The 57671-nt window shown below is 44.3% G+C and carries 54 protein-coding genes and 1 riboswitch (1 of these 55 running past the window's edge); of the genes, 16 read left to right on the forward strand and 38 right to left on the reverse strand.

The features are described from left to right. Positions 1-1488: S-layer homology domain-containing protein (locus AC1U9Z_RS14455; protein ID WP_479958120.1), on the forward strand; the 1488-nt coding region annotated here is incomplete at its 5' end. A gap of 69 nt (positions 1489-1557) precedes the next feature. Further along, positions 1558-1644, forward strand: a riboswitch (cyclic di-GMP riboswitch). A 47-nt stretch (positions 1645-1691) separates the two neighbouring features. Here the strand turns inward: AC1U9Z_RS14455 and AC1U9Z_RS14460 are convergent. From AC1U9Z_RS14460 to AC1U9Z_RS14495, 8 genes are all read right to left on the reverse strand, one after another. Beyond that, entirely contained in the window at positions 1692-1877 is a 186-nt protein-coding gene (locus AC1U9Z_RS14460; RefSeq protein WP_333532586.1) for a TnpV protein, read from the reverse strand. 101 nt (positions 1878-1978) lie between these two features. Beyond that, positions 1979-3511: a PAS domain S-box protein gene (locus AC1U9Z_RS14465; protein WP_333532585.1), complete on the reverse strand. Its 1533-nt coding sequence runs from the start codon at positions 3509-3511 to the stop codon at positions 1979-1981. A gap of 48 nt (positions 3512-3559) precedes the next feature. Beyond that, positions 3560-6313 carry an ATP-binding protein gene (locus tag AC1U9Z_RS14470; protein WP_333532584.1) on the reverse strand — a complete coding sequence of 918 codons (2754 nt, stop codon included), beginning with the start codon at positions 6311-6313 and terminating at the stop codon, positions 3560-3562. Positions 6314-6441: 128 nt separating this feature from the next. Then, positions 6442-7005: a hypothetical protein gene (locus AC1U9Z_RS14475; protein ID WP_333532582.1), complete on the reverse strand. Its 564-nt coding sequence runs from the start codon at positions 7003-7005 to the stop codon at positions 6442-6444. A gap of 174 nt (positions 7006-7179) precedes the next feature. Beyond that, positions 7180-8799 carry an ABC-F family ATP-binding cassette domain-containing protein gene (locus AC1U9Z_RS14480; protein ID WP_333532581.1) on the reverse strand — a complete coding sequence of 540 codons (1620 nt, stop codon included), beginning with the start codon at positions 8797-8799 and terminating at the stop codon, positions 7180-7182. 158 nt (positions 8800-8957) lie between these two features. Next, on the reverse strand, positions 8958-9626 hold the full coding sequence (locus AC1U9Z_RS14485) for a TerC family protein (RefSeq protein ID WP_333532580.1): 669 nt from the start codon (positions 9624-9626) through the stop codon (positions 8958-8960). Positions 9627-9781: 155 nt separating this feature from the next. Continuing rightward, complete coding sequence (locus tag AC1U9Z_RS14490) at positions 9782-10243, reverse strand: universal stress protein (RefSeq protein WP_333532579.1); 462 nt, start codon at positions 10241-10243, stop codon at positions 9782-9784. Between the two features lie 179 nt (positions 10244-10422). Beyond that, positions 10423-11535, reverse strand: coding sequence for a YeiH family protein (locus tag AC1U9Z_RS14495; RefSeq protein ID WP_333532578.1), 1113 nt, complete (start codon positions 11533-11535; stop codon positions 10423-10425). Between the two features lie 463 nt (positions 11536-11998). Between AC1U9Z_RS14495 and AC1U9Z_RS14500 the strand changes: the two genes are divergently transcribed. Beyond that, complete coding sequence (locus AC1U9Z_RS14500; protein WP_333532577.1) at positions 11999-12676, forward strand: hypothetical protein; 678 nt, start codon at positions 11999-12001, stop codon at positions 12674-12676. A 38-nt stretch (positions 12677-12714) separates the two neighbouring features. On the opposite strand, the gene AC1U9Z_RS14505 is transcribed toward AC1U9Z_RS14500, so the two are convergent. Further along, a complete protein-coding gene (locus tag AC1U9Z_RS14505; RefSeq protein ID WP_333532576.1) occupies positions 12715-12897 on the reverse strand; it encodes a hypothetical protein in 183 nt (60 codons plus the stop codon). Between the two features lie 157 nt (positions 12898-13054). Between AC1U9Z_RS14505 and AC1U9Z_RS14510 the strand changes: the two genes are divergently transcribed. Together AC1U9Z_RS14510 and AC1U9Z_RS14515 are read left to right on the forward strand one after the other, a co-directional pair. Then, a complete protein-coding gene (locus AC1U9Z_RS14510; RefSeq protein ID WP_333532574.1) occupies positions 13055-13330 on the forward strand; it encodes a hypothetical protein in 276 nt (91 codons plus the stop codon). A 5-nt stretch (positions 13331-13335) separates the two neighbouring features. Beyond that, positions 13336-13449, forward strand: a complete 114-nt coding sequence (locus AC1U9Z_RS14515; protein WP_479958121.1) for a DUF1904 family protein — start codon at positions 13336-13338, stop codon at positions 13447-13449. Here the strand turns inward: AC1U9Z_RS14515 and AC1U9Z_RS14520 are convergent. From AC1U9Z_RS14520 to AC1U9Z_RS14640, 25 genes are all read right to left on the reverse strand, one after another. Next, complete coding sequence (locus tag AC1U9Z_RS14520) at positions 13446-15101, reverse strand: outer membrane protein assembly factor BamB family protein (RefSeq protein WP_333532573.1); 1656 nt, start codon at positions 15099-15101, stop codon at positions 13446-13448. The two genes, AC1U9Z_RS14515 and AC1U9Z_RS14520, sit on opposite strands and share 4 nt — an antisense overlap. 357 nt (positions 15102-15458) lie before the next feature. Then, positions 15459-15920: a chemotaxis protein CheX gene (locus AC1U9Z_RS14525; RefSeq protein WP_333532572.1), complete on the reverse strand. Its 462-nt coding sequence runs from the start codon at positions 15918-15920 to the stop codon at positions 15459-15461. Between the two features lie 2 nt (positions 15921-15922). Next, positions 15923-16390 carry a chemotaxis protein CheX gene (locus AC1U9Z_RS14530; protein WP_479958122.1) on the reverse strand — a complete coding sequence of 156 codons (468 nt, stop codon included), beginning with the start codon at positions 16388-16390 and terminating at the stop codon, positions 15923-15925. 11 nt (positions 16391-16401) lie between these two features. Next, positions 16402-16767 carry a response regulator gene (locus AC1U9Z_RS14535; RefSeq protein WP_333532569.1) on the reverse strand — a complete coding sequence of 122 codons (366 nt, stop codon included), beginning with the start codon at positions 16765-16767 and terminating at the stop codon, positions 16402-16404. 59 nt (positions 16768-16826) lie between these two features. Next, positions 16827-17867 (reverse strand): protein-glutamate methylesterase/protein-glutamine glutaminase, encoded by a 1041-nt coding sequence (locus tag AC1U9Z_RS14540; protein WP_333532568.1) that lies wholly within the window; start codon positions 17865-17867, stop codon positions 16827-16829. Between the two features lie 20 nt (positions 17868-17887). Continuing rightward, positions 17888-18712 (reverse strand): CheR family methyltransferase, encoded by an 825-nt coding sequence (locus AC1U9Z_RS14545; protein ID WP_479958123.1) that lies wholly within the window; start codon positions 18710-18712, stop codon positions 17888-17890. A 53-nt stretch (positions 18713-18765) separates the two neighbouring features. Beyond that, positions 18766-20880, reverse strand: coding sequence for a methyl-accepting chemotaxis protein (locus AC1U9Z_RS14550; RefSeq protein ID WP_333532566.1), 2115 nt, complete (start codon positions 20878-20880; stop codon positions 18766-18768). An 18-nt stretch (positions 20881-20898) separates the two neighbouring features. Next, positions 20899-21375 carry a chemotaxis protein CheW gene (locus AC1U9Z_RS14555; RefSeq protein WP_333532643.1) on the reverse strand — a complete coding sequence of 159 codons (477 nt, stop codon included), beginning with the start codon at positions 21373-21375 and terminating at the stop codon, positions 20899-20901. 22 nt (positions 21376-21397) lie between these two features. Continuing rightward, positions 21398-23548 (reverse strand): chemotaxis protein CheA, encoded by a 2151-nt coding sequence (locus AC1U9Z_RS14560; RefSeq protein WP_479958124.1) that lies wholly within the window; start codon positions 23546-23548, stop codon positions 21398-21400. 17 nt (positions 23549-23565) lie between these two features. Next, positions 23566-25152, reverse strand: coding sequence for an HD-GYP domain-containing protein (locus tag AC1U9Z_RS14565; protein ID WP_479958125.1), 1587 nt, complete (start codon positions 25150-25152; stop codon positions 23566-23568). Between the two features lie 288 nt (positions 25153-25440). Further along, a complete protein-coding gene (locus AC1U9Z_RS14570; protein ID WP_479958126.1) occupies positions 25441-26892 on the reverse strand; it encodes a sigma-54-dependent transcriptional regulator in 1452 nt (483 codons plus the stop codon). A 179-nt stretch (positions 26893-27071) separates the two neighbouring features. After that, a complete protein-coding gene (locus AC1U9Z_RS14575) occupies positions 27072-29807 on the reverse strand; it encodes a PAS domain S-box protein (RefSeq protein WP_479958127.1) in 2736 nt (911 codons plus the stop codon). Beyond that, on the reverse strand, positions 29800-30258 hold the full coding sequence (locus tag AC1U9Z_RS14580) for a response regulator (protein WP_479958128.1): 459 nt from the start codon (positions 30256-30258) through the stop codon (positions 29800-29802). Before AC1U9Z_RS14580 ends, AC1U9Z_RS14575 begins: the two co-directional genes overlap by 8 nt. A gap of 71 nt (positions 30259-30329) precedes the next feature. After that, entirely contained in the window at positions 30330-32033 is a 1704-nt protein-coding gene (locus tag AC1U9Z_RS14585) for a sensor histidine kinase (protein WP_333532560.1), read from the reverse strand. Positions 32034-32267: 234 nt separating this feature from the next. Further along, entirely contained in the window at positions 32268-33095 is an 828-nt protein-coding gene (locus tag AC1U9Z_RS14590; RefSeq protein ID WP_333532559.1) for a sulfite exporter TauE/SafE family protein, read from the reverse strand. Between the two features lie 78 nt (positions 33096-33173). Further along, complete coding sequence (locus AC1U9Z_RS14595) at positions 33174-33524, reverse strand: DsrE family protein (RefSeq protein ID WP_479958129.1); 351 nt, start codon at positions 33522-33524, stop codon at positions 33174-33176. A gap of 1 nt (position 33525) precedes the next feature. After that, positions 33526-33831, reverse strand: coding sequence for a hypothetical protein (locus AC1U9Z_RS14600; RefSeq protein WP_479958130.1), 306 nt, complete (start codon positions 33829-33831; stop codon positions 33526-33528). A gap of 286 nt (positions 33832-34117) precedes the next feature. Further along, complete coding sequence (cuyB, locus tag AC1U9Z_RS14605) at positions 34118-34807, reverse strand: cysteate racemase (RefSeq protein ID WP_479958131.1); 690 nt, start codon at positions 34805-34807, stop codon at positions 34118-34120. A 93-nt stretch (positions 34808-34900) separates the two neighbouring features. After that, positions 34901-36187, reverse strand: a complete 1287-nt coding sequence (gene hisD / locus AC1U9Z_RS14610) for a histidinol dehydrogenase (protein WP_479958132.1) — start codon at positions 36185-36187, stop codon at positions 34901-34903. A 38-nt stretch (positions 36188-36225) separates the two neighbouring features. After that, positions 36226-37233, reverse strand: a complete 1008-nt coding sequence (gene cuyA / locus AC1U9Z_RS14615; RefSeq protein WP_479958133.1) for a D-cysteate sulfo-lyase — start codon at positions 37231-37233, stop codon at positions 36226-36228. Positions 37234-37327: 94 nt separating this feature from the next. Continuing rightward, positions 37328-38596 (reverse strand): APC family permease, encoded by a 1269-nt coding sequence (locus tag AC1U9Z_RS14620; RefSeq protein WP_479958134.1) that lies wholly within the window; start codon positions 38594-38596, stop codon positions 37328-37330. Further along, entirely contained in the window at positions 38532-38756 is a 225-nt protein-coding gene (locus AC1U9Z_RS14625) for a hypothetical protein (RefSeq protein ID WP_479958135.1), read from the reverse strand. The genes AC1U9Z_RS14620 and AC1U9Z_RS14625 overlap by 65 nt, the downstream gene beginning before the upstream one ends. 277 nt (positions 38757-39033) lie before the next feature. Continuing rightward, positions 39034-39747, reverse strand: coding sequence for a GntR family transcriptional regulator (locus AC1U9Z_RS14630; RefSeq protein ID WP_479958136.1), 714 nt, complete (start codon positions 39745-39747; stop codon positions 39034-39036). A gap of 102 nt (positions 39748-39849) precedes the next feature. Continuing rightward, positions 39850-41055 (reverse strand): DegT/DnrJ/EryC1/StrS family aminotransferase, encoded by a 1206-nt coding sequence (locus tag AC1U9Z_RS14635; RefSeq protein ID WP_479958137.1) that lies wholly within the window; start codon positions 41053-41055, stop codon positions 39850-39852. A 288-nt stretch (positions 41056-41343) separates the two neighbouring features. Next, positions 41344-42456 carry an iron-containing alcohol dehydrogenase family protein gene (locus tag AC1U9Z_RS14640; RefSeq protein WP_479958138.1) on the reverse strand — a complete coding sequence of 371 codons (1113 nt, stop codon included), beginning with the start codon at positions 42454-42456 and terminating at the stop codon, positions 41344-41346. Between the two features lie 173 nt (positions 42457-42629). Between AC1U9Z_RS14640 and AC1U9Z_RS14645 the strand changes: the two genes are divergently transcribed. Beyond that, positions 42630-44015, forward strand: coding sequence for a substrate-binding domain-containing protein (locus AC1U9Z_RS14645; RefSeq protein WP_479958139.1), 1386 nt, complete (start codon positions 42630-42632; stop codon positions 44013-44015). Positions 44016-44105: 90 nt separating this feature from the next. Here AC1U9Z_RS14645 and htpG read toward each other — a convergent pair whose 3' ends face one another. Continuing rightward, positions 44106-45950, reverse strand: coding sequence for a molecular chaperone HtpG (gene htpG, locus AC1U9Z_RS14650; protein WP_333532550.1), 1845 nt, complete (start codon positions 45948-45950; stop codon positions 44106-44108). 422 nt (positions 45951-46372) lie between these two features. Between htpG and nhaB the strand changes: the two genes are divergently transcribed. After that, positions 46373-47911, forward strand: coding sequence for a sodium/proton antiporter NhaB (gene nhaB / locus AC1U9Z_RS14655; RefSeq protein ID WP_479958149.1), 1539 nt, complete (start codon positions 46373-46375; stop codon positions 47909-47911). A gap of 48 nt (positions 47912-47959) precedes the next feature. Here the strand turns inward: nhaB and AC1U9Z_RS14660 are convergent, their stop codons facing one another. Together AC1U9Z_RS14660 and AC1U9Z_RS14665 are read right to left on the reverse strand one after the other, a co-directional pair. Then, the gene (locus tag AC1U9Z_RS14660) at positions 47960-48340 is read right to left on the reverse strand and encodes a DUF4363 family protein (protein WP_333532548.1); all 381 of its coding nucleotides are present in this window, start codon (positions 48338-48340) and stop codon (positions 47960-47962) included. A 25-nt stretch (positions 48341-48365) separates the two neighbouring features. Next, on the reverse strand, positions 48366-49046 hold the full coding sequence (locus AC1U9Z_RS14665; protein WP_479958140.1) for a DUF421 domain-containing protein: 681 nt from the start codon (positions 49044-49046) through the stop codon (positions 48366-48368). A 145-nt stretch (positions 49047-49191) separates the two neighbouring features. Between AC1U9Z_RS14665 and AC1U9Z_RS14670 the strand changes: the two genes are divergently transcribed. The 10 genes from AC1U9Z_RS14670 (at position 49192) to AC1U9Z_RS14715 (ending at position 56430) form a co-directional block, all read left to right on the forward strand. Then, a complete protein-coding gene (locus tag AC1U9Z_RS14670; RefSeq protein WP_333532546.1) occupies positions 49192-49398 on the forward strand; it encodes a DUF1657 domain-containing protein in 207 nt (68 codons plus the stop codon). A gap of 72 nt (positions 49399-49470) precedes the next feature. After that, positions 49471-49686 carry a DUF1657 domain-containing protein gene (locus tag AC1U9Z_RS14675; RefSeq protein WP_333532545.1) on the forward strand — a complete coding sequence of 72 codons (216 nt, stop codon included), beginning with the start codon at positions 49471-49473 and terminating at the stop codon, positions 49684-49686. Between the two features lie 23 nt (positions 49687-49709). Next, positions 49710-50570 (forward strand): DUF421 domain-containing protein, encoded by an 861-nt coding sequence (locus tag AC1U9Z_RS14680; RefSeq protein ID WP_479958141.1) that lies wholly within the window; start codon positions 49710-49712, stop codon positions 50568-50570. A 13-nt stretch (positions 50571-50583) separates the two neighbouring features. Beyond that, positions 50584-51063, forward strand: coding sequence for a stage V sporulation protein AC (gene spoVAC / locus AC1U9Z_RS14685; protein ID WP_333532543.1), 480 nt, complete (start codon positions 50584-50586; stop codon positions 51061-51063). Then, positions 51063-52070: a stage V sporulation protein AD gene (spoVAD, locus tag AC1U9Z_RS14690; protein ID WP_333532542.1), complete on the forward strand. Its 1008-nt coding sequence runs from the start codon at positions 51063-51065 to the stop codon at positions 52068-52070. The genes spoVAC and spoVAD overlap by 1 nt, the downstream gene beginning before the upstream one ends. Before the next feature lie 13 nt (positions 52071-52083). Then, positions 52084-52437: a stage V sporulation protein AE gene (spoVAE, locus tag AC1U9Z_RS14695; protein WP_333532541.1), complete on the forward strand. Its 354-nt coding sequence runs from the start codon at positions 52084-52086 to the stop codon at positions 52435-52437. A gap of 17 nt (positions 52438-52454) precedes the next feature. After that, positions 52455-52898 carry a YhcN/YlaJ family sporulation lipoprotein gene (locus AC1U9Z_RS14700; RefSeq protein WP_479958142.1) on the forward strand — a complete coding sequence of 148 codons (444 nt, stop codon included), beginning with the start codon at positions 52455-52457 and terminating at the stop codon, positions 52896-52898. 109 nt (positions 52899-53007) lie between these two features. Further along, positions 53008-53511: a BglII/BstYI family type II restriction endonuclease gene (locus tag AC1U9Z_RS14705; RefSeq protein WP_333532539.1), complete on the forward strand. Its 504-nt coding sequence runs from the start codon at positions 53008-53010 to the stop codon at positions 53509-53511. An 81-nt stretch (positions 53512-53592) separates the two neighbouring features. After that, the gene (nadE, locus tag AC1U9Z_RS14710) at positions 53593-55503 is read left to right on the forward strand and encodes an NAD(+) synthase (RefSeq protein ID WP_479958143.1); all 1911 of its coding nucleotides are present in this window, start codon (positions 53593-53595) and stop codon (positions 55501-55503) included. A 246-nt stretch (positions 55504-55749) separates the two neighbouring features. Further along, complete coding sequence (locus tag AC1U9Z_RS14715; protein WP_479958144.1) at positions 55750-56430, forward strand: hypothetical protein; 681 nt, start codon at positions 55750-55752, stop codon at positions 56428-56430. Between the two features lie 172 nt (positions 56431-56602). Here the strand turns inward: AC1U9Z_RS14715 and AC1U9Z_RS14720 are convergent, their stop codons facing one another. Further along, on the reverse strand, positions 56603-57671 hold the 3' portion of the coding sequence (locus AC1U9Z_RS14720; protein WP_479958145.1) for a DUF4179 domain-containing protein. Its footprint extends 80 nt past the window's final position; 1069 of the gene's 1149 nt are visible here — the last part of the coding sequence; its start codon lies off the right edge, out of view; it ends in the stop codon at positions 56603-56605.

Below are 57671 nucleotides of genomic sequence, written 5' to 3' on the forward strand. Positions count from 1 at the left end.
CTTACGGCAAATGCGGCTTACCAGTTCTCTAAGGACGGCACCACCTGGCAGACAGGCAATGTGTTCAGCGGCCTGACGGCAAGCACAGCGTATACCTTCTACCAGCGGGTGGCTGAAACTGCCGACACAGAAGCGTCGACGGCAAGCACGGGATTCAATGTGACGACAAATCCAAAGGGTGGCAGTGGTGGTTCCGGCGGTGGCGGCGGTTCCGCAGACAACAACAGTAGCCCTGTCCTTGTCACGCTACCCGCACCGGACAAGCCTAATTCTCCCACCCAGGGCGAAATCAAGGTTCCCGGCACAATGGACAGCAAGGGCAACGTCACAGTGAACATCACTGACAAAACCGTGACCGACGCCTTTGATAAGGCTCTGGCGGACGCCAAGAAAAACGGCAATGAGCAAAACGGCATCACTGTAGTACTCCGTGTGGACACCGGCAGCAAGACCGGCTCCCATGTTACGGTCAATCTGCCAAAGACCGTGCAGGATACCATCCTTGCAAAGAAAATCGTCAACATCCTTGTGGTGGTGGCCAACCCCGACATCCGAATCGGCATGGATTTGGCAACCGTGCAGGAAATCAATCAGCAGGCAAAATCGGATGTCAATATTACCGCCACCCGCACGGATAGCGGCAGGCTAACCGGGGAAGCGAAAAAAGCCATTGGCAGCCGTCCGGTATTCGACCTCACGGTGAACTACGGCAGCGGCAAACAGGTGCAGAGCTTTGGCGCAGGCAGCGTATCGGTAACCATCCCATACACCCTTGGCGCAAATGAAAAAGCCGGGAATGTGCAGGCGGTCTATGTGGACGGCAATGGAAAGGTACACTGGCTCACCAGTTCTGTTTATGACAGCGTAAACAAGGTACTGCGCTTTAGCACCAATCATTTTTCCACCTACGGTATCGGCTACAAACAAACCAATACCATATTTACGGACATTGCAAGCCATTGGGCGAAGGAAGATATTGAGTTTGTGGTAAGCCGTGGATTGTTCAGCGGCACTTCCACCACCACCTTCAGCCCGAACACTGCAATGACAAGAGGAATGTTTGTCACCGCGCTGGGACGGCTGGCAAAGGCCGATGTGAGCAGCTACAAGCAAAGCAGCTTCACCGATGTGAAAAGCGACGCTTACTACATGAGCTACATTGAATGGGCAAGTAAAAACAACATCGTAAACGGCACCGGCAATGGAAAATTTGCCCCGGATCAGTCTATTACCCGTGAGCAGATGGCAGTCATCATGCAGAACTGCACCAAAGTCATCGGCTTCACACTGCCAACGGTTCATGGGGAAAACACCTTTGCGGACAGCGCCAAAATCAGCGCCTACACCAAGGATGCCGTAAAGCAGATGCAGATGGCAGGCGTAATCAGCGGTAAAAATGGTAATCTCTTTGATCCGCAGGGTACAGCCACCCGCGCCGAGGCTTCGGCCGTGCTACGCCGCTTTGTGGAACTTGGCGATCTCCAGTAACACCATGCAGGATTGGACGATGAATGTGCTTCGGATTCCAACGAAGTAAAGCACGAACAATAAAATGAATAATGCCAAGGGCAAACCCGGTTAAAGCCGGGGACGCAAAGACATAGGGTCTCCGGCGTTTTACGCTATGATAGCCTGGCTGCAAAATCGTGCAGAGCCTACCCTCCATTCTGAGGGTGGGCTCTTGCCATATCTTACGGGTATTTCGGGTATTTGTGGTATCGGGCAGGGCTTTTGGTCTTTTGCCTTGGGCAAAGTGAATAGCTTAGACAAAATCGTCCGTATTTCCCCAAGTTATCAAGTTTGGCTTTTCCATCAACTTCAATGTTGGGATATAGCAGACCGTCCATCTCAATGTATTCCAGTTCAAAGTTTGTCATAAAGCAAATCCTCCAATAAAGATTATTTACAATTCATCGGTAATCGTTCGGCTGTATGCTAAACAACTATGATTTTCGTAAACATCCTTATTGGAGGAATGCTATTGTCCATATTTTTTTGTATTAAATCGAACATAAAAGGTTGTACCCTTGGTACTGGTATCGAAATTTATTACCGCATTGTGTCGGGCAGCTATACTATAACAAATACTTAGACCAAGCCCTGTTCCGTGGGCTTTGGTTGTAAAAAAAGGGGTACCTAATTTATTCATTATCTCGGGGTTGATCCCGTTACCTTCATCTTGCACCATTAAAACAACCATGTCCTCTTCCATATAGGTTTTGAGGGTAAGTTTGAAACCACTGGGCATAGCCTCCAGACCATTGCGGCAAAGATTTAAAATTACCTGCCTGATCTCCTTACTATTTAATAGCAGCTCCGTAATTTCATTGGTTTCTACCTGCAAGCCCTTACCCTGACTAACTGCGTCTGCTTGAATGAGGGGTTCAAGGGATTTCACGATGGAATTGAGATTTTGCTTTTCCAAATTAGAAGGCATGTTCTTACCAATAGAAAGAAACTCGCTGATAATGGAATTAGCCCGGTCAAGCTCTTGAATCATTAAATTGAAGTAGTCCTTATACATTAAACAATGATCTTTTCCCTGCAGCATTTGCAGGAATCCCCTGACAGTGGTCATGGGGTTTCTCATTTCATGACTAATCCCCGCGGCCATCTCCCCGATAATATTTAGCCGATCTAAGCGGACCATTTGTTCTTCCAAACTTTTTTTCTCAGTTATGTCTTGGACAAATACAATAATAAGCTCAATACTTGCATTGATATCCCGTGCTAAAAAAGCATTTAGCTGCGCCCAAATAGATTTGCCATCTTTCCGTATATAACACCGTTGCATTTCACAATAGTTTATTTTTCCATCTAATAAGTCCTTATATTTTCCCCCCATACTTTTAAGCTGGGTCAATTCATTGCTTACCCTTTCCTTTAATTCATCGTCCGTATAGCCTAACATTCTCTGAAAGGCTGGATTACTTTCCAAAAAGCTGCCTTCTGGATTTAGTAAGATAATACCGATTAGGGAATTTTCAAAAAAAGTACGAAACCGCCATTCACTTTTATGCAGTTCTTTTTCAGTACGTTGATGCTGCTCAATCTCCTTTTGCAGTTGTTGATTAACAAACAATAGTTCTTGGGTTCGTTGTTGTACCATAATCTCCAGTTGTTCCTGATGTTTGAACAGATTGACAAAGCCCACAATTTTGTATTTTAATGCCTTGGGGTCAATGGGTTTAAAAATATAATCAATGGCACCCAGGGCATAGCCTTTAATTACTTCCTCCGTGTCATGGTGGCTGGCGGTAATAAAAATAATGGGTGTTTGACGGGACCTTCCCCTAGATCGGATAAACTTTGCGGTTTCATAACCATCTAGTCCTGGCATACGCACATCTAGTAAAATTACAGCAAAATCCTCCTTCAAAACGAGCCTTAGGGCTTCCTCCCCTGAGCTTGCGGTGATCAATTGGTACATGGGGGAATCTAAAATACCCTCCAATGCTAGAAGATTTTCACGTCGGTCATCCACCATTAATATTTTTATTACACGTTCCATCCTTTTGAAATTCCCCCTAGCTTCCTGTATTCTATCGATGTCAGCCCACTACCTATACAGCCACACTTTCATTAAAGAAACCAATTGGTTAATATTCAGTGGCTTACTAATATAATCAGATGCACCAGCCTGTAAACATTTACTACGGTCATCCTTCATAGCCTTGGCAGTAAGGGCTATTATGGGAAGTTCTTCGTACCCGGCCATTTGCCTGATGGCTTGCATGGCCTCATAGCCATCCATTTCCGGCATCATAATGTCCATCAGTACCAGGCCGACGCCGGGGTTCTCCAGCAGCACGGACTGCGCTTCCCGTCCATTTTCTGCAAACAGGACTTCCATTTCCTGTTCCTCAAGGGCAGCAGTAATCGCAAAGATGTTGCGCATGTCGTCATCCACCACCAGCACCTTGTGCCCCTTGAGGGGTTTATCCCCAAAGTTATGGGTCTTGGCATCTGCCCCTTTGCTGATTTCTGTTTTATTTTCTGGAATAATCTCAACAGCTGCAGCAACCTCGGTCCGGTCAGTTTCAACATAAGGGGGAATGTAAATTGTAAAGGTACTTCCTTTCCCTTTGCTACTCTGTAGTTCTATATAACCACCTAATAGCCTGGTAAGTAAGCGACATATATAAAGTCCCAGACCTGTTCCCCCAAACTTGCGGCTGGTTGTACTATCCGCCTGATGAAAGGACTGGAAAATCAGCTCCTGTTCTTCCTCTGCAATGCCAATTCCGGTATCTGAGACGGAGAATGCTAATTGTTCGGATGTGCCTGAAGTCCTTTGGATCTTCAATCCTATACACCCTTCATGGGTAAATTTGAAGGCATTGGATAAAAGATTTTTTAAAATCTGCATTAATCTGTGTTCATCCGTAAAAAAGATTTTCGGCAGATTCTGATCCAGTTCAATCGTAAAATCTAACTTCTTCTGGTGAGCAACCGGGTCAAACTGGTTTTTTATACTCTTAACCAGTTTATCAAGGGAAATCATTTCAGGTTTTATATTTAATTTGCCCGCTTCAATCCTAGCCAGATCAAGAATGTCGTTAATCAAGGCCAATAGATCATTACCCGCTGCCAAGATCGTCTTGCCATATTCAATCTGCCTTGGGGTAAGGTTACCCTCCTTGTTTTGCACAAATATGTCGGCTAGAATCAACAGACTGTTTAGGGGAGTTCTTAGTTCGTGAGACATATTTGATAGAAATTGTGATTTATATTGGGAGCTAAGGGCTAATTGCTTGGCCTGTTCTTCTAATAACGTCTTGGCTTTTTGAAGCTCAAGGGCCTTTTGTTCGGACTCTTTATATTGATTTTCAATCCTTTCATTAAAGGTTTTCAATTCCTCAGACTGGGTTTTTAATTCCTCAGATTGAGTTTGTAATTCCTCTGTTAAGGCCTGGGATTCCGCCAGCAGTTTTTGAACTTGCATGTGACTGAGAATACGGTTTAGGGCAATGCCAATATTCCAGCGAACCTGCTCCAGTAGTTCCTGCTGCAGAAAACTCAACTCCGTAAAGGATGCCAGTTCCATAACCGCCATAACCTTTTCCCCAAACTCCACTGGCAATAGGGTAATGCATCTGGCGGGTGCTGTGCCAAGTCCAGATGTAATACGAATATATTGGTCGGGAATATTTCTAAGGTAAATCGCCTTGTTTTCCAGCAAACATTGCCCCACTAGACCTTCCCCGGCAGCAAAGCTCGCTGTTCCTACCTCCTGCCCATCACTGGCATAGGCTGCTGCTTTTACAAGCCTTTGTTGATGACCTTCACCTACAGAAATATAAAACACACCATAATTTGCTCCCACCATCGGAGGTATCCGACTTATAATTAGCTGAGCAAAGTTTTTAACATCCTGTACTCCCTGAAACAGAGACATTATTTCAGCAATCTTTGATTTCAGCCAGTGTTGTTCTTGAATTGCTAGGTTTCTTTCCTTTTCCTGACGGACGTGCTGCTCCAAGGCTTCCGCCATATTATTGAAAACTTCGGAAATCTCTCCAATTTCATCGCGCGATGCAATATCAAGGCGGGGTAGGGATGTTTTATCCTGGTAAGAGGAAACACCCTTCATAGCTATTGTAACTCGACTGAGATTTCCCGCAATATCCCTTATTAACCAAAATACAATGCTGCCACCCAAAACCATACCTACAAATACCAGCAGGGTAAAAATAACAATCACTCGATTATAAACTTCCTTTGAGCCGACCATCGCCGAATCCATTCCCTGTTTTTGATCGGCAGCAATTTCCTCCAGTAGGTGAACTAGCTTTGATCGAGTCTGTACAGAAGAATCCTGATATAGGACATTTTTAGCCTCATCTCGGTTACCTGATTGGACTAAGTCGTAAATACTTTTTTCAATTTGCAAATATTCATCGAAGGTCGTTTTAATATCAATGGTTAATTCCTTTAAAGCATCATCTTGAGCAACTTTCTCTAGGTTGGAAATAGCCATCCGTATTTCCTTGTTGGATTTTTCCATCTTCTTATAGGTCTCTAAGGTTGTGTTGTTTTCTTCTAAAATTAGATCCCTTAAATATCGGCTGGCATTATTAATCTCAAACTGAATGGTTGCAGTAAACTGCACCTTTTGGTAATCATCTTTTACAATTCCTTCTATTGTATTGTTTAACTTTTTCATCTGGTATATGGCACTGCCTGAAATTAGAAGCAAGATGATAAAAAGACCGCTCAGTCCTAAAAAAAGCCTTGTTTTTAGCCGCATCTCCTTTAAATCCCTTTCTTTCTTATTGCCTGGTAATATCTCATATCTTATTCTTTGAATCATTTTCAAAACCTTCTTTAAAGTTGTAATGTTTTGCAACTTTTGGCAAGGAAAAATCGCCTTATTTGTCGCAAGCCGGACCCATCAAAAAAGACTTGGCTGCCCACTAAGGACACCAAGTCTTTCAACAATTAGTTTACTAGAAAGTTATATTTACTGTTGCCAATAAATTTTCTTAAAATATCCTTTGCGTAACGGGTGTTCGCATCTCTGTTCAGGTAATTAATAATCTTATTAAAAACCCACCTGCGGATCGTCTCATCCTTTATTTCCTGCTCGATGGTGGAAAAAGCTTCTATAAAGAAACGACGCCATATTGGGTCCAAAGAAGAAAACCTGCTCCTTGGTAAACCATTCTTCTTTACCACCCTGAATCTTTGATCCAAGACAAACCCTAAATTTTTTAGGAGATCATTCATTTTTTGAATAACCACTGCCCTTATTTCTTGATCAATAATGCATTCATTTACCGCTGCAAAAATTATTTTGACAAGGTAGGAAAGTGACCAGCTTTTAGCCAGCGCCCTGGGAAACCAAATGAAAAAATAATGAAAAAGCAGGATTCCCGGCAGGAAGAAGCCTGTAACAACCGCTAACTTTCTGTACATATTAGCCTCCCCAAGCATTTGGGCTATTCCATATACCGTTACGATACTAAAAAACAGCATGCCCCAGTACTTCGTTTTTATTGTCATCACCCTCCCCCTAAAGTTACGCTCATACTATCATTAATTTTCACTGTTTCGCTTTAAATATATTTTAAAGCATTTACCACACCTTGCCAACCATTATCATATTATCTTTTCTTATCCTTCTGAAAGTAAAAAATGAGTTCCACCCGATGGTGAAACCCACTCTTTGTCCAAAAACTATTTCTGATAAAGTTCTGCACGCAACCTTTTAACTTCTTCATTTGTTAAGTATTCATCATAGGTCATTTGCCAGTCAATGAGACCGTTGGGGGTTATTTCTATGATGCGATTGGCAATGGTTTGGATAAATTGATGATCCTGAGATACGAATAAAATGGTACCATCAAACTTTATTAATCCATTATTAAGGGCAGTAATGGATTCTAGATCTAAGTGGTTGGTTGGTTCATCTAGGATCAATACATTGGCTCCACTAAGCATCATTCTGGACAGCATGCAGCGTACCTTCTCACCGCCTGAAAGAACCTGGCAATTCTTTTGGGTTTCTTCACCGGAAAAAAGCATTCTTCCCAGAAAACCACGAACATAGGATTCCTCTTGATCCCTAGAATACTGGCGCAGCCAATCCACCAGATTTAAATCAACATTAAAATAGTCAACATTGTCCTTTGGAAAATAGGCTTGGGAAGTGGACACACCCCACCGATAACTATTTTCTTCAGTGGCAGGCAGCTCACCCATTAAAACCTTAAACAATGTGGTTTTCACCAGACTATCAGGACCCACAAAAGCAATCTTATCCCCTTTGTTTACGGTAAAACTGAGGTTGTTGATAACCTGTTTCCCATCAATCGTAACACTTAGGTTTTCTATATCTAACAACTGCTTGCCAGCTTCTCGATCAGGCTTAAAATCAATAAAAGGGTATTTACGGGAAGAGGGTTTAATATCTTCCAAGGTTAATTTCTCCAACTGCCTTTTCCGGGATGTGGCCTGTTTAGCCTTAGAAGCATTGGAACTAAACCTTTCAATAAACCGTTGCAGATCCTTGATCTTCTCTTCTTTTTTCTTATTGGAATCTTTGGCTAACTGTAAGGCCAACTGGCTCGATTCTAACCAAAAATCATAGTTACCCACATACATTTGAATGTTACCAAAGTCAATATCGGCAATGTGAGTACATACCTTATTCAAAAAATGGCGATCGTGAGAAACCACGATAACGGTGTTCTGAAAATTATATAGAAACTCTTCTAACCAAGTAATCGCCTCTACATCCAAATGGTTGGTTGGTTCGTCCAGCAGAAGGATATCGGGATTGCCAAATAAAGCACGGGCCAACAAAACCTTTAATTTCTCAACCCCGTCTAATTCCTTCATTTTTTTATTATGAAGTTCATCATGAACCCCCAATCCATTGAGTAAGCGGGCTGCCTCTGATTCTGCCTCCCAGCCATTGAGCTCGGCAAATTCACATTCCAACTCCGATGCCCTGATACCATCAGCCTCGGAGAAATCTGGTTTGGCGTAAAGCTCATCCTTTTCTTCCATGATGGCATAAAGTCTTTCATGACCAGCCATGACCACTTTTAAAACTTGAAAATCCTCATAGGCAAAATGATCCTGTTTAAGAACTGCCAAACGCTCACCTGGGGTAATGATCACTTCCCCGGCACTTGGTTCGATCTCACCGGCTAATATTTTTAAAAAAGTGGATTTTCCGGCACCATTGGCTCCAATGAGTCCATAACAGTTCCCCGGTGTAAATTTTATATTGACATCCTCAAATAAGGCTCGTTTGCCAAACCTTAGTGCTAATCCATTTGTACTAAGCATTTATGACATACCATCTTTCTTTATATAATCTAGGCCAACAGCTTTTTATTATATCACATTTGTGTATTAAAGCTACTTAAAACCCTAAGTTAATAATTCTGCACATAAAAAAGGTGCTGATAAACATATCCAGCACCTGCCTTCAATGGCACTATATCTCAAGCGAATTCTTTCTGTTTCTTTTTAATTACTCCGGCACCTATGACGCCAAACGTTATCAATGCTATTAACAGATATTGTAAGGTTGGGCTGCCACTAAAATAATTCTTTATCAAGGGTTCATCCGTAATCATTTTTCCGGCAGTAATAGCAATTACACCTGCCCCTAGATAAATAATTACCGGGAACCTTTCTATCCACCTTATAACAATCGTGCTGCCCCAAACGACGATGGGAATGCTTATGAGCAAACCCAATACCACTAAGAGAAAACTGCCATGGGCCGTACCCGCCACTGCTAAGACATTATCAAGCCCCATCACTGCATCGGCAACGATAATTGTTTGAATGGCTGCACGGCTATTTTGACCTGCCTCAATATTATGGGACCTTTCCTCCACCAATAGCTTATAGGCAATCCAAATTAGAAGTAATCCTCCCAGCAATAACAGTCCAGGTATCCTGAGCAGCCAAACAACCACTAAAGTAGCCGCCGCCCGGACAGCGATGGCTCCAACCGTGCCCCAAATAATAACCTTCTTTTGTTGATCAAGGGGAAGGTTTCTTGCAGCAAGTCCAATAACAATGGCGTTATCCCCAGCCAATACTAAATCGATTAGGATAATAGCAAATAAAGCAGAAAAAAACTCTGCGGATAAAAACTCCATCCCGTCACCCTCTCTTATTTGTGTTTACTACATTTATTTTTGCCACAAATCAGAAAAACTAGCACGAGGGGTCAGGCTTGCAATACCGCAAGCCTGACCCCTTTAAAGAAAGGAAGTGCCGCTTGCTACTAAAAATAGCTTTGCGACACTTCCTTTTATGATCGTGGCCCAATATAAATTGGGCATTTTACCTTTTTGGCTAATGAGTTCAGATTAAACCTGAGACCAGCGGCTGCAGCTGGAGCCGTTGCATGGGGATTAGGCAAAATCAGTACGGCAGTTTCCTTTTCAACGGTCAGTTCCCTAATAACCTTTTCTGTTTTACCAATTCTCATCTCGGTCTCCACTTGGCCGCCTTTTTCTTTGACTTTTGCCGCAACCTCGGTTAGTACCTCTTCGGAATGTTTATGAAGGCCATCTTCAAACCAGTGAAAAAATCTCATCCGGGTTGAAGAAGTATTAATCCATTCATCCCCTAGTAAATTATTCCACCCTTCGTCCAAAATAAATACTGCCCTTAAGGGTAGCTTTAAAGCCAAAGACATCTCAGTGGCCATTTGACCTGCTGCATCCGCTGAAGGTGAACCATCTGTAATAAATAGGATTTGACCGTTCATTTGGAACCCTTCTTTCTATGTTCTTACAATATTATAACGATTATCATCACTAGGGCGGCACCAATAATAGCAGCTAAGTCCTCCGATTTTTCATTACTAAATAAAGACAATTGACGTTCTTCTTTTTTCTCGGACATATCTTTACCTCCTTATATGTTACCACTAGAGACTATCTTATATTAAAAAAACAATAGCACAACAATTAAGGAAAGTGCAGCCTTCAGGAAACCTGCGGTAGAACCAATAATCAGTGGCGTGCCCCCTGCTTTTCTCATTTCAGCAAAAGAAATCTGCAGGCCTAGGCCGGTAAGACCGATGGAGAAGAACCAACTATATATTTCACGGAATGCCACCAGATCAGCAGAAGCTGGTTCGGTAGGACCAAAGGCACCAAAGGAAGTTAAAGCAACAGTAGCGATAAAGCCAAGTACAAATAAAGGGAACTTGCTAAAGAAGGTTTTCTTAGCAGTAGCAGCAGAATCAACAGTTTTATCATCAGACATACGAGCATAAAGAATAGTAATCAGCAGAACCACCAAGGGCAGGAATACAACACGGGTTAAGTTGTAAATTTCACCTACTTTTAAGCTAATGGAAGGAACTTCTGGGGTACCTGGGTCAAAGGCAAGGGCCGCCGCCAATACTTGACCAGAGTTTAGGATACCCGTACCAGCCCACATTCCAAATTGTTCGGGAGTTAATCCCAAGAGGTGACCTAAAACAGGGAAAGTAAATAAACATACAATGCCGAAAGAAAGAATAGTAGCTATGGAGTAAGCAATGTCCTCACCTCTGGCTTTAACAGCCGGAGCAACTGCAACGATGGCGGATACACCACATACACCGGCACCGGCAGCAAGACAAGCAGAAGAACCAGGATGCATCTTATATTTCTTACCAAGCCACATGGTGAAAACAATTGTGCTGAACATGAAGGTGGCAATTAGGAAGATAGAGGTTGATCCTAACTTAGCCAGTTCAGCCAAGCTATAAAGTGATCCCAGTAGAATTACACCCATTTTGATAAAGACACGAGAAGTTTTCACGCCCATCTGGGCCCATGAGGGAATTCCAATGGTATTTCTAATTAACATACCGATGATAATAACAATGATAACGTGATTGATTTTTAATACCTTACCCAGGAAATTAGAGTTCGCTTTGATCCAGCCCTCAATACCGCCCCACTCACCGCCGAAGGATTTCGTACCCATTGCTAGTAAAGCAATGATAAACATAAACAGAACACCAGGTAATGCTTTAATCCATTTGCTAGACGTGCTCTCACTCACAAAAATACCTCCTTTTTGGTAGTAACAACTAACTAGTTTAAATTTGTTCTTGTTTACCCGGGCCTCCAAGAAGGTTGATAAGTATTTAAATACCCATCAAAAAACATTAATTTTTGAGCTCAAGGTAGTTATAACATCCACCTGACATTTATTATGTCATCTACACGACAATAAATTTGACACTACGGTTATGTATTTTTTGTCACAAATATCTAAACTAATTTTTTGATTAAATACTCTTTATTATGGCTCATTATGGCCTTTGTTAAGTTTCTTTTCTACCAACAACTTGAACATTATACTTCAGTTGTTGACACATTTGTGTCATTTTGTTGAATTATAAATTTCTAAAATGGTAAATGTTTATGGTATATTTAATAAAACACCAAATTATAAGAAACATGCTATTGACTATTGTATATTTTTATATCTATCTAAAAACAAGAAAAAAGGGTTGAGGTTTATGAACATTTTTGCCTTTTTTGAAACCTTCATTTGCCTAAGCACATTAGGCACTATCATTCCTACAATCTTTTTGGGAAAAAAACTTAAACCCCATTATCTGCCTCTTCATTTCATTCTATCTGGTCTTATGGTTGGGGTTTTATTATCATTGTCAAATACCCTAAGCCAGATAGGATTAAAAGATTTGTGGGGTATTCATACCTGGATACCTGTTTGCCTTAACTTAGTAATACTGGTTTATGTCATTCGTTTGCCTGTGCTTCGTCTAAAAAGTTGCTTAGAGATAAATTTTGTTATACAAACACTATTAATTTCAGGCCTTCCGATCCAAAATCAACTTTTTATTGAAAACACCTTGCTAAGCCAAGTGTTAACCTATACTGCCTTAACCGTAAGCATTATTTTTGTTTTTTATTACGCCAGTATTTTTTTATCTGCTTATTCTAACAGCAATAATATTACTAATCTTAGTACTTATTTGTACATCGTATTACTTGTTCTTATAGCCTTTAAGCCACTCTCCGAGGCTCAGACTTATATAACTTTTATTACCAATTTTGCCATTCAACTTGGCTTCTGGCCCCTAAGCATTTCCCTTTTCATTCATCTATTTCTCTTGCCAATCTTAAGCTTTATTCCCTATGGAATAATAAAATCCTTAACAGCCCATTATTAATAACAAAGACCGACGTTAAAATTTACGTCGGTCTTTGTTTAGCCAAGTATCGGAGCGTTATCTTTCTCTTCTTTTACCTTTTCTGCAAAGGGTTCGATAACCATGTCATTATCAATAGGAAACGGCGGAACTAACTCTTCTATATAGTCCTTGGGCAAGGGTATTGTTGCTTCAACCACCTGTCCTTTTTCATCCTTTTTTAGGACAACAAATTTATCCATTTCTTCTTTCGCCTCCTATATATCTTTTAAATGTAATTTCTCCTATTGTTTCCCGGTATAAGACCTTTCACTCTTTGTCTGCTTTTACTAGTACTGTATTTTTTCCTGTCCAACTGGCTAAAATTCTTGTAGAAGATATCTGTGAGGAGGCTATTTTATGACTGATAAGCAGATTCGCTTAACCACCGTTGAAGAATTGGCTCAATACCTGGAAAACCTAGGAGATCAGAACCAATATTTTCGGGCCATCCCCATATCAGGAACCCCGGAAGAATTTCTTTATAAAGGTCAGGAAAAAGCTGTGCTTCGAGAGAAAGACCAGAGGCTCTTTGACAATTTGGAGGATTTTATCTGCTACGCCTTTCAATGTGATCCAGAAGGTTACTCCCATACGGAATATGTAGACCTTGAAATACTAAAAGACCTGAGGTGAGATTGGTGGCAAAAGAAATAACCGCCCATATTCAACGGGCAGGTTATCCAAATGTTGATATTATGTTTACTGCTTTCGAGAAAAACAAGTATTATGAAAATGGTCAGCATTTTGGTTAATCAATACACACGCCATAGATTTTTTGCCCTCTGGTGCCAACCACGATCATGTTGTCAAAAACTGCCGGGGAGCCTTCAATATTGGCACCTAGGGATATATAGTGAAAGATCTGACCGGTTTTCCCCTTGATAAAATACATTCTGCCTACTGAATCACAGACCACAAGGAATCCTTCGCCATTGGGGGCATACACGGCAACCGGCGAACTCCAACAGTAATTGGGGAGATTTAATTTCCATACTTCTTCGCCGGAATCTTTATCCAATGCAACCAGCAGACCTCCGTTGGGTGTACCGCACCGTGCCAGGTTGTAAATAACCAAATTAGCAATATCCTGCTTACCCAGCACGGGTGTGGCTAAGGCACCTCCATTGGTATGGGTGTTTAAATAACATTTGTATTGTTTTTCCCACTGGGGTTCGCCGGATAAAGCATCAAATTTACGAAGATAGGATTTGCCAGTATTCCCCTGTAGGTCAACCTCACAGGCAGTGTATAAGAATACCCTTTGAGGCTCTTCTTCTTCCAGTACCAATGTACTGTCTGTATCATCCGTTACATCCCTGGCCCAAACTGGTTTCATCTGGTTCGTATCGACACATTGCAATACCCCGCCATTGTCAGCAAAATAGGCGTAGTTTTTATATATAACCACGGAATTTTCGATACCCTGGTGGTTACCCTTATCGACAACCTTGTAGCGATACCGGATGATATCTGGCTTGACGGTTATCTGATTAATCTGTTCATTATAAAAACTATTTAATTTCACCTTATAAAGGATGCCATTTTCCCCACCCAATAGCATCGTATCGGTTTTACTATCTACCAAAGCAGTTGAATCAAAGGCTCCCCAGTTTCTGTAGGCAAATGGGTCATATCCCGGTAGAAAGAATAATGGATGTTGATCCAGTAAGCTAAAAATGCGGTAACCCATTTCTACCCTACGCCCATTATAACTGTCAATACCCTGCCCAACATAAAGTAACGGTAAGCCTCGGGGGTCTACTGAGACACTTCCCTTTACCGGCCCAGGGATTTTAATAACGGGTCTGGTGTATTCGCCATCTTCAAGATCTAAAAAATAAACATTGCCATCCAGGGTTGCGTAAATGACCTCTTTAAGACCTTCCCTCTGTTTTTTAGCCGGGGAAATATTCATTTTATTTTTCCATTCATCATCCCATTGGACAATGGCTGGTTGCCCATTCCAGCCTACACCTGTCCATTCACCCAGTCTGCCGATTGGTCTGCTCCAAACTACCCTTAGCTGGCCCTTATGCATATCCGCAATGCCGTAACTTGCAGTGTCACGATAATTATTACCCCGGAAACAGGTCACTCCGGCCAAACTACTATAATCAGAGTCCATGTTGATTTGCTGGGTATCTTGATATTTTTCAACCAGTTGGTCATTAACCTTTACTTGATGAAATAGCTTCTCAGATATGGAGTTACTGGTATGTATGACATCGGTCAACCGGACTGGTTCTTGGCTGAACTTCTGATTATGCCCAGCAGATCCTGCTGTTGTATGATGGGTTGTATTGGCTTCAGCCTTGATGGGTTGACCTGTCAGGTGATTTAACCATAAAGTATAGCTTACTAACAGCATCATAAAGAACAGGTTTCCCTTTTTATACCCAAACATCAAAACCAACTTCTTCCATATAATTTTTTAAAAACTTACTTTTATCTGTATATGAATCCGGTCATGATTTATCATTGTATTCCATATTCTCTTCAAAATATTACGTTCCTCCTATGGCAAACTGTTTAGACAATATCTCACATAAAATTCAAATAAATTACAGTAAATAAACTACGAGAGTGTTGCAAAACTACTTAATTAGCAGCAATCAACACTCTCTTATCATATAATCTACTTTGCATGGTATAGAAAAGAGTCTGAGTCAATAATGAATATGACCTTGGTCCGTGAGCCTTGGACCATGCAAAATCATGGCTCACGACCCAAAGCCCAAGGCCAATAAGGCTGACGGCTGATTTAAATTTCCAAACCAATATTAATCTCAATCGACCCAGCCTCTGTGATTATTTCCACCATAAGACTTTTGACCTGACTGATTCTGGCCGTGATATTTTTTCCCACTACCAGGGTGGGTGGTGAAATATTGGTTTCCAGGCCGATGTTTTCGAGGGAGATGGCCGCATTGGCTGTAACCATGTTCGCTAACTCACTGATAGCGCTTTGGGCCATTTCATCAAAATTTTCCACTGGCATCCCCCCCATCATGATGGAAGCGATATTTTTAGCAGTGTCTTCGGCCATACCATAGGCCACATTGCCTCGGATTTTTTTTGTTAGACCCACAATGGCTGTGATATCTCTGGTGGCCATCAGTTTTTCCTTGAGGGATAGATTGCCTCGCTTTACTGCCTGAAAGCCTAACTGGGGTAAGATCTCAGCAAAGGCATCCACAAAGGGAGCATACTTTTTAGCATCCATTTTTATCTTCCCCCCTCAAAGCCGATACTTACCACGATTTCTCCCAGCGGGGTTGTCGCATTGATAATTTCCGACTGGATTTTGGGACTGGTTATACAAATATCTTCACCACAAAATATACCGGGGGCAGTAAGCATGAGGTTAAGACCCTTATTGGCATTATTGGCATGGGTAATGGTATGACCGGAAATGATATTGCCTAACTCTGCCATTGTATCCATTACTTCTTCTTCATTTAATTCCTCTTCGCCGTTAATAATTTGACTCAGTTTAATGGCTGTGGTTTTACTGGTATCAATAATAATCCGCCCGGGTCTTTTCCCTGTAATCCCAAAGATAACTGCCATTCCCCTGGAAATAAAGGTTTGCGCCTGTGGTTGGGGCTCGCCAATATCACAGTTTAGCTGAGCCATTTCCAAGAGGTTATCCTTTAGGGCAGTGGCAAAAAAGTTCACATAATTATTACCCATCATGTCCTCCGCTACATAAATACTCTTCTTATAGATGCCATCATTTCATCTGCTTTAAAGGGTTTTTGAAGAAAAGCACGTACCCCAAGGGCCTTGGCCCTTTCAATTAGTTCCTCATCACCCATGGCACTTAACATAATAATCCTAGCTCTTTTATCCTTGGCCAGGATTTCCTCTGCTGCCTCCAGGCCATCCATAATAGGCATGGTAATATCCATGGTCACCACATCGGGATAGAGGGAAAAATATAAATCGATACCTTCTTTACCATTTTGGGCTGTACCGCAAATATCAAATTTATCTGCCGGCAAAGCCTTCTTGATATTTTTATGAATAAACGGAGAGTCATCGACAATAAGCAAACGTAATTTTGCCATTTATAAACACTCCTTCCTTATTGACTTTTGGCTTTTAGCCTTTAGCATTCGTCTAAAGGCTAAACCAGGGCCATGGCAATGGCCTTGGGGATAGCACTTAAGGGGATGAGGACATCGGTACCTCCTTTTTCATAGGCCACCTTAGGCATGCCAAAGACTACGGAACTGTGCTCATCCTGGGCCAGAGTTTGAGCACCGGACTGACGCATGGCCAGAAGCCCCTCGGCCCCGTCGTGACCCATGCCGGTTAAGATAACCCCCACGGCATTGCTACCTACATTTTTGGCCACTGAGTGAAACAGGACATCCACCGAAGGGCAATGGCCGTTGACGTTGGGCCCCGGTTCACAGGTGACGAGATACATACCGCCGGAGCGACGTACCGTCATGTGCTTACCTCCGGGGGCAATAAGCACCCGGCCCGGCATGACCCGGTCATTGGTCTTGGCTTCTAATACTTCCATCTCACAGATATCATTTAATCCCTGGGCAAAATGTTTGGTAAACCCTGGGGGCATATGTTGGACTATGACAATGCCAGGAGTGGAGGCAGGAAAGGCTTTGATTATTCTTCGGATGGCTTCGGTACCTCCAGTGGATGCCCCGATGGCAATCACCTTATCCGTGGATTCAGCCAAAGCTGCCTTGAGGGTCCGGGAAGGTAGGGTCGTGGGTCTTTTATCCTGCCAGGCCTGCACATTGGCTGCTGCGGCAATTTTTATTTTCTGGCGCAATTCCCCTAACATGGCATTGAGTCCCCTGGCAATGTCCGTACTGGGCTTGGTGACAAAATCAATGGCCCCTGCCGCCAATGCCTCCAGGGTAATCTTAGCCCCCTGTTTGGCCAAAGCACTGACCACCACAACCGGCAATGGATACTGAGGCATTAGACGCCTTAAAAATTCCACACCATCCATTTTGGGCATTTCCACATCCAAGGTCAAAACGTCAGGCCTTAATCGGATAATCTTATCCCTGGCTACATAGGGATTGGAGGCAACACCAACCACTTCAATTTCCGGGTCCATTGACAGGCCCTGGGTTAGGATTTCCCTTACCAATGCGGAGTCATCTACTACCAAAACTTTAATGGCCTTCACTGCATCATCCCCATTCCTAATCATCTCTTCTGGTAGATGGCCGGTTGAATAAACCGATAAAGGTTGTTGGACTGTCCCAGTGATTCTGAGTGGCTGATAAATAAATAGCCTTCTGGTTCTGTATACCGATGAAATCGCTCAATAATGGCGGTTCGAGTAGCATTATCAAAATAAATCATGACATTTCGGCAAAGGATAACATCAAAGAGCCCTTTAAATGGATAGCTCTCATTGGTCAAATTCAGCCGACGAAATAAAATTAATTCTTTAAGTTCTTGGCTAACCAGCCAATTACCCGCCGCATCAGGTTTAAAGTAACGGATACGGTACATGGGGGGAACCTGTTGCAGTTGGGCTCCGGTGTAATTTCCAGCAATGGCCTTGGTCAGGGCACTGCTGGAAATATCCGTGGCCAAAATACCAATGTCCCATTTATTTATTTCCCAGCCAAAAAACTCCTTTATTAGCATGGCCAGGGTATAGGGCTCTTCCCCGGATGAACAACCAGCAGACCAAATCCTAATTCTTTTAGAATGACGATTCTTTTCTACCAGCCTGGGAAGTACCACTTCTTGTAAAAATTGAAAGTGCTCAAACTCTCTAAAAAAGTAAGTATAGTTGGTGGATAATTTATCTGCCAGATGTAAAAGGGCTTGACCCGATGGATCCTTTACCACATAGTCATAGTAGGCCTTAAAGCTTGCAAAGCCACCTTCATAGACTGTTTTCAGCAGTCGATCAATGAGCAAGGATCTTTTTTCCAAGGTAATATTAATACCAAAGCTTTTATATACCAAGTTACTTAGGAGACGAAACTCCTCATCGGTCAACTGAAGATTTTTCATCCCTTTAGCCCCTTCCGGTTTAAACAACCCATAGATACCACAGAGTACTTACATTAAAACTTACCAAAATCGCTATCGTCTAAGGATATGATATCTTGTGGCCTAACCAGGTTTTTCTTTTCCTGTCCCGTTTGGCTCGGTTCTACTTTATTTTTTTTACTGCTTTGCCTCCCAGATACAATCCCAACGGATGTGTTCATTAGGGTTGGGTTTCCTTGACTCTTTCGGCTAAGTCTGAAGTGCCCCAGCATCTCTTTCAGGTTCACTGCCTGACCGGATAATTCCTCACCGGCGGCGGCGGATTGCTCAGCACTGGCGGTGTTTTGTTGGGTAACTTGATCTACTTGGCTGAGGCCAGCGTTGATTTGACCGATGCCCTGGGCCTGTTCCTTGGAGGCCGCGGCTATCTCACTGATTAAATCAGTGACCTTGGTGGCTCCGTTGACGATGCCCTCTAAGGATTTTGAAGTATCCTGGGCAATTTGTGTTCCTACCTCCGTCCTTTTGATGGAATCCTCAATCATTTCCGTGGTTTCCTTAGCAGCCTTGGCACTGCGTTGGGCCAGATTGCGCACTTCCTCCGCCACCACCGTGAAGCCCTTGCCGTGTTTACCTGCCCGAGCTGCTTCCACTGCGGCGTTGAGGGCCAATAGGTTGGTTTGGAAAGCAATCTCATCGATGACTTTGATGATTTTGGATATTCCATTGGCTGATTCATTAATATCGGTCATGGCCTTAACCATTTGCACCATCTTTTGATTGCCGTTTTCCGCATTGTCTTTAGCCAGAACAGCCAGTTGATTAGCCTGCATGGCATTTTCAGCATTTTGGCTGGTTTGTGAAGCCATTTCCTGCATGGAGGATGAAATTTGTTCAACGGCACTGGCAGATTCAGTGGCCCCCTGGGATAGGGCTTGGCTGGCTTCGGATATCTGCCGGGACCCTGCGGCCACCTGATCCACCGCCACTGTCACTTGACTTAGGATCTGATTGATGGAATCGATGGTACTGTTAAGGGCCTCTTTGATCATGGCATGGTCACCCAGGTAATCTCCGTTTACATTGGTATCAAGGTTGCCCTTGGCCATTTCCTGTAAGCAGGCAACCGCCTCGTTGATAGGTCTAAGGACAGCATCCAAAGTATCATTAACACCCTTGACTATTTCATAATAACCACCTTTGAATTTAGCTGCCTGGCCTCTGGTTTCCAGTCGTCCCTCCACTGCGGCTTGGACTAATAAATTGCTTTCCTCCACCAATTCCTTAATGGTATTTACCATTAAGCTAAGATTCTTTCCTAAAACATCATTTTCCGAACTTACCTTTACTTGTACAGATAAATCCCCTTCGGCCACCTTTGCTAAGGCCAATGACTGGCATTTAATATTTTCTGCCATGGACTTAAAGGAAGCTGCCAGCATACCTACTTCATCTTTGGCAGTGGCTTTAACATCAACATTTACATCTCCCAGAGCCAGTTTATCTGCCGCTGCTGCCAATTCCTTAATCGGTCTGCTAATAATCCGGGCAATGAATAACCCTAGACCAATGGAGATCAGTACACCCACCAGAATGATAATAAGCATTGAAGTCACGGCACTGGCGGCAATGCTGCTGTTTTCCTCAGCGGTCTCCTTGGCCATTTCAATTTTGATTTCCATAATTCGATTGATAATATCTAATTCTTCTCTGGCCGCTTTCCCATGGGTTCCATTTTCACTTATTACCGCCAGCGCCTCCGCATCCTGATCGGCCATGGCCAATTGAATCAGCCTGTCTGTTTCAGAACGAAAGACCCGATCCACTTCATAATATTTCCTGAATAATTCTTTTCCTTCCTCGGTTAGAATGGTTTTTTCTACTTCTGAAATATTTTTATCAATGGTGGCAAAATAATCCTTAATCCTGTTACTACGTTCTTGGATTTCCGCCGGTGAATTCGATATAATAATGTCTCTGGTATTTACCCGAATACGTTGAAAGGCGGTGGACATTTCAGCCATATTACCCATGGGTGCTGTCATTTTTTCATACATATTATTGTCAGCTTCGTTAATTTTTTTGATATTACTAATGCCGATATAACCAATAATACCTGCAACAAGAGCCACGATAATAAAAGCAATGGTTAATTTGGTAGCAATTTTTAAATTATAAAACCAGTTCATAGGTCTAGCCTCCTATTTTTATTCCTCCAGGAGTTTCTCCACATCCAGCAGCAGCTTGACTTGTTCCCCGACTTTCCCCATACCCTGAATGTACCTATTTTCCCTGCTCCGTCGCATACTGGGTGCTGGTTCAATATCCTGTTTTGGTATATCCAGCACCTCTGATACACGGTCTACAATTAACCCCATTGGCTGACCTTTTACCTGAATTACGATAATACAGGTTCGTTCATCATACTCCCTCACTGCCGCACCAAAGCGCAAACGCACATCCATTACCGGAATCACTTTGCCCCGTAGGTTTATGACTCCTTTGATATATTCAGGTACGTCGGGAACCTCGGTGATTCTTTGAATACCGATGATTTCCGTGACATACTGAATTTCTAAACCGTATTCTTCATTAATCAGGAGAAAGGTAAGGTATTTCCCCTCTTGGGTATCCTCTAAATCATCCTCCTCTTGCAGAAGATCCAAATCTAATTTATCCTTCATAGCCATCCTTTCGCCTTCTTTCTTATTCGGTTTTAATTCCCAGCAGATCCTCAGTGGAAACCATTAAATTGGCTATATCCAAGATCATACTGACTTCCCCATCCCCCAAGATTGCCATCCCAGAGACCCCCCTGATATTCCCCAGAGCCGGTGGAAGGGGTTTAATAACAATTTGTTGTTGACCAATTAGTTCATCCACAAATAGGCAACATTTCTGGTCTTCGCTTTCCATAACAATTAATATACCTTCGGTTAATCCCTCAAAGGTCGGCTGAACTTTGTAAAGCTGATGCAGTCGGATAACTGGCAGTAATTCGCCACGGATATTCACAACTTCTAAGCCATCCGGGTTCACCACGATTTGACTGCCCTTGGGTTGAAAACATTCCTTAATGGAGGCAATGGGGAAGGTATACATGGCCTTACCCACCCGCACCACCATTCCTTCAATAATGGCCAAGGTTAAGGGTATGCGGATAATAAACAGGGTTCCCTGGCCAGGTGTACTGCGTATTTCAATGCGTCCCCGCAGCTTTTCAATATTTTGCCTTACTACATCCATGCCAACACCCCGGCCGGAAATGGCTGATATCTCAGCGACCGTAGTTAGCCCCGGTTCAAATATAAGTTTCCAAACCTCTTCATCTTTTAAATCCTGGCGTTCATTAAGAAGCAAACCGCGTTCAATGGCTTTGTTTAAAATTTTTTCTCGATTTAATCCTTTGCCATCATCCCTGATCAAAATCCAAACCTCACCACCTGTGTGTCTTGCCTCTAAAATGACTCGCCCGGTTTCAGGTTTTCCGACAGCCCTACGTTGTTCGGGGGATTCAAGGCCGTGATCCACAGCATTACGCATGATATGGACCAAGGGGTCTGAAATTTGCTCAATGATGGTTTTATCAACCTCGGTATCCTCACCAATAATTTCCAGGGTTGCTTTTTTATGCATTTTATTCGAAACATCCCTTACTACCCGAACCATTTTGCGAAAAATCCCGGCCAAAGGCACCATCCGCAGGCTCATGGATACGTCTTGAATATCCCGTGTGATTTTATTAAGATGGCTAATGGCCTTTTCAAATCGATCCAACTGAAGTCCCTGGAGATCGGGATTATGGGAAACCATTGCCGCAGAGATAACCATCTCCCCCACCAAATCTAACAGTGTATCTAGCTTTTCCACATCCACTCGAATGGCCTGTTGAATGTTGTTAGTGACATTCTTGTTTGGGTCAGCACCACCGGTAACATTGCCATTGGTAGGTAGTCTTTCTGCTTCCACCAATACCTGCTGCTGCTCAAGAAGGGAGCTTGACTCCGCCTGTTCTCCCACCAAATCATCCTCTTTGGCTATCTTTTGTTCATAGGGGACAACAACTTTACCCAAACGATCCCTCAGGCTATCAATGGTCTTAAGTAATTCTGAAATTGCCTCATTGTTTACGGTTACCTGACCCTCCAGCATTTCGTTAAGCGTATTTTCAGCCCCGTGGCTGACTTGTTCCAAATCACTAAAACCAAGAAAACCGGCATTCCCTTTAAAACTATGAAAGGAACGAAAGATCTGCTCCAGCAGTGGATAATGATTGGGTTTATTCTCAAGCTGTAATAATGAAGTTTCAGCTTCTTCCAGGATCTCCCACCCGTCCTCGATGAATCGTTTAATCATTTCTGGGGTTATGGTAAAGATCCATGCTGCGGGATCGGGGGGACTTTGTTCTTCTGGTTCCTCCGCCGGATCAGCCTTTGCCGCGATACCTTGAATCGTCTGTTGAATCTCGCCAATTATGCCCCTGGCCTCGTTTTCCAAACCCCCATCTGAAAGTTGCTGTTCAATGGTATTCAGCAGCCCCTTGATAAAATCGCCGGTTTTATAAAGCAGCTCAATATGACCCGGTGCCAGGCTGGCTTTTCCTTTGCGGAAAATATCCAGCAGGGTTTCTGCTTCATGTGTGACATTAATCACCGTTTGCAGGTCTAGAAAGGAGGCCATACCTTTAATGGAATGAAAAAGCCTAAAGATGCTGTTTAAAATCTCATCATCCACCATTCCCGCATGAGAAACATGTTCTTCCATAGCGATGATCTGTGGTTCTATTTCCTCCAGCAATTCTCTGCTTTCGGCTACAAAATCACCAATCATCTCAATGCGTTCCTGGTCTTCACCCATCTCTCCTCCTCCTTTCTCTATCGCTCTTTTTCCCGCAGCAGTGCCTGCAGTTCCTCATAGGCCCTTTTAAGCTTGTTAAACTCCTGAGCCATTCGCTCCTGTTCCTCTTTGGTTTGTTTTCTTACCTCTGCCTCATCACCGATTTTTTCTATTGTTGCCAAAAGCTCCTCAATCACCACTGGTTTGCCAAAAAAAGCATAGGCCCCATGATTAACTGCTGCAATGGCCGTTTCAGCATCACCATAGCCGGTAAGAATGATGACCTTAGCATCCTGATCCAATTGCCGAATGGCCTTTAATACCTCGATACCAGTCATGCCAGGCATTTTCATGTCAGTAATGACAACATCATAGGAGTTTTCCAAGTAGTCTTTTATAGCTTCCTCCGGTACAGTAAACACGTTTAATTCATGACCTGTGGGTTCAAGAGCACTGACCAAACCATCCAAACAGTCACGATCATCATCAATCAACATAAATTTCATTCTAATCCCCCCATACTTTACCGTACTGACAATACAACCAGTATTTTGCTGTAAGTCAATTATTTTGTTGTGCTCCGAACTCTGCTCGTAGGGTGAATAAATAATTTTGACCCTGGGCCTGGTGGGTGCTCTTGTGGGTATTCCCACCACCATCCCCACTTCCCCGGTATTTAAAGTAACCATGGTATTCTCCGGATATAAGACGACTGTTTGCAGGAAGGCCTGCACCACCCGGGGGGAAAACTCCTGCCCTTCACCCTTCAAAATAATTTCCACTGCATGGTAGGGTGGAAAACCAGATCGGTAGGGCCGGTCCGTGGTTAAGGCATCGAAAACATCGGCAACAGCTATGATTTGGGCATTGGGGTGAATTTCATCCCCCTGCAATCCATCTGGATACCCCTTGCCGTCCCATCTTTCATGATGTTGGCGCACGGTAGTTATATGTTCCTTTGTATCTAACAAAGGCATAACGATGTTCATTCCTATCAGCGGGTGTTTTCTTATAATGGAAAATTCGTCCGGGGTTAGGCCCCCCGGTTTATTTAAAATTTCCTTGGGCACCAGTAATTTCCCCAAATCATGCATTAAAGCCCCAGCGGCCAAATCAGTCAGACCTTGACGATTAAACGCCATCTCCATGCCAATCAGAACAGCTAATAAAGCCACATTAATGGAATGCACATAGGTATAAGGGTCATGCTCATGAAGCATATCAAAGTACATTCTTAATTTTGAATTCTTCCGTATACAGCTTCTAACATCATCCACCACATTGTTGGCATCCCCCAGCCTTTGCTGATTGACCAATTTAGCTTCTTGGTAAAGTCCTCGCATCCGTTGGGCTGAATGGGCCATTAGATTTTCCGGTGTATCGTCATAGTCTATGCCCTTTTTAATGTAGGGTAGCTGACATATCCTTCTCTGAAATTCCTGCCATGCACCATGCAAAACATATAATTCTTTATTCTTAAACATATCCTGAATTTCTGAAGTAACCTTTTCTCCTTTTAGCAAAATCGGCTGACCTTGTCGGTTAAATAAATCTAAAGGAGATGTATCGTGGATATCTAAACTTAGATGATAGGGTTTTAGAATATGGTGAATTTCCTTTGCCACTGCCTCACTTCCCTTGTCCGTTATTGCTGTTTAACTATTCAAAGCAAAAACCATGCCGATTTTGCTGTTAGCCGTTCGTTTTTAGTATCCTGAAAAATGGCCATGCGCCTTGGGATTTAAAACCGCTATCTAGGTCATCCTGAGCAGTAGCGAAGGATCTTTTCCATCATTGAAAAGCTAGCCCTAAGATCCTTCGCTGTCACTCAGGATGACATTTCTTTTTCATGTAAGAAAAAACAAGTGAACCCTTTGGTACACCAAAGGGTTCACTTGTGCAGGGTGGTTCATTTATAGCTTTTGCATTCGACCATAGAGTACGCGGCGGGATATATCCAGGTAGCGGGCGGTTTTTGTTCGATTACCGCCGTGCATTTCCAATGCTTTGACAATGATCCTATTCATGTATTCCTCTAGGGAAAAGGGTTCCTTGGGCAGAGTAAATTCCTTGGGGTTGAGCTGCTGCCCGATCGTGTTTTGACTGGGTGTGAGCATCGTATTCTCGGGGGTTAGTAAACCTAAGTGAGAGGATTGCAAGGTTTCGTCATTGTACATAAAAACCGCCCACTCAATGGCATTTCGTAATTCACGGACATTGCCTGGCCAGGGGTAGTTTTCCAACAACTTGGCCGCTGCAGTTCCAATCCTTTTAAACCCTTTACCCTTTTCTTTGGCAAACTTATCCAAAAAGAGTTTGGCCAGGGGTAGGATATCTGCCCCCCTTTCCCTTAGTGGCGGAAGTTGCATATAACCTATTTTCAGGCGATAATACAGATCTTCTCTAAACTTCCCTTCCTCTACCCTGCTTTTTAAATCGACATTGGTGGCACAGATTACCCTCACATCAACCTTTACTTTTTTTAGACCGCCAACCCGATAATACTCCCTTTCCTGCATCACACGCAGTAGTTTTCCCTGCAGTTCCAGGGGAATTTCCGCCACTTCGTCAAGAAAGATGGTCCCTCCCTGGGCCAGATCAAACTTACCCCTTTGTCCCTTAGCCAGACCCCCGGTAAAGGCTCCCGCTTCGTAGCCGAACAATTCACTTTCAAATAAACTTGGTGTCAGGGCTGCACAGTTAATGTCCACAAAGGGCAGCATTTCATTGATGCCGCCATAGTGGATGATCCTGGCAATAACTTCTTTGCCACTGCCGGTTTCTCCTTGAATAAGCACCGGAATGGTACGGTCTGTATGATATTTATGAGCCTGATCCACCAACCGGATCATTTCCTGGGAGAAAAAGCCGATACCAGCCATGCCGATGGATTGGGCCAGGGTCTTTTTTAATTGCACCAATTCCCTGCGGGTTGCCTCCGTCTCATCCTGCAATTTTTCCTGAAAGTGTTTGGTCAAAACAGTATTTTCTTCGATGAGGGCTTGGTGTTCGGCAATCCGTTCGGTTATGACTGCCAGTTCCTCTATATTGATGGGCTTTAATAAGTAGTCATAGGCCCCTGCCCGAAGGGCTGAGATGGCTGTCTCCATATCTCCATGGCCGGTAAAAAGCACCACGTTCGTATTGCTTTTCAGAGGGGTTTGTGCTACTTGTCTAAGGAAGTCTAACCCAGACATTTTGGGCATTTTTATGTCCGATAAGACCATGGGAAAATGACCCCTGGCCAAAAACCCGAGGGCTTCTTCCCCGTTGCCGCACTCCGTCACATGGTGTCCCATTTCACACAAAAAATCAGCCACCCCGGCCCTGCTGTCCCGGTCGTCATCCACCAGCAGTATATTCACTTTCACCCCTCCTGCTTTGTTGTTAGCTGTCAGCTAAAAGACTTCTACCGCTAACAGCCCTAGCAACGAATTAAAACTTTGTGTCATCCTGAACCACAGCGGCGAAATAACCAGCCAAGGAAAGAAAAGACCCTCCGCTATCACACCGGATGACCTGGTTAATCGCTAAGAGCGAAAGGCTAATGACTGGATACCCAGGTGCATCTGGGTCCATCGTTAAGGAAAGGAAACTCCACTCGAAAGACGGCACCTGCCCCAGCCTGTTCCTTACAATAAACTTGGCCGCCCAAGGAATGTACAATCGTATGGATGATGGCTAAACCCAGTCCCATACCCACTCCCGCAGGTTTGGTGGTAAAGAAGGGGTCAAAAATCCTTTTCCTGTCCTCATCTTTGATGCCTGGCCCATTGTCACTTACTTCCAGGATTACCTTATCTTCGGCCCAGGTGGCACAGATAATCTCCTTCGTACTCTGATTCACCGTATCCAGGGACTGCATGGCATTGATTAAAAGGTTAATAACAACTTCCTCCAACCTGGTTTCCTGACCCAGTATAGGGGGAAGATTACTTTGTGTTTTCTTTACAACGTGAATACCATGGGATGACAGTTGTTTGCCAACCATCGCCAATGCACCCTCCACCGCATCATTTAAATTACAAGGGGCAACACTGTTCAGTTTTTCTGTTCGGACAAAGGAACGCATGTGTTTGATAATATCATCGATGCGGCTGGCCTGGGCAGAGATCTTTTGAATATTGGTCATTGTTCTTGCAACATCCATAACCCGTCCCCTGTTGTGCCAATAAATCATACCGTCTGCTATTACCTTAAGGGAATTTAGGGGCTGATTAATTTCATGGGCAATGCCCGCAGCCATCGTGCCAAGGGAAGCTAGCCTTTCTACCCTGGCCAGTCTTTCCTGGGTCTCCAGCATCTCCGCCTCTGCCCTTTTTCTTTGTGAGATATCACGAATCACACTTAATAAAAGGGAACTGCCGGCCACCTGGGTGACTCCCAGTGAGCTCACTTCCACCGGAAAACAACTGCCATCCTTTCGACGGTGCATGGTCTCAAATAAAAACTCGCCGCCAAAGGACCTGCGAAACTGTTCATCATAGTTTCGCATATCTTCCGACGCACGTAAATCGATAATCTTTAAGGCAAGAAGTTCCTGCCGGGAGTAACCATAGATCTTTTCTGCCGCTTCATTGGCCTCAAGTATTTTCCCCTCTGTATCCATCATCAAAATAATATCATTGACACTCTTAAACAAAAGATGATAACGCTGCAGCACTTCTTCTGCCCTTTTGCGCACAGAAATATCTTGTTTAATGGCAATAAAATTGGCAATCATCCCCTGCTCATCCCGTACCGGAGTGATGGTCATCTCTTCGGCGTATAAAGTTCCGTCCTTGCGCCTGTTAATCATTTCCCCCTGCCAGACATGACCACACAGGATATGTTCCCAAAGTTCTTGATAAAAGGCGCGATCCTGCAGCCCAGATTTTAAGAGGCGGGAATTTTCCCCCAACACCTCCCATTGGGAATAACCAGTGAGATTACAAAAGGCAGGATTCACCCATTGAATATCGCCGGCCGGGTCAGTTATGACAATGGCGTTAGCGGCAGCTTCCATAACTTTCGTTAAAAGCTTTAGCTGTTGTCGGGATGAAGCATCATGGATGGCAATGGCCAGTTGTCCGGCAATATTTTCAAAGGAATGGTTGCGTTCCCTGGTGAAATAGCTTACTTGGTCACTGTAAATTCCCAGGACACCAATCACTTGCCTACCGATAAGCAAAGGAAAACCAGCCATGGAACGAATGCCACAGGAAGTTAGTTGTTCCTGCCAAATACCACGTACCTCATTGGTCGTCAATAACTGCGTTTGGCCGGATTCGATGGCCTGGGTACAAGGGTCCCGACCTTCTAAAAGATTTTCCCAGATGAAAAAATGTGTATATAAGTCTGCCTCGATGGCACCGGCCTTGGCACCAATGCGGACAGATCCGTCCGGTTCCTTGAGGACAATCCAAGCAAGTTTAATATCCAGCAAACGGGACAGTTGATCACAGATAAAATCAAGAATTTGATCCAAGGGTTTTTCTGCCAAGACCATCATGGCCATTTGGTATAACAAAACATCTTGGAACTCAAGCCATTTTCTTTGGGTAATGTCCCGAACCACACAGACAAATCTTTCCTTTGGTTCAATTGTCTTTTTATTCAAGGATAGCTCTGCGATAAAGCAACTGCCATCCTTTCTTCGTCCAGTGGTCTCAGTAATGATACCCTTTCCCTCTGTTTTCAGTTGATTAAATGAGACATATCCCATCAGCAAATAAATGGCTTGATGTCGTATCTCTGCCTGGCTATAGCCAAACATCTTCTCCGCAGCAGGATTAAAGGTTTTTATTTCCCCTTGATTATCAAAGGTAATGATGGCATCAAAGGAACCTTCGAAAATCGCCCGCATCCTGACCTCGTTTTGGCGCATGGACTTTTCGGCTAATCTTGCTTGCTCCTCCGCCCTGCTTACACGCAGGGCATAACGCAGGCTTTGCTTCAGAGATTCAGGGGAAATTCTGTCCTTTGCAAGGTAGTCTGAGGCACCGGCTTTCATTATTTCCACCGCTGTTTGTTCGTCCCCATAACCAGTCAGCATGACCACAGGAACGCTCGAATTGACCGCCTTAATTTTTTGTAGTATTTGTAAACCATTTTCCCCGGGCAATCGATAATCAATAAAAACACAATCAAAATCTTTTTCCTTGAGTAAAACCAGTGCTGTCACGCCGTCACTGGCTTCGGTAACCTCCAAATTAAATTCTGATGTTCTTAACATGCGACCGATAGCCATTCGATCCACTTGGTCGTCATCAATGACAAGGATTTTTATTTGCTCACTCATATAAATCCTTCCTTATACTTGATTGCTTTACTTTGTTCGCAGGTAATTCACTTAGGGTCCAGTATAGGTCAAGAACAGAGATGGCCTCCACAAACTTTGGCAGGGAAAGGGGTTTTACGATATAGCCTGCTACATTATAATTATAGGCATCGATAATATCCCTTTCTTCATCCGAGGTGGTTAATACAATAACTGGAATCGTCTTTAGACTCTGATCATTTCTTATTTCCCGCAATAGTTCAATACCGTTCATTTTAGGCATGTTGATGTCCAATAAAGCAATACTTGGCAGCGGTACATTATCTCCTCTTAACATCGCCAAGGCTTCCACTCCATTGCGGGCTATGTCAAGGGGATTGGTGATATTATTCTTTTGAAAGGCCCTTTTTACAGCCATGATATCCACTTCATCATCTTCTACCAGTAAAATACGTAGGTTTTTATCTCTCATCATCTACTCCACCCTCTATTTAGTCATTAACCATTGGCTATTTGCACAAAAGCCTACGCTAAAAGCAAAGGCTATTTGGGCCATGTAAACTGGAATGTCGTACCACGGCCTCCATCGGAAAACAGTCGCAATTCGCCTTTTTGGCTTTCAATGATTTTTTTAACGATAGCAAGACCAACCCCTGTATTTTCTGCTTCATCTTTGGGGCATAGGGTTTGAAAAAGTTCAAAAATTTTACCGTGATATTCCGGTGCAATGCCTGGCCCATCATCCGCCACTGAAAATTGATAAAAGTCCCCTTTATCCTCCACCGCAATGCTTATTCGACCCTTTGGTTGATCATGATGCTTAACGGCATTGCCAATTAGGTTTGCCAGTACCTGAATTAGCTTGGTGCGATCTGTTTTGATAATGGGCAAATTGGCTGCCGTAGCCACAATAAAACCTGCTGGGAGATGCAGCATATCAATTATTTCCACGATAAGCCGTTTAAGATCCGTCTCCCGTATTTCAGCTTTGAGCCGCCCGGCTCTGGAATACTGCAGAATCCCTTCAATTAGTGACTCCATTCGATGCACCCGTTTACGTAACAGATCCATCATTTTCTTGGCTTCTCCCTGCAGGTCTGGACCCATCTCTTCTTCTATCCAATCGGAGAGATGGGCAATCCCCCGCAGAGGGGCCTTTAAATCATGAGAAACCACATAGGCAAACTGTTCCAATTCCTTGTTGCTTTTTTCCAAATTCCAAGCATATTTTTGTATTTCTTGCTGTTTTTCCCTTAGTCGATTTTCTGCCTCCTTAAGCTCCGTAATATCCCTGCCAATTCCTTCGATAGCGATTAAGCTCCCCTTCCGGTAAACAGGCACATTGCGATGCTCAACCCAAATAACCCGACCATTCTTATGCTGCCAACGTAAAAGCAGTGGTTTGGTAAAGTCCGGTGTCTGAAGATAATTATTAAATATATCCCTTTCCTCAGGGATAACTACCCTAAAGGCTAAGTCTGGATCACCATAATATTCCTCTGGGGTATAGCCAGTAATATTAAAGGTAGCTGGGCTGACATAATCAAATTTCGGATTAGGACCCAGTCTTAACCGATAAATAACATCATGAGCATTTTCTGCTAATAGACGAAATCTTTCTTCACTTATTTTTATGTTATTTCTTACCATTTGGAAATAAATCATTAGGAGTCCCACGGCCACCGTTAGCTCTAAGGTCGAGGCCAGGAAATAACGCCAAAAGGGGTAAGGAATAAAGGACTGTAGCAAAGGATAAGAAATCTTATGAAGGGACCAGATAATAAAAGCCCAACCCACAATGGCATTACCAATCCCATCGGGCAGTTTCTTACTTAAGAAAAGAAATCCGTTCCAAAAATATAAAACTGCTATGAAAGTAAAAGCTGGTATAACCACTAAATAAACGGATAACTCTAAAACAAGGCTGAGGATAAGCCAGCTACTAAAAAACGCTGTGGATATGACCCAGCCTTTTTTCATAGACTGTCCTACAAAGGAATAGGTACCCCATAGTAAACAAAGGGCACTTAGGATACAGGGCAGTTGATCCCCGTGGAGGTAATAGGTGGGGATGTTAGCATAGATAATAAACAGATCATAGATTAAGCGAAATACATAAATCGTCCAGGCAATGGCCCAAATGGCCAGATATTTCTGCCGCTCTTGACTATAAATATACCAATACAGGGACACTAAGACTAAGGTACATAATAATCCCGCCAAAGCCGAGGGTGCCAGCCAGTTCATACGGATCCTCCTAACTCGAACCTGTCTGTTATTAAAATATAATTTGCAACTTTTGTCCTAGGATAGTATGTACGTTCCCTGTTTCACATCCTTTTCCCTTCTAAAAGTTACTTTTTTATTAAGAATTTTAAATCAACTTGTGATATTTGAATACTGTAAAAAACACAAAGGCCCCTGCTAAATTATACCTCTAATTAGCAGGGGACCAATATATATCAATCATCTTGCCTGGCCTTATAATGATTTAACTAAAATGTAAATTCCCATCAATAATAACATTGCATTTGTCATCAGTTGAAACATGCTGCGATTTATTTTTTTAAACAACAGATTGCCAACAATAATGCCCAGAATAACGGATGGCATTAAATATCCCGAAAGAGTAAAAACCTGTGGACTTACTCCCACGGTAACAAATTGCATCGCCATTCCCGTCATATAAACAACGATAAAGAAACCAAGGGTTGTACTTCGGACAACCTCATTTTTAAAATTACCATGATTAAAGTACAGGGAAGTAGGCACACCGGGCATATTAACACTGGTAGTTAAGGCTCCCGCAAAAAATCCCACCAATATTTCCTGGCATTTTTGAACTACATCTAGAAAAGTCCTATCGTTTGGCCTATTGGCCGGTGATTTATCGATCATTCCTACGTCACTTGCATCCGTTGCAATCGCTAATTGATTCGTGCCCTTTACAATAAACTCCTGATAGTATTTATACAAAGAAAGCATGGTAAGGGACAAAACAACAATGGCTATGGTGATTTTCAAGGTTTCTAATGGTGCATAGGCAAAGAATGCTACCCCAATGGGAACCCCAAAAATACTCCCAACAATGAGCTGCTTTAAAATCCTGTAATCAATATGCTGCTTTATTTTCGGTGTTAATACGACAGCTATTAAAAAGGAAAGCAGGATACTGACTTGAATACTTTCCTGAGAATTATATAAAATCAATAGAAAAGGCCCTGCCATGATGGCAAACCCTGATCCTGTAATGGATTGTAGGGCAGAGGCAATAAAAACAATTACAGAAGCATAAATCAATTCATGCATTTTTCATCACCACTTATTTGTGAAATACCCCCATAGGCTAAGGGGTAGTCATTTGCACTACCCCTTAAAAAGTAAATACTAAGGTCTGATATAGCCAAAGCCATCGGCCTGTTTCTTTACAAGCTCGGTAATACCCGCAGGAATTACCTCGACAAAATTTGGCCTTTGACCTTCGTCAAGGTCAAAGGCCCGAAGGGAATTTCTGCAGGCCTTAAATACTACACCAACGTCATTAAGCTCTGCCATCCTAGCTAAGATTTCCTTCTTTTCCTCTGTTTGGTAAAAGGTATTCACCGCTGCCGAATTAACAACTACCTCCACTTCGGCCTCCTGGGGCCCTACATCTTTAAGAAAGTTCGTGATATTTGCTAGGACTCCGGGCCAAATTTCGTTGTCAGATACATGAAATAATACTTTATGGTCAGCCATACTATACCTCCTGCATTTTCTCTTTTGCCAGCTTTTTTAAAGCAAGGATACGTTCTTCCTGAAGGGGCGTAACCCCATGCAGTAAATATTCTTTACCGATATAGGAGTACTTCTGTTCACCTAAACGATGGTAAGCCAACAATTCATACTTTACATTAGGATTTCCTTTAATAAAATTAATTATCGCTAAAATATCTGCCTCTGTATCATTAAACCCTGGAATGACAGGTGTCCTTACCAGAATACTCTTGCCTGGGTTACCAAAATTATTTACACAGATAATTGCAAGGTGTATCGTACGAACCAACTGGTCATGCTCTGGGCAAAATTAAAAACCCGGTTCTTATATTTCAAGACTTCCCGGGTTTAGAGTGTCAAAAAATAGCGTTTGTTGAATTAATCACTTGAAACAAAACTCAAAGAATCTTTTAGATAAGCCTTGGCAGACAATCCCAAGGATAAGCACAAGATGCCATAAGATAGCCTTGACTGCTAAAGAAGTCAATTGGCTAGAAGAAAGTAGCCCGCTGGATAGCCGGTCAGCACTTACTTAGCACAGTCAGCCTGTACCCATACCTCACACTACCTGAATTTTATCCTTTGATTTTGCGAACGATGACCTCGGCGGAAATCTCTCCCGGATCATAGAAGCGAATGGCGCTCTTCACTCCGTCAAAGGCGATGGGCAACTCGGTGCAACCCAGGATAACCTGGCCGATCCCCTCCTCCTTACACCAACGGGCTACCTTCTCGGCATGGCGGTGGGCTCTGTCCATCTGCCCAGCCTTGACCGATCGGATGGCCTCAAGTGTATCCGTAAGGGCAACGGTAGAGGGCAGCCGGAGCCGAATTCCCGCCGCCTGGAGAGGGACTTCATACAGCCCGGCTTGGAGCAGAGCTAGGGTCCCCAGGAGCAGGACTTCCTCCACACCCTGATCCTTCAGGAAGTCAACGGTCAGGTCAATGAGGTTGAGGACGGGGATGCTTACCGCCTCCGCCACGTTGAGATAATAATAGTGTGCCGTGTTGCAGGCGATCACCAGCATGTCAGCCCCACAGCGTTCTAGGCCCGCCGCCATTTCCGCCATGGCGGGGCCAGCACTCTGCCCGCCCGCCAGGATGGCTTCCACTCTAGGAGGAACCTTTGGATTGCAATCCACCAACATTCGGATGTTCTCTTGATCCCGCCCTGCCTTGGTGGCCCGAATGATCTTGATCATGAAATCGGCAGTTGCCTGGGGACCCATACCGCCGAGGATGCCTAGTACCTTCTCCTTACTCACATGCTCGCCTCCCAGACAGAATCAATCCTTAAAATAATTGCCTCCCTTGGGTCGGTGCCGTTGGTACCGGCCCAAGGGCAGACAACAGAATTCTTATTTATACTCGGGAACGGGAATGCCGTACTTCTCCATGCGCTTGTCGATAGAGGCCTTGTGACCCATCATGCCCTCCATGGCACAGGACAGGGAGCAGTAGGGAGCTACGTACTTCAGGCCGCCCTCTTCCACCTTCTGGTAGGTAAGGGTCTTAAGAAACTTGCCAACCCATAGGCCGCCGGTGTACTTGGCTGCTTTCATGGTGGGTAGAATGTGGTTGGTGCCGATGCCCTTGTCACCCATGGCCACAGTGGAGTACTGACCCACGAACAGGGAGCCGTAATTCTTCAGGTTTTCCAACAGCCACTCGTCATGCTCGGTCTGAATCTCCACGTGCTCGCTGGCGTACTCGTCAGCCACCTCAGCGGCCTCCTCGATGCTGTCCACGACCACGATCTGGCCGTTGTTCTCCCAGCACACCCGGGCGGTAGCACCAGTGGAGAGCGCGTCCATCTGCACCTCTAGCTCCTTCATGACCGCTTTGCCGAAAGCCTCGGACAGGCAGATAAGCACACACTCAGACTCCGCGCCATGCTCGGCCTGGGCAATGATATCAGCAGCCACGATCACGGGATCAGCGCTGTCATCGGCCACGATTAGGGCCTCGGAAGGACCGGCGAACTGGTCAATCCCCACCTCGCCATAGAGCTGGCGCTTGGCCTCGGCCACATACTTGTTGCCTGGGCCCACCAGAATATCCACGGGCTTGATGGTTTCTGTGCCTACGCCCATGGCCACCACGGCCTGTATGCCGCCTAAGCAATAGATCTCAGTGGCACCGGCCACAGACATGGCGTAGATGGTCTTGGCTGGGAGCTGGCCCTTGTAGGGCGGAGTACAAGCCATGATCCGCTCCACCTTAGCCACGGCGGCCGGGGTGATGCTCATATTCGCAGAGGCCACGATGGGGTAGGTACCGCCGGGCACATATGAACCGGAAGAACTCACGGGAACGGTTTTCTGGCCCAAGGTGACCCCGGGGAACATCTCCATAGAAAAGTCCTGGATCATGTCGTACTGTCTCTGGGCGAAGCGCTTGACAGAGTCGTGGGCGAAATTGATGGTCTCCTTATCTAAAAGGGATATCTCCTTGCTGGCCTTGGCGATGTCCTCCTCGGTGAGGCGGAAGGACTTGGGACTCCACTTGTCAAACTTTTCAGAGTAGCGGCGAACGGCGGCATCGCCCTCGGCGCGGATCTCCTCAATAATCTTGGCGACGGCTTCCTGTACCTCGGCCTTTGATTGAGCGGTGCGGGGCAGTTTATCCTTCAATATCTTTTTCAAGACAATTACCTCCTAATTAAACCTTGCATTTTTCTGATTTATTTGTTCTCGGCCAGGGTCACATCGGTGTAGGCGAAGAGTGCGGGCCAGCCGCCTGTGTGGACAAACAAAACGTTCTCATCACTCTTGAAATAGCCCTTACGGATCAGGTCGATCATACCAGCCATGGTCTTACCGCTATAGACAGGATCAAGCAGGATGGCCTCAGTCCGGGCTAGCATCTGAACGGCCTCTACCATGGAGTCGGTGGGCAGGGAGTACCCGGGTCCCACATAGTCGTCGAAGACCTCCACGTCTTCCAGCTTAATCTCGTTGGCGATCTCCAGCTTCTTGGCTAGGCTGATGGCAAGGTCGTAAACGGCCTTCTGCTGCACGTCCTGCTTACGGTTGACGCTGATGCCGGTGATGGGAATGTTGGCGTTATTGCCCTTGATGCCCGCCACCAGTCCCGCGTGGGTGCCAGTGCTGCCGCTGGGACAGACAATGTGATCAATGTTCAGACCCATGTTAAAGGTCTGAGAGAGGATCTCTTGGGCACAGGCCACATAGCCCAGACTGCCGATGGTGTTGGAGCCGCCGCCGGGAACGATGTATGGCTTGCGACCCTTGGCCCGCAGCTCATCAGCCAGCTTCTCCATCTCCTTCATCATATCGCAACCGCCGGGAACCACCTTGATGTCCTCTACGCCCAGTAGGCGGAAGAGATAGTTGTTACCATTGGCATCTACCTTATAGCTGTTGGTCACCCGCTCTTCTAGGATGAGCTGGCACTTCAGACCCTCCTTGACTGCAGCGGACAGGGTAAGTCGGCAGTGGTTGGACTGGACGGCGCCACAGGTGAGGATAGTGTCGGCTCCCTGGGCAAGAGCGTCGGCCATCAGGAACTCCAGCTTACGAGTCTTGTTTCCGCCACCGGCTCCTTCCAGCAGATCGTCCCGCTTGATGTATATGTTAGGTCCACCCAGAGCCTTAGTGAGGTTAGGCAGGAATTCGATAGGGGTCTCGTAGGCTGTATAGCGTCTTCTAGGAAATTTTGCAAGATTCATAATTTATTCCTCCTGTATATTGACTAAAGCTTAATATCATATGAACATATTCGGCAAACCAGAATAATGCCTGACAGTTTGTCTCAAGGTCGGCTTACGTGTTGCGATGCATGGCATGTCCGCTATATTCACCCAGCATCAGCTGGTCCAATTCCTCCGTTGTCATCGTCACCCGCTTGGACTGGAAGATATAGACCCCCGCGCCGATAAGGCACCAAGCACCCAGCATACAATACTCAATGTTAGTGAGGCTACCAGGCATGCCGGGAATGAGCAGCAGGCTCAGAATAGTCAGGGCCAAGATACCTCCCAGCAGGAAGCTGAATCGCTTGACCCCCGAGACATACTGGGAATCCTTCTTGGCTAACAAGAAAGCCGCCAAGCAAGTGTAGCCATATCCAAGGGCGTTGCCCACCGCCGCCATGTCGACGATCCAAATAATGATCTGACGGCCAATCAAAGGGAAGAGCAGTGAGAACACTGTAATAAAAATGACGGCGTTCCCAGGAATCCCGTGCTTATTGACCTTGGAGAACCAGCCCGGTAGAATCCTAGCCCGGCCCATGCTGAACAGCACTCTGGAACTGGAGAGCATCTGCCCGTTAATGCCCGTAGCCACACCCATGACCGACGCAATGACCAGGCACACCACGCCCCCGGTTCCCATGGTCATCTTCACGGCCTGCATGGTGGTCCAGGGAGTATCCATGGTCACCATCTCGGTCCAGGGCATGGGAGCTGCAGTGGCAAATGAAGTGGAGATATACATCAGAGCACCGGACACAATGGCCAGTACCAGCAAAAGAGATGTCTTTTTGTGATCGAAACCAAACTCCTCCGAGGACTGGGGGATAGTGTCGAAGCCGCAAAAAGCCCATGGTGTGATAGCCAAGACAGCGGCAATGCTAAAGAAGACGGTCTTGTCCATTGGAAAGAAAGGCTTAAGATTCTCCACCTTGAATCCTTCGAAGGTCAGCGCTCCGGCCAGGAGTATCAGCACCGCCCCTACCATGGCAATTGTCGTCATGGTCTGAATGTTGCCGACCTTTTTTATGCCTGTATAATTCATAAAACCATAAATCAGTATTGCTGCTAAGGGTATGAGTACATCCACCATGTAAACATCCCAGCCACCAATGGTATACAGGTAGCCGTGCTTAAACCACCCCGGAGCCACAAACCTCCCCACTAGAGAGAGCGCCGTGGCGTTCAAAGGGACTATGGCACCGTACGCCAAAACCAGACCCCAGCCCACGATCATGGAGTGAACTCTACCTAAGGTACAATAGGCGTAGGCACTAGCACCTCCGGCCACAGGGATTTTTTCCACCATATAGCTGTAACTGCGGCTTATGACGATCATAAATAGACCGCCAACCGCCGATTATGCCGCCCAAGCCGCCCAATTTAAGCCATTCCCCCGGCATAACAAAGCAGCCAAAACCAATGATCGTCCCCAGTGCAATGGACCAGATCGCAAGTGGACTCAGGGATTTTTTAAGTTCTCTCTGTTTATCCGTCATTTTTAGTACTCCTCTCGATTTACAGTTTGCAAAGCCTTTTCCAGGTCGTATTTAATGCCGCTGTAACGGATAATGGTGTACCAGATATGCAAAAGCGGAAAATTAAAGTAGAATCTACTCGCCTCTCCCGGGCTAACAAAGGTTAACATCCCTACATCGTGATGTACGGACAAGTCAAAGTGTAAAAAATGCAAGTTTGGGAGGATAGTTCCCATCTTGCTTTTTAAAAGGACACCTACTGGCGATCTGCTCCTTTTGGGGGGAAAACACACTTCTATTACTCCCTACCTCGTCCAAAATGCACCACGAATGCATAATAGTCTGAGCGATAGACGCTCTGCTCATACTCTACAACGCGGCCTGACGGATCATAGTTAATACGCTCAATGAAAAGCACAGGAAGGGTCTCCGGTATGCTCAGAAGTTCCTGCTCGCCTGTGTCCGGCATCCTAGCTGTAATGATTTGTTTGGCGTCCCACAAGGTGATCCCAAACTCCTCCAGCTTCGTATATGTAGCAACATCGTTCAAATCACAGTCAAGAAACTTTTCTCCTATTTCCGCCGGATAATAGTTTCTTTCAAAGGATACTGGTGTGGTGTTGGCACATCTCACCCGCTCCATGCAATACAGCTGCTTTTCTCCAATCGTCTGCACTACTTCTTCCGGTTCCGTGGTGTGGTACATACGCAGAAAATTAACATGCGGCTTCATACCTTGCTGTCGGATAATGTCCTGAAATGTACTGAATTTCCCAAGCCACTCCTCCACAGGCTTAAAAGATATGAACGTGCCCTTTCCGTGTACCTTTTTCAGTAACCCCTCTTCCACTAAAGTTTTGATAGCGTGGCGAATGGTGGATCTGCTGACGGAAAAGCGCTCCATCAGTTCCAACTCGCCTGGGATCTTCTCTTCATAGACACCGGCTAAAATTTCCTTCTCCATGGTCATTTTTACCTGTAAATGCAGCGGTAAATACTGCTCAAGCTCCAATTTAATTTATCCTCCAAATCCTACTGTTTTCGTATCATATTATAGATATAATACAGGTTTGTCCTTACGAAATCAAGGTGGATTTGAAATTCGAAGTGTTGCCTAACCAAACACCTCGTCAACAGCTTCTTGGATCACGGTGGCGATGACCTCGCAGTCTACCAGCGAGAAGGTCAGGGGTACACGGAAGTCACACAGCACATTAAGAATCTTTCTGGTCTGGGGGAGCGCCTGCTTGTTTTTAATGTACTCCCAATTTTCCCATGAGCTGGTAAATCCTCTGGCTTCCTTAGCACCAAACCACTTGATCTCTACTCCCCGCTTGGCGCAGGCAGCCACGAAATCCCCCATCTGCCCATAGGTAGCGCCAGGGATCAGGAACTGAAGGGACGATCCCACATAGGTCTCCTCCGGCGGGCGGATAGGAAGGGACAATTTTACGATACTAGATAGTCTCTTCGCCAGAAGGTCATACCGCTCGTTCCACCGCCGACACTGGGTCTCCAAATTGGGAAGCTGACTGCGGATCAGGGCCGCCACCAGGTTGGACATGCGCTGGCTAAGGTTGGGGATGATCCCCTTGTACTTTTCGAATACATCAAGCTCCGGCCTGGAAAGATGGCTGCTGTACAACATGTAGGAACCAGAATAGAGGATAGCTTTAGCGATGACATCATCGTCGTCGGAAACGAAAAGCCCGCCCTCTCCGGAATTCATATGCTTGTAGGTCTGGGTAGAATAGCAGCCAGCCGCGCCGAAAGTGCCTGTCATCTTGCCCTTCCAGTAGGCCCCGACGGTATGGGCACAGTCCTCCACCAGGGTGATGTCCAACCGCTGGCAGATCTCTGTGACCCGATCCATGTCCACCACGTGGCCCCGCATATGGGACAGTAGGAAGAATTTGGCTCCCGTAGCCTTGGCCTTGCGCTCGAGATCATCCAGGTCGGTGGTAAGATTTTCGGTGATCTCCACGAAGACCGGATCGGCCCCGGCATTTTCCATGGCTCCCGGCACCGGCGCCAGGGTAAAGGAGTTGCATAGTACCTTGTCTCCTGGTTTGACGCCCACGCTCTTAAGTGCTAGGTAAATTGCGCTGCCACAGGAGGAGACACCCAGGCAGTACTTGCTCCCCACATAATCGGCATATTCGCATTCCAACTGAGCCGCTTCCGAGGTCTCGCCTGCCGCAGTATTATAGCGGTGGATCCGACCGGAACGCAAAATTTCAACGGCACGTGCGATTCCCGCCTTGGGTATGGGTTCTTGTTTGGTAAACTCTTTTGTGAATATAGTAAATTCTGAATTCATGGTCTTCCCTCCTTTCTTTATATTTTTATCTTATCAAAACATTGTCATGTTGTCCATACATCATTACAAGTTATTGCGAGTTATTTTGCAGCTTATTTTATACTTAAAGTTATTCTGTTTAGCGCAAAAGCATGGAAGATGAGTCAATTTAACTGCCACTTATGCTGGTCCGTTAATGAGAGAAATGCTATCGTTTAAAACTGACATAGGATAAATTTTTTCAGAAAACAAGCAAAAAGGAATCCTCTATCACCTTAGAAGGTGATGCAGGATTCCTTTTTGCTTCTCTTAACCATCTGCCAGATTACTTAATTTAAATATCTCATCGATATCCTTTTCCTCCGGAAATTTTGCAGAGTTCACTAAATTTTTCGTTTTCATAATTTTACCAACAAAGTTTTTCTGTTCTGCACGGGTAAGTTTCAAGTCGACATTGGGCAGTACCCTTGTTAGAAGTTCCCCTACCTCCGAAAGGTTATGGCATCCCATTGCCTTTACCACCTGACCAACCCTTTCCGGACAATCCTGTTCTATAAAGTCCAGTGCCGCTTTCAGTACCACGCCATTGGCCAAACCATGGGGTAGGTTTTTGTAATAAGTCAAGGGGTAACCCATGGCATGAACAATATTGGTTCCGGTTTGGGCAATGACTATACCAGCCAACATCGAGGCGTAAAGAAGTTCCTCCCGCTGGGCCAGAGAAATATGATCCGGTTCCATGGTTTGGAGCAGCTTACCCAGCATACCAATACTTTCTAATGCCAACATATCGGATAACACTGTTGACCGCTTATTTAAATAACCTTCAATACTATGGGAAAGTGCATCAACCGCCGTATTAGCAGTGATTTGCCAGTTAAGCTTTAACATGTATCTGCCATCCAAAAAGGTCAGCTTCGCAAATAAATCTTCGCCGGCGATAGATATCTTTGTCTCAGCAGTATCCACTGTAAGAACAGCATAGGGTGTTACCTCACTGCCGGTACCGGCGGTGGTGGGTATGGCCACGAACGGCAGGGCTTTGACAGACCAATTTCTTTCTAGCAACTCCTCCGGACGGATCTCGTTAACCGCCAATACCGCCACTGCCTTTGCGGCATCCAGGGGACTGCCTCCCCCAATACCTACAATAAAGTCGGCAGCCATTTCCTTCGCCCTTTGCCCGCCCCGGAACACCGTGGCAAGGCCGGGGTTTTCTTCTACTTCATCAAATATTTCATATTGGATACCCTCTTTTTTAAGGGCGGTGATCACATCGGCCAAAGAGCCATTTTTTTTGGAGGAACTTCCCCCTGTTACAATCAAGGCCTTATTGCCCAAGGCTGCCAATTGCCCACTGTTTCGATCAACGCATTCAGATCCGGCAAATATTTTGGTTGGACAGTGAAAACTAAATTGCATCGTGATCCTCCTGAAATGTTATTCGCACCTTTTTAATTCTATCAATATTTTAACTCCCAGACCATATTGTTACGGATATAAACTTTAATTATTTTTAATTATTGAAGTTCAGCTAATATTTCCTTCCTTTTAAGTCATAATAGATGTAAGAATACACAAGCAGAGGTGCTGCAATGAAGGATAAAACAAGCAAATCCGTGATCTTATTTATGCTCATACTATCTCTTGTTTTTATTTCCGGTTGTCCCGGTAAGGAACCGCAACCAAAGCCGGAGACCCAGAAAAAAATTAAAATCGGAGTCAGTTTAGCCTCCATGGAGTTTGACGGCAACAAAATTATTAAGAAATTTATGGAGGATCGCAGTAAAAAGGAAAAAATTCAACTAACCTGGCTGGATGCTAAGATGGACCCCTCCCAACAAGAAAAGGATGTTGATAAATTAATCCAACAAAAGGTTCAGGCAATCATTCTGCAAACTGTTGACCCCAAAGAGGGTGCCAAACTGGTAGACAAGATTGTCCAAGCTAAGATCAAGGTCATTGGCTTGGAAACACTCCCCTATAATGCACCACTGGATGGTTATGTAGCTGCCGATCATACCCGGGTTGGTGAATTACAGGCTAAATTCATTTTAAACCAGGTAAATGGTTCCGCCCAAAATACCCAAGGGCAGAGCCAGGGACAACAGGCAGGTGAAAATTCCCAACAGCAAGACCAACCAGCAATAAAATCCAATGTCAAAATTCTTGTCATCAAGGGCGATCCCCTGGACCCTGTGGCCAAGCTCATTGCTGACAGTGCCCGGGGGGTCTTGGAACAAAGCAAAAATGTAGAAAAGGTTACCGTTCAGGAACACCCCGAGGGTGACCCCGAACTGGCCCAAATGACCGTAATGAATACCCTCCAAGAGGGTTCCATCGATGCCATTATCGCCACAGACGATCGTTTGGCGGAAGCCGCTGTTAAGGCCTTAAAGGCTGAGAATAAAGCCAACACCGTCATAACCATTGGTGTGGGTGCTGATCAGAAGACATCCGAGGCACTGCTCAAAGGAGATCATGATGCCGAAATTGATATCATGCCAGAGCAGTTAGCCAATTTTACGTTGGATGCAGCCTTAGACCTGGCGCAAAAGGGTAATTGGAATAATGATACCATTATTCCAAATGGCAATTTTGATATCCCAGCCAAAATCATACCCGTACGCTTAATCGATAAGGAACAATCTCACCTCCTGTTGGCCCGCTGGGGTGATCTGAAAAAAGAAGAGAAAAAAGCCCAGGAAGAACAGGCCGGGCAGCAAGAACAAGAGCAAAACCAAGAACAACAAGGGTCTTCCGAATCCTCCGAGGGTGGCGGCTCGGATAAGGAATCCGGTCAAGGTAGTGAAGGTGATAAAGGCGGCCAAGGAAAGAAAACCAAGGTAAAAATCGTCACCCAGGACGGTAAAGTGATGGAAGTGGAAGTGGACGGAGAAATTAAAAAAATCGAACAGGGTGAGGGTGGCGACGAGAAGGGCAAAGAAGGCGAAGAACAGGGTTCCCAAGGTGGGCAGTAGCTATTTAAAGGTCCCTTAAGTGATCGCTAACCATTTTACACAAAACAAAAACCCCTGTAGATACTGACCCTACAGGGGTTATCCATTCAATTACTGCAATGCTCTTTCCAATATCTTATTCATTCTTTGTACAATCCCCCGGGGGTCGACAATCAAGCCAGCAGAAATTAGAGCATTGTCAAATAGTTGCTCCGCAGCCATTTTAGCAAAATTTTCATCCTGCTGTTTGAGATTGCTTAACCGTTGGATCATGGGGTGATAGGGGTTAATTTCTAAAACCTTGGGTCCGACCGTATTTAAATCCTGATTTGCCATTTGCATCATTCTGTGCATGCTGCTGGTAAATTGGTCAGCATTTAAAACAATGGCGGGGCTATCTGAAAGACGTTTTGACCCTTTGACTTCACGAACCTTTTCCCCCAGTACGTCCTTTAACCACTGGCTTAGGGCTTCGATTTGATCAGCTTCAAGGGACTCCCCCTGTTGCTCAGCTTCGGGCAATTCAAGGTCTGCTGAATCCAGTGAACAAAGCTTTTTTCCTTCATATTCGCCCAATTGGCTTAATACATAATCCTCCACCGCCTCATGGGTGTAAAGGACTTCAATGTCCCGGTGGCGGAAGGCTTCCAGATAGGGACTGGCTTCAATTACCTCTTTGGTGGGACCATTGATGAAGTAGATACTGTTTTGATCTTCTTTCATCCTGTCTATATATTGCTGCAGGGAGACCAACTGACCTTCCTCTGCCTTCGATGAACCAAATCTTAAAAGCTTGACCAATTCCTTGCGATGGGTATAATCCGTGGTTGCCCCTTCACGGATAAACATACCAAAGTTTTGCCAGAAGTCCTTGTATCTTTCTGGTTCTGTTTTAGCCTGTTGGTTTAAAAACTTAATAATGCGTCCGGTAAGAATTTTACTAAGCTTTGCCATCAGGGCACTATCCTGCATGGTTTCTCTGGAAATATTTAAAGGGATTTCCTCACTATCCACCACGCCCCTGACAAAACGCAACCACTCCGGTAAAATATCCTTGGCCTGTTGTTGAATAAGAACCTTCCTACAATATAGATGAACACCCGGTTCCAGGCGCCCAAAGCCAAAGCGTTCAAAATTATCCTTGGGGAAAAACAACAGGGCATTCATGGTCAGGGGAGCATCCACTGAAAAATGCAGTTTTAATAAAGGTTCCTCATAGGCATTGGCCACATATTTGTAAAACTCCGTATACTCTTCCTCGGTAACTTCATTTTTATTTTTTGTCCAGATGGCTTGTACCGTATTAACCTTTTCGCCGTTTACTGTAATGGGAAAGGGCACAAAGCCAGAATATTGTTTGATAATCCTCTTGATGACATCCTCTTTGGCAAACTCCTGGGCATCCTCTTTGAGGTGCAGGGTTATCTTGGTTCCTCGTTGCAGCCCCTCTTTCGTATGGATGGTATAACTCCCGATCCCTTCTGATTCCCAGATCGTGCCCTCTGCATCAGGTTGGTAGGAAAGGGTCTCTACGGTAACCCGATCTGCCACCATAAAGGCAGCATAGAACCCTACCCCAAACTGGCCAATCAGGTTGATATCCCTTTGCTCCCCTTCGGCAAGGTATTTGATAAAGGCCTTTGATCCAGAATGAGCAATGGTCCCCAAATTTTCAATTAACTCCTGCCGTGTCATACCGATACCACTATCTTCGATGGTTAAGGTATGCCCTTGATCGTCTAATTTAATGGATATTTCCAGCGGCAATTCACCATTTCTTATTTCTTTATCCGTTATTTTACGGTAACGAATTTTTTCCAAGGCATCCGCAGCATTGGAAATAAGCTCCCGCAGAAAAATCTCCCTATCCGTATAAAGGGAATGAATGACAATGTTGAGAAGCTGTTTAACCTCGGCTTGAAACTCATGTACTTCGTGGTTGACCTGTTGCGTCATTTTTTTACCTCCTCCACTGATTTATGGTAAAACATTCCCAATAAATAATATAGTTAGGCTCAATACATTTGTCAATATTATGTATGAATAACAAAAGAAGGAGACTTTTCAGACCTACATATTCTACACAGGTGACAACATTTTATTGACACATCTTAATAACAGCAGTAATTGACCTCTAATCAAATTTATTGATTTTTTTCCTAGACAACTTTTCCTAGACAACTGTTTTTATTTTTGCTATACTTCTACATGAGTAAAATAATGTCTAAACGCGTTGTACAATTTTTTATGTACAAGGATTTAGCTAACGGGGGGGGTAGCTCTTATTAGGGTTACCTTTTTTTACTTTGAAGTTCTTTAGGGTGACCCAAAATTAAGTGTTTTTAAAGGATAAACAATTACTATTTTTCATTTTGGAGGTGTATCATTTGGAACAAAAGGGTATCGGACAAGTGAAACAGCTGGGTTTCGGACAAGCATTCAAAGCAAATTTTCTGGGTAGTGCTCCGAACTGGTACAAAACAACAATTCTGGCTTTTCTGGTGTTGAACCCTATTTTGATGTTTACCGTCGGTAAGACCGTTACCGGTTGGGTATTGATTGCCGAATTTATTTTTACTCTTGCCATGGCACTAAAATGTTATCCACTTCCTGCGGGTGGACTGCTTGCGATTGAAGCCGTTGTGATTGGGCTTACCAACCCCCATTCGATCTATCACGAAGTTCAATTGAACCTCCCGGTTATTCTGCTTCTGATGTTCATGGTTGCCGGGATCTATTTTATGAAAGACGGTCTTGTGTACCTATTTTCCAAAATACTTACCAAGGTACGCTCAAAAATCGCCCTTGCATTTCTGTTCTCTATAATGGGTGCCGTTCTTTCCGCTTTTCTGGATGCGCTAACCGTAACGGCAGTGATTATCGCTGTGGCCTATGGGTTTTACGGCATCTTCCACAAGTTTGCTTCCAGCGAAAAAATATACGATAAGTATGACGTCAATAACGACCATATTGTTGATGACAATTATCAAGAGGACCTAAACCAGTTCCGCGGTTTTCTGCGCAATCTGATGATGCATGGTGCTGTGGGTACAGCGCTGGGCGGGGCAACAACACTGGTTGGTGAACCGCAGAACCTGCTGATCGGCACTGTTATGAAATGGGACTTCGTTGATTTCTTTTTACACAGCGCACCTGTTTCTATCCCTGTGCTCATCGTTGGTCTTTTGACCTCCATACTCCTTGAAGTCACCAAGTTTTGGGGCTACGGCTATCAGCTTCCTGACACTGTTCGAAAGGTAATGGAAGATGACGTAAAAGCCAAAGAAGCTGCGATGGATAACCGCGAACGCGTGCGCCTGATTATTATGGCGATAGCCGGCGTTGTGCTGATTTTCTCCCTGGCACTTCACTTGGCGGAAGTCGGTATTATTGGTTTAATGATTATTATCCTGCTTACAGCTTTCAACGGTGTTATTGAAGAAGGGCGCATCGGTCATGCCTTTGAAGAAGCACTGCCCTTTACCGCGCTGCTGATCGTATTTTTCTCCATTGTTGCGGTTATTCATGACCAGCATCTGTTTACGCCGATCATTCAGTGGGTACTGCATATGGACGGACAGAATCAGCTTGTTGCTTTCTTTGCGGCAAACGGTGTCCTTTCTGCAATCAGCGACAACGTATTTGTTGCCACTGTATATATGAGTGAGACACAGAAAGCCTTTGAGGCTGGCGGCATTGCACTGGAGCATTACCAAAAGATGGCCGTTTCAATTAACATGGGTACCAACGTCCCCTCCGTTGCTACACCAAACGGTCAGGCGGCGTTCCTGTTCCTGTTAACCTCTGCCCTTGCTCCGCTGATTCGCCTGTCTTACATGGAAATGGTGAAACTGGCTCTGCCATACGCCATCGTTATGACTACTACCGGTTTGTTGGCAACCATGTACCTGTTGTAAGATAAAGGGGTCAGGCCTTGAATGATTCAAGGCCTGACCCCTCTTCATTTACAGTATGTTTTTAAGATTAACCGTCTCCTTCTCTGGTAGGTGCAGGATCATTAGTTTTAACTCCGAAAGACTTCCCATCGATAGAGCCCTATTTTTTGCTGCAACATACTCTTTTAATTTAGCCAAGGAAAATTCTATATTATCGATTTCCTGATGATCCAATACCACTGGCCACCAAGATCCAATCTCCTGCCACTGTTTTTCCAAATGCTCCACCTTTCCAGAGGCTTCCTGCCAGTTACCCCGTTCAACTTCCTTTGTCAACACTTGAATGCTCTGGCATAAATCCTGAGACGCAACCTCCAATGAATGGTTAACCCACAAACCTAAGCCAATTGCCAAAGCAACTGCAATCGATAATATAATTAATTGCTTCATGCCCTACCTCACATCTAAAAAAGTTCTAGGCCCTTTGATTCTTGAGCTGATAAAACAAATTGCCCTGGGTATCCAAACTTGCTAATAGTACCTGCTTTAGGTCATGAATACCAAATTTACTAAGTTCACTGCTTAACCATTGTTCAGAAAGATTTATTTTATCAAGATTATGTACAATAACATAACCATCAATAATTAAAGAGATGGGTATTCCCTCGTAATCCGTAGGAATATTAAGATCCGCAGGGTTAATTGGTCTTTTTTGGGATTTTGGAATAACACTGATCTCTCCACTTGTTTCCAGGATCGCGAATTCCACGTCGGCAATATCGGGAAAATTTTTTGTCCTTAATTGTTCCAATAAATCATTTATGTTGTAACGCAATTTATATAGCTCTTGTTCCATGATTTTGCCATTTTCAATTAAAATACTTGGTCCGCCGCAGATGAACCCACGAAGTCTCTGACTTTTTAATAATGTATAAGAAATAAGCACCTCTAAAAATGCCAAGGTGATGATGGCTATAATGCCAATTACCAGCGGAAATCGGTTATCAGCCATTGGTAAAGAGGCCAACTCTGCCAACATAATAATAATGACCAATTCATATGGTTGAAGTTTACCAATTTGCCTTTTACCCATAATCCGCAGAGCAACTACCACTAGGGTAAATAAAATTAAAGTTCGTATCATAACAAGAATCAACTAAGAACACCCCAATGTAAATGTCAATCCTCTTTAATTATCCCTAAAAATAATTAATTTATACAAATTATTATTTGCCTCAGGAGAATAGATCGTTTTTTTATCGGGCAACTTAAACTCAGAATATTGAAAGGAGGAATTTGACATGACAGTAGCTTCACAAGTAAAACAAACCTTCGCCAGCTTAAAAAGTGCCCAATCAAATTTCGAGTCCTTTGCTCTCAACACCCAAAATCAGCAGGCCAAGGATTTGTATACCCAAGCGGCCCAACAAACCCAATCAATTATAGACAGCCTAGAACCAAGGGTGCAACAAATCGAACAGGAAGAACCACAATACAAAGGCTTTTAATATACAAAAACCGGGTCCTGGATCCGGTTTTTGTATATAAACTGCCTCCATTACGAAAGATATTTAGGTGGGGTGATTGAAGTGACCGTAGCTGCCCAGGTAAAGCAAACCCTTGCCAGTTTAAAGGGAACCCAGGCAACCTTAGAGGTATTTCATCGTATCGAACAAGACGAAGCGAATATAAAGTTACTGCAAAATAATTCCCAGCGCATCCATGAAATTATTGAAAGACTTGAAAACAGAGTAAAAATACTTGAATTTGAGGAACCACAGTACAAGGGTTTATAAAAACCGATAAGGGGAATTGAATCATGCCAGATTGGTTAATCATAGGACTTCGCTCCCTGGGGATCTTTGCCTTAACTCTGCTAGCTGTTCGGATCATGGGCAAAAGGCAGACTTCCCATCTCACTTTTTTTGATCGAATAACCGCCATTGTCATTGGTGTACTTGCTGCTGCTACTTCCCTTAATCTTACCAATGGTTTGATAAATGGTTTAGCGGCACTGGCTGTATGGATATTGTTACCGATTTTTCTTTTTTGGCTGGCCCTTAAATACAAAACAGTCCGAGATATTTTGTTGGGCAAAGAAACGATCCTGATCAATCACGGCAAGGTATTGGAAGATAAACTTAAAGAAGTTCGTTTCACCCCTGAAGATCTACTTAGTCATCTGCGCAGAAATAATGCTTTTAAAGTTGCCGATGTGGAGTTTGCCATGTTGGAACCAAGTGGAGATGTCAGCGTACTTTTGAAAAAGGGAAACCAACCGGTCACTGCCTCTACGATTGGTTTGCAAGTTAACCATGAAAGTGTACCTCAAACGGTGATGCTAGACGGGGTTGTCATGGATGAACCCCTTACAGCAATGGGCCTCAATCGAAACTGGCTGCATACAGAACTAGAGAAAGCGGGAGTTGCACCGGAAAATGTATTTATTGCCCAGGTGGACTCCTTGGGGCAACTCTATTTAGATTTATTTGATGATGCCGCCCAAGTGCCACAACCCAAAACGAAGGACTTGGTATATGCTACTCTCAAGAAATGCCAGGCTGACTGCGAACTGTATGCTCTCGGTACGAAGGCGGCCTCTGCCAAAAAAAACTATAGCCAGTGTGCAGCAGAACTGGATCAAATCATTTCGGAATTAAAGCCTTTGCTTAAAAGGTAAGGGGTGAAAATACATGTCAAATAAAAAGAAGAAAAAATTAACCCCCACCCAACAGGAATATCAAGCCTTTGCTAAAGCAAGGGAACCAAAACGCCCGGTACTGACCAACGTATTGAGGGCCTTCCTGGTGGGGGGACTAATCTGTTTAGTTGGTCAGGGAATCCAGGATATCTTTATCTGGAATTTTGATTTTACAGAGAAAACTGCCGGAGGCCCCACTGCTGCTGTTTTAATCTTACTATCTGTTATTCTTACCTCCCTGGGAATCTATGATCATATTGCTCAATGGGCAGGTGCCGGTACCGCTGTGCCGGTAACAGGCTTTGCCAATTCCATCGCCTCCGCCGCCATCGAGCACCGCACGGAGGGACTGGTCCTCGGTGTGGGGGGAAACATGTTTAAATTAGCCGGATCTGTTATTGTTTTTGGCGTCTTTGCAGCATTTATCGTGGCACTAATTAAAACCTCATTGAAAGCATTGGGGGTGGGTTAATGTTAAAGGGCCATCAAACCTGGGTATTCCCCAATAAACCCGCTATACTGGCTACTGGTACTGTGGTAGGTCCTTTCGAGGGCAACGGTCCTTTGGCCAATGATTATGACTTAATTCACGGTGACCTATGGGTGGGACAGGACAGCTATGAAAAGGCTGAAAAAAAAATGATGGAAGAGGCTTGTGAAATTGCCGTAAAAAAATCCGGGCTGCAAAAGCAGGATATTCAGTTTTTCCTAGGCGGTGATTTATTAAACCAAATTATTTCCTGCAGCTTTGCAGCCCGTAGTTTGGCCGTCCCCTATCTAGGCTTATTTGGTGCCTGCTCTACCTCAATGGAAGGACTGGCCCTAGGTTCCCTGCTAATCGAAAGCAATGCAGCCAAATATTTGCTCTGTGGTACTGGCAGCCATAACGCCGCAGTGGAAAAACAATTTCGCTACCCAACGGAATATGGGAGTCAAAGACCTCCCACCGCCCAGTGGACTGTAACAGGGTCCGGCGCAGCCTTATTGAGTCACCAGGGAGATGGGCCCAGGGTGACTTCCGCTACCATCGGCAGAGTCGTTGATATGGGTCTAAGTGATCCCTTTAATATGGGTGCTGCCATGGCCCCGGCAGCGGTCGATACCATTACAGCACACTTGAGGGATCTTGGCATATCCCCCCAGGAATACGATTTAATTGCCACCGGAGATCTGGGACAGATAGGGCATACCATCGCCCGTGATTTGTTAATAAAACATGGACTAAAAATACCAGAGAAAATTTTTACTGATTGCGGCCTGCTGATCTACAGTAAAGATCAACCAGTGATCGCCGGGGGCAGCGGTTGTGGTTGTTCAGCTGTTGTCACTTATGGACACATTTTAAATCGGATGAAAAAGGGTGAATTAAAAAAGGTATTAATTGTTGCTACTGGTGCCCTGCTTTCGCCGTTATCTTACCAGCAGAAGGAAAGCATTCCCTGTATCGCCCATGCTGTTTCTCTGGAGCTGAATGTTTAGGGGGGTATTACAAATGGAAGGGTATTTTTGGGCCTTTGTGGTAGGTGGCTTGATTTGTGTAGTGGGACAGTTACTGATGGATATAGGAAAATTGACCCCTGCTCACACCATGAGCCTATTAGTGGTGGCTGGTGCAATTTTAGACGGTTTAGGTCTCTATGAGCCTTTAATTGATTTTGCCGGTGCCGGTGCTACCGTTCCTATCACCAGTTTCGGCAACTCATTAGTCCACGGGGCCATGGCTGAGGCTGAAGCCACTGGACTTGTAGGCATTATAACCGGCATATTTGAAGTGACCAGTGCAGGCATTTCTGCCGCCATTATTTTTGGTTTTATGGCTGCACTTATTGTAAAACCTAAAGGATAGATAGAAAAGGTGATCAAATGAAAAAAATCTTCACTTTCGTCCTATTGGGAATGATGATTCTTTCCCTGGGCTGTCAGATGCAATCCACTAAAAAGCCGGAACAGAAATCAGCTAAAAAGGAAAAATCCGTACAAATCGAACCGGAACTGGCTGAAAAAGCTAAAAAAGCCGCTTTAACAGTTAAAGGTGTAGAAGCCTCCACCGCAGTTGTTATTGATAAAAATATCTCAACCGGCATCAAAGTCAGTGGCTTTGATCGACTAAGGCTCGATTCAATAAAAAAAGAAGTTCATAGCAAGATGTCAGAAATCAACGATGAATACCAAATACATGTGACCTCCGATAAAAAGTTATTTAAGGAACTTCAAGAGATAGAAAAAAAAATCACGGAGAAAAACCTGCGCACCACCACTGAGCTGCATAAGAAAGTTGAAGGAATTAATAAAGACATGAATGGGTAATATTGGGGGTCAGGCCTTGAATAATTCAAGGCCTGACCCCTTATAGGCAGGAAATAGAGAAAATTCGCAGAAGTTATAGTTAATACTAAACAAAAGGTCGGTGAGGGCGATGAAAATAGCTTTACAAAAGCATTATTACCGGTCGGCCCACGATATAATGGCGGATGATTTTGCAAATGAGATCGATAATCTCTTGTTGCAATCAACCAATGACATTCCTTCCCTATCTCGGATTTACTATAACCACTTATTAAAGGAGCTTTTTAAAAATAACGGCTGGCAAAATAACCCCTCGCTTTTTCACGAACCAGTTAACCCCTTTGATAAGATTGAGCTGGTAAAAAACAACATTGGCCTAGAGATTGGCTTCCGACATGCGTCATTAACAGGGCATAATCTGTTAAAATTTCAGTTGTCTCCCGTACACAATTCCGATAAAATTGATATGGGTATTTTTGTGGTAACCACCCATAACTTCCAAAAACAAATGAGAAAAACCTTTGGTCAAAATTGGAGCGGGGCCATGACCTTTGAAAAAACCGATCGGTATTTACGAAACTTTAAAACAACCCTGCAAATACCTATTTTTTTAATCGGAATTGATGCTGCCTAATGCCCGTACCAACATGTACCGGGCATTCTTTATGTTTATAAGGCAAACGATAGAATGGAAAACATCAGAAGAGGCGATGGCATGAAGATAAAAATTATGATGGGCCAGATGGAAATAATACCGGGACGTCCCGACATCAATACAGCAACCATATTAAAGATGATGGATGAAGCCCGCCATGCCCAGGTTGATCTGGTAATCCTACCGGAAATGTGTATTTCTGGCTACTTATTGGGGGATACCTGGGAACAACAAGCCTTTTTACGGGATTGTGAAAGCTACGGCCAAGATGTGATTAAGGCTTCTCAGGGCTTAACCGTGCTCTTTGGCAATGTGGGCATAGACTGGGGTAAAAAGGGTGACGACGGTAGAGTTCGCAAATATAATGGCTTTTTTGTGGCCCAAAACGGCAAACTTCTGGGCGAGGAAAATTTTCCTTATCCCTTTCGAATTAAAACCCTACAGCCTAACTACCGGCAATTCGATGATGAACGGCATTTTTACAGCCTACGGAAATTAGCCCAGGAATACAGCAAAGCTCCAGCAGAGCTATTAGAGCCGGTTTATCTTAACCTAAAGGGACAAAACTTAGCCTTGGGTTGTATGCTGTGTGAAGATGGGTGGAGTGAAGATTTTTATGCGCTAAAGCCCATGGCAACCCTGGCCGAAAAAAAACCACTGGATATGTTTATTAATATCTCCTGTTCCCCCTTTACCCTGGGAAAAAACAAAAAAAGAAACCGGATTTTTTCCCGCTTAGCCAAGCAGACAGGGGTTCCAATAATCTATGTAAATAACGTAGGTATCCAGAACAATGGCAAAACCATTTATACCTTTGATGGTTCCAGTACCGTCTATGATAAAAACGGTACGGTGATCTATCATTGTGCCGAACCATTTAAACAGAGTTCAGAGATATTTGAACTAAATTTAACCTCTGAGACCTTTCGTGACGTTACCGAACAGGTACCAGCTAATCAAGAAGCAGGTTATATTTACCAATCCCTTAAATATGGCATTGAAAAATTTTCTTCTTCTATTGGTTTGAAAAAAGTAGTTATTGGTATCTCCGGCGGCATTGATTCTGCTCTTAATGCTGCCCTCTATGCAAATGCACTGGGTCCAGAAAATCTGCTATTGGTAAATATGCCTAGTAAATACAACTCCCAGACCACCAAAAATTTGGCTCGGCATCTGGCCGAAAACTTAAACTGCCTGTATACAGTAATACCGATACAAGAATCGGTGGACTATACGCTCAGCCAGTTGGAAAGCACCCCGATCATTAATCCAAATTCAGGCCAAACCAACTACCTAAGAATTAGCTCCTTTATGGCTGAAAACATCCAAGCGAGGGATCGTTCCGCCCGGATTTTAGCGGCAGTGGCTGCTGCATTTGGGGGCGGTTTCTCCTGTAATGCTAACAAAACGGAAACCACGGTAGGCTACTCCACCCTCTATGGAGATCAGGCAGGATTTCTAGCTGCCACTGCCGATTTATGGAAGTATCAGGTCTATGAGCTTGCCAATTATCTAAATCATCAGGTGTACCGGCGTGAAGTAATACCGCAGGGCATTATCGACATTGTGCCCAGTGCTGAATTAAGCTTTGAACAGGCCGTTGATGAAGGTAAAGGAGACCCGATCATCTACTCCTATCACGACTATCTCTTTCGCTCCTTCGTTCAATGGTGGGACAAGGCTACCCCTGAGGATATTTTGACCTGGTATGCAGAAGGGATACTGGAAGAAAAACTGGGCTGTGAGGCCGGACGGATTAATAAGGTCTTCCCCGCCGCGTCAGAATTTATTTCTGACCTAGAACGCTGGTGGAAACAATTTACCGGCATGGGTGTGGCCAAGCGCATTCAAGCCCCCCCTATCCTAGCCCTAAGTCCCAGGGCCTTCGGCTTTGACCACCGGGAAGCTCAGAACGGGGTTTATTTTACGAAAGGGTATTTGCAGTTGAAGGAAGAATTAATGAGGTTATAGCGTAAGGGGTCAGGGTTGCGGTATTCATTATCAATAATGAATACCGCAACCCTGACCCCTTTATGCCTGTCACCTACTTGCAAAACTTATCTTTTTACCATATAGGTAAGCGAACATACCCTATTCGTCTCAAAATATCTCTGTATGTCGAAAAACATTCTTATTTTCATTTGCATGAAAACATTTCAGTTTTTATAAATAGACCGATAATATAAGTATAGAGTATTTTTAAGGTGGTGCTTGCGCATGTTGTCTGGTAGCTTTCTGCCCGTTATATCCGGTACAATGCAAAACTATTTGAAAAATACCGAGCTTAAGATGAAGTTTGAACAGCAAAAGCAAAACCCTACTATGCCCAAGGCTAACGAAGAAAAAACCGCCAAACAAAGGGAAATTGAAAAATTCCAAGAGGATTTGGCCAAAATTAACGAGGGAAACAAAACTGCCTCATTGGATATAAAACTTTGGGCGGGCGGCGAATTGACCGATGAAGAATTACAATATTTGAAACAAAAGAACCCAGAACTGTACCAAAGGGCCATGGACATCAAAGAGGAACGCCGAGCCTACAAAAAAGCACTTGAACGCTGCCGGACCAAGGAAGAGGTCGACCGGGTACATACCTCTAAAATTCTAGGATTTATGTCTGATGTTAAGATCATTCAATCCAATGCCGGTGCTTTCGGGGAAAAGTTGGTGGAGCAAATTAACTGCCGGATGGCTGGCATCTCATCCGAGCAGACAAAATTTATCAAATCCACAAAATATCGGGCATTGCCCACCGAACAAGAATTTAGGAAAGGCAAAAGAAAGAAAAAAGAACCTCCTGCGGTTGGTGAACAGAAAAATATTTCTTATTATAAAATCGTAAGAACACAATTAAAAAATAAACTGGCTGGGGGAAGATTAAATAAAATGATTGATTAGTTAGCAAAAATTGGCTTAGTTTTATGGAACGTTCGTGAATGTAAATATAAGTCCTGGGGGAAAAGAAAAGAGTGGAATATCATTCTTTTAGACAATTAAGAAAGACCCGCCGCAAAAATAGGGCGGGTCTTCCTCTTTCTCTTTCTCTTTCTCTTTAAACAGCTTGCTGGTTTTATTTCGCGGTGCTAAGGTCTACGGTAATTTGTTGCATCGTCCACTCCCCAGCGGTGACTCCCTTCGGCAAGCCTTCATTGGTAAAATGAGTTTCCTTGCCGTTTTCATCAATGGACACACCGCCGCCCTCGGTAGGATACAGTTTCAAGGTCGGTGTAATCAACAAGGTTTTTGCTTTAGGATCAAGGGGTTTAAAGGTGATGCTATATTCCATTTCCGTTGTTTCAGCACCAACCTGGCCCTGCCCGCCATTCCCTTCATACTCATAGACATTGCCCAAATCGTCCTTGATCTTCCAATCCAACTGCACCGATCTGGACAGATTGTTGGGGCTGATCTCCGAGTAGTGCAGAATGGTATTAATGGGGGTTAGGGAGAGTTGCTTTGCGCTAACAGCCACATTCTGAACCCGATCCTGATTTTTCTCAATCATTACCTCTTTATAAGCCAAGGTTTTTAAAGCCACGCTGTAGTTCAGTCTACAGTCTATCGTCTTAATCTCTTGCTCGACTCTCCCTAAGCTACTTACCCCAGAAACACTCCAGCGGAAAGAGAGGGTATCCCGGGGCACCTTTTCGCCGGGAAATGAATAGTTGTTTTGCCCCACATAGACACCGGGACTAACCCTTCTTACCTGCGCGCCACCGGTCATGCCAGTGACACCCCTAACGTGGAGGTGATCCCGCACGTACAGTTCTTCGCCCAAGTCTTCTTTGGTTTTTATGGTATAGGTCAGGGCTAAGGTTCTGCCGTCATAGACCCCTTGGTTTAGTGTCAATTCGATACCATTATCTTCCTTTATCATATTGATGTCCAAAGCACTTTCTTGATACAAATCATAAACTCCCGTCCGCCCGCCATCTAAAAACCGGAAAATATCACCTACCACAGGAACTTCCTTGGCATGAACAGGAAAGGCCAGGCCAAAGCCTGAGATGCCCGCCAGCATAATCGTAATAGCGGCTACAGCCACCATGGCCTTGCTTTTTCTCCACCTCTTCTTCAACCCAACCGGCTGACTGGTTTGAGCAATCTTTTCTCTGACCATTTTTTTGACTCTCGCCTTT

Source organism: Desulfotomaculum sp., from assembly GCF_982386235.1.

Excerpts from the sequence above, each read along its gene's own strand:
- AC1U9Z_RS14460 (WP_333532586.1), bottom strand. The coding sequence starts at position 1,877 with ATGACAAACTTTGAACTGGAATACATTGAGATGGACGGTCTGCTATAT.
- AC1U9Z_RS14465 (WP_333532585.1), bottom strand. The coding sequence starts at position 3,511 with ATGGAACGTGTAATAAAAATATTAATGGTGGATGACCGACGTGAAAAT.
- AC1U9Z_RS14470 (WP_333532584.1), bottom strand. The coding sequence starts at position 6,313 with ATGATTCAAAGAATAAGATATGAGATATTACCAGGCAATAAGAAAGAA.
- AC1U9Z_RS14475 (WP_333532582.1), bottom strand. The coding sequence starts at position 7,005 with ATGACAATAAAAACGAAGTACTGGGGCATGCTGTTTTTTAGTATCGTA.
- AC1U9Z_RS14480 (WP_333532581.1), bottom strand. The coding sequence starts at position 8,799 with ATGCTTAGTACAAATGGATTAGCACTAAGGTTTGGCAAACGAGCCTTA.
- AC1U9Z_RS14485 (WP_333532580.1), bottom strand. The coding sequence starts at position 9,626 with ATGGAGTTTTTATCCGCAGAGTTTTTTTCTGCTTTATTTGCTATTATC.
- AC1U9Z_RS14490 (WP_333532579.1), bottom strand. The coding sequence starts at position 10,243 with ATGAACGGTCAAATCCTATTTATTACAGATGGTTCACCTTCAGCGGAT.
- AC1U9Z_RS14500 (WP_333532577.1), top strand. The coding sequence starts at position 11,999 with ATGAACATTTTTGCCTTTTTTGAAACCTTCATTTGCCTAAGCACATTA.
- AC1U9Z_RS14505 (WP_333532576.1), bottom strand. The coding sequence starts at position 12,897 with ATGGATAAATTTGTTGTCCTAAAAAAGGATGAAAAAGGACAGGTGGTT.
- AC1U9Z_RS14510 (WP_333532574.1), top strand. The coding sequence starts at position 13,055 with ATGACTGATAAGCAGATTCGCTTAACCACCGTTGAAGAATTGGCTCAA.
- AC1U9Z_RS14520 (WP_333532573.1), bottom strand. The coding sequence starts at position 15,101 with ATGTTTGGGTATAAAAAGGGAAACCTGTTCTTTATGATGCTGTTAGTA.
- AC1U9Z_RS14525 (WP_333532572.1), bottom strand. The coding sequence starts at position 15,920 with ATGGATGCTAAAAAGTATGCTCCCTTTGTGGATGCCTTTGCTGAGATC.
- AC1U9Z_RS14530 (WP_479958122.1), bottom strand. The coding sequence starts at position 16,390 with ATGGGTAATAATTATGTGAACTTTTTTGCCACTGCCCTAAAGGATAAC.
- AC1U9Z_RS14535 (WP_333532569.1), bottom strand. The coding sequence starts at position 16,767 with ATGGCAAAATTACGTTTGCTTATTGTCGATGACTCTCCGTTTATTCAT.
- AC1U9Z_RS14545 (WP_479958123.1), bottom strand. The coding sequence starts at position 18,712 with ATGAAAAATCTTCAGTTGACCGATGAGGAGTTTCGTCTCCTAAGTAAC.
- AC1U9Z_RS14550 (WP_333532566.1), bottom strand. The coding sequence starts at position 20,880 with ATGAACTGGTTTTATAATTTAAAAATTGCTACCAAATTAACCATTGCT.
- AC1U9Z_RS14555 (WP_333532643.1), bottom strand. The coding sequence starts at position 21,375 with ATGAAGGATAAATTAGATTTGGATCTTCTGCAAGAGGAGGATGATTTA.
- AC1U9Z_RS14560 (WP_479958124.1), bottom strand. The coding sequence starts at position 23,548 with ATGGGTGAAGACCAGGAACGCATTGAGATGATTGGTGATTTTGTAGCC.
- AC1U9Z_RS14575 (WP_479958127.1), bottom strand. The coding sequence starts at position 29,807 with ATGAGTGAGCAAATAAAAATCCTTGTCATTGATGACGACCAAGTGGAT.
- AC1U9Z_RS14580 (WP_479958128.1), bottom strand. The coding sequence starts at position 30,258 with ATGAGAGATAAAAACCTACGTATTTTACTGGTAGAAGATGATGAAGTG.
- AC1U9Z_RS14585 (WP_333532560.1), bottom strand. The coding sequence starts at position 32,033 with ATGAACTGGCTGGCACCCTCGGCTTTGGCGGGATTATTATGTACCTTA.
- AC1U9Z_RS14590 (WP_333532559.1), bottom strand. The coding sequence starts at position 33,095 with ATGCATGAATTGATTTATGCTTCTGTAATTGTTTTTATTGCCTCTGCC.
- AC1U9Z_RS14595 (WP_479958129.1), bottom strand. The coding sequence starts at position 33,524 with ATGGCTGACCATAAAGTATTATTTCATGTATCTGACAACGAAATTTGG.
- cuyA (WP_479958133.1), bottom strand. The coding sequence starts at position 37,233 with ATGAATCTTGCAAAATTTCCTAGAAGACGCTATACAGCCTACGAGACC.
- AC1U9Z_RS14620 (WP_479958134.1), bottom strand. The coding sequence starts at position 38,596 with ATGATCGTCATAAGCCGCAGTTACAGCTATATGGTGGAAAAAATCCCT.
- AC1U9Z_RS14625 (WP_479958135.1), bottom strand. The coding sequence starts at position 38,756 with ATGACGGATAAACAGAGAGAACTTAAAAAATCCCTGAGTCCACTTGCG.
- AC1U9Z_RS14635 (WP_479958137.1), bottom strand. The coding sequence starts at position 41,055 with ATGAATTCAGAATTTACTATATTCACAAAAGAGTTTACCAAACAAGAA.
- AC1U9Z_RS14640 (WP_479958138.1), bottom strand. The coding sequence starts at position 42,456 with ATGCAATTTAGTTTTCACTGTCCAACCAAAATATTTGCCGGATCTGAA.
- AC1U9Z_RS14645 (WP_479958139.1), top strand. The coding sequence starts at position 42,630 with ATGAAGGATAAAACAAGCAAATCCGTGATCTTATTTATGCTCATACTA.
- htpG (WP_333532550.1), bottom strand. The coding sequence starts at position 45,950 with ATGACGCAACAGGTCAACCACGAAGTACATGAGTTTCAAGCCGAGGTT.
- AC1U9Z_RS14660 (WP_333532548.1), bottom strand. The coding sequence starts at position 48,340 with ATGAAGCAATTAATTATATTATCGATTGCAGTTGCTTTGGCAATTGGC.
- AC1U9Z_RS14670 (WP_333532546.1), top strand. The coding sequence starts at position 49,192 with ATGACAGTAGCTTCACAAGTAAAACAAACCTTCGCCAGCTTAAAAAGT.
- AC1U9Z_RS14680 (WP_479958141.1), top strand. The coding sequence starts at position 49,710 with ATGCCAGATTGGTTAATCATAGGACTTCGCTCCCTGGGGATCTTTGCC.
- spoVAC (WP_333532543.1), top strand. The coding sequence starts at position 50,584 with ATGTCAAATAAAAAGAAGAAAAAATTAACCCCCACCCAACAGGAATAT.
- spoVAD (WP_333532542.1), top strand. The coding sequence starts at position 51,063 with ATGTTAAAGGGCCATCAAACCTGGGTATTCCCCAATAAACCCGCTATA.
- spoVAE (WP_333532541.1), top strand. The coding sequence starts at position 52,084 with ATGGAAGGGTATTTTTGGGCCTTTGTGGTAGGTGGCTTGATTTGTGTA.
- AC1U9Z_RS14700 (WP_479958142.1), top strand. The coding sequence starts at position 52,455 with ATGAAAAAAATCTTCACTTTCGTCCTATTGGGAATGATGATTCTTTCC.
- AC1U9Z_RS14705 (WP_333532539.1), top strand. The coding sequence starts at position 53,008 with ATGAAAATAGCTTTACAAAAGCATTATTACCGGTCGGCCCACGATATA.
- nadE (WP_479958143.1), top strand. The coding sequence starts at position 53,593 with ATGAAGATAAAAATTATGATGGGCCAGATGGAAATAATACCGGGACGT.
- AC1U9Z_RS14715 (WP_479958144.1), top strand. The coding sequence starts at position 55,750 with ATGTTGTCTGGTAGCTTTCTGCCCGTTATATCCGGTACAATGCAAAAC.